The sequence below is a fragment of the Pseudoxanthomonas sp. G3 genome (assembly GCF_057654715.1).
In genome coordinates this window covers 2575596-2632212 of record NZ_CM172805.1, presented here as the reverse complement: position 1 = coordinate 2632212, position 56617 = coordinate 2575596, and the positions used below count along the sequence as shown (strand labels likewise).

At 67.3% G+C, this 56617-nt stretch carries 53 protein-coding genes and 2 tRNA genes (2 of these 55 only partly in view); 44 read left to right on the top strand and 11 right to left on the bottom strand.

Annotated elements, in window-relative coordinates; translation table 11 throughout:
- The 3 genes in view from greB to AC23D6_RS12445 are tightly spaced (at most 10 nt apart) and all read right to left on the bottom strand, a layout consistent with a single transcriptional unit that may run on beyond the window.
- On the bottom strand, nt 1-19 hold the start of the coding sequence (greB, locus tag AC23D6_RS12455) for a transcription elongation factor GreB (protein WP_487749569.1). It extends 485 nt beyond the left edge of the window; 19 of the gene's 504 nt are visible here — the first part of the coding sequence; it begins with the start codon at nt 17-19; the stop codon falls past the left edge of the window.
- Nucleotide 20: 1 nt separating this feature from the next.
- Nucleotides 21-419, bottom strand: coding sequence for a copper resistance protein NlpE N-terminal domain-containing protein (locus AC23D6_RS12450; RefSeq protein WP_487749568.1), 399 nt, complete (start codon nt 417-419; stop codon nt 21-23).
- A gap of 10 nt (nt 420-429) precedes the next feature.
- Nucleotides 430-1932 carry a helicase HerA-like domain-containing protein gene (locus tag AC23D6_RS12445; RefSeq protein ID WP_487749567.1) on the bottom strand — a complete coding sequence of 501 codons (1503 nt, stop codon included), beginning with the start codon at nt 1930-1932 and terminating at the stop codon, nt 430-432.
- Nucleotides 1933-2067: 135 nt separating this feature from the next.
- On the opposite strand from AC23D6_RS12445, the gene AC23D6_RS12440 reads away from it, so the two are divergent.
- Together AC23D6_RS12440 and AC23D6_RS12435 are read left to right on the top strand one after the other, a co-directional pair.
- Nucleotides 2068-3648 carry a transglycosylase SLT domain-containing protein gene (locus AC23D6_RS12440; RefSeq protein ID WP_487749566.1) on the top strand — a complete coding sequence of 527 codons (1581 nt, stop codon included), beginning with the start codon at nt 2068-2070 and terminating at the stop codon, nt 3646-3648.
- A 651-nt stretch (nt 3649-4299) separates the two neighbouring features.
- Nucleotides 4300-4713 (top strand): glutaredoxin family protein, encoded by a 414-nt coding sequence (locus tag AC23D6_RS12435; protein WP_487749565.1) that lies wholly within the window; start codon nt 4300-4302, stop codon nt 4711-4713.
- A gap of 83 nt (nt 4714-4796) precedes the next feature.
- On the opposite strand, the gene asd is transcribed toward AC23D6_RS12435, so the two are convergent.
- Together asd and AC23D6_RS12425 are read right to left on the bottom strand one after the other, a co-directional pair.
- The gene (gene asd / locus AC23D6_RS12430) at nt 4797-5642 is read right to left on the bottom strand and encodes an archaetidylserine decarboxylase (RefSeq protein WP_487749564.1); all 846 of its coding nucleotides are present in this window, start codon (nt 5640-5642) and stop codon (nt 4797-4799) included.
- Entirely contained in the window at nt 5639-6292 is a 654-nt protein-coding gene (locus tag AC23D6_RS12425) for an SCO family protein (protein WP_487749563.1), read from the bottom strand. The genes asd and AC23D6_RS12425 overlap by 4 nt, the downstream gene beginning before the upstream one ends.
- 135 nt (nt 6293-6427) lie before the next feature.
- On the opposite strand from AC23D6_RS12425, the gene prmB reads away from it, so the two are divergent.
- The 7 genes from prmB to AC23D6_RS12390 all read left to right on the top strand — a co-directional run bounded on the left by prmB (nt 6428) and on the right by AC23D6_RS12390 (nt 13994).
- A complete protein-coding gene (gene prmB / locus AC23D6_RS12420; protein ID WP_487749562.1) occupies nt 6428-7357 on the top strand; it encodes a 50S ribosomal protein L3 N(5)-glutamine methyltransferase in 930 nt (309 codons plus the stop codon).
- Between the two features lie 139 nt (nt 7358-7496).
- On the top strand, nt 7497-8600 hold the full coding sequence (gene aroC / locus AC23D6_RS12415) for a chorismate synthase (protein WP_487749561.1): 1104 nt from the start codon (nt 7497-7499) through the stop codon (nt 8598-8600).
- A complete protein-coding gene (locus tag AC23D6_RS12410) occupies nt 8593-9630 on the top strand; it encodes a 2-hydroxyacid dehydrogenase (RefSeq protein WP_487752632.1) in 1038 nt (345 codons plus the stop codon). The genes aroC and AC23D6_RS12410 overlap by 8 nt, the downstream gene beginning before the upstream one ends.
- Before the next feature lie 74 nt (nt 9631-9704).
- Entirely contained in the window at nt 9705-10730 is a 1026-nt protein-coding gene (locus AC23D6_RS12405; protein WP_487749560.1) for an aspartate-semialdehyde dehydrogenase, read from the top strand.
- A gap of 86 nt (nt 10731-10816) precedes the next feature.
- Nucleotides 10817-12526, top strand: a complete 1710-nt coding sequence (locus AC23D6_RS12400) for a type IV pilus assembly protein FimV (protein WP_487752631.1) — start codon at nt 10817-10819, stop codon at nt 12524-12526.
- Between the two features lie 15 nt (nt 12527-12541).
- Entirely contained in the window at nt 12542-13339 is a 798-nt protein-coding gene (gene truA, locus AC23D6_RS12395) for a tRNA pseudouridine(38-40) synthase TruA (RefSeq protein ID WP_487749559.1), read from the top strand.
- Nucleotides 13340-13361: 22 nt separating this feature from the next.
- Entirely contained in the window at nt 13362-13994 is a 633-nt protein-coding gene (locus AC23D6_RS12390) for a phosphoribosylanthranilate isomerase (protein WP_487749558.1), read from the top strand.
- Here AC23D6_RS12390 and AC23D6_RS12385 read toward each other — a convergent pair.
- A complete protein-coding gene (locus AC23D6_RS12385) occupies nt 13991-14884 on the bottom strand; it encodes a LysR family transcriptional regulator (RefSeq protein ID WP_487749557.1) in 894 nt (297 codons plus the stop codon). The two genes, AC23D6_RS12390 and AC23D6_RS12385, sit on opposite strands and share 4 nt — an antisense overlap.
- Before the next feature lie 95 nt (nt 14885-14979).
- Between AC23D6_RS12385 and trpB the strand changes: the two genes are divergently transcribed.
- The 5 genes from trpB (at nt 14980) to AC23D6_RS12360 (ending at nt 20329) form a co-directional block, all read left to right on the top strand.
- Nucleotides 14980-16191, top strand: coding sequence for a tryptophan synthase subunit beta (gene trpB, locus AC23D6_RS12380; RefSeq protein WP_487749556.1), 1212 nt, complete (start codon nt 14980-14982; stop codon nt 16189-16191).
- Nucleotides 16188-16985 carry a tryptophan synthase subunit alpha gene (gene trpA, locus AC23D6_RS12375; protein ID WP_487749555.1) on the top strand — a complete coding sequence of 266 codons (798 nt, stop codon included), beginning with the start codon at nt 16188-16190 and terminating at the stop codon, nt 16983-16985. Before trpB ends, trpA begins: the two co-directional genes overlap by 4 nt.
- Before the next feature lie 87 nt (nt 16986-17072).
- Nucleotides 17073-17966: an acetyl-CoA carboxylase, carboxyltransferase subunit beta gene (accD, locus tag AC23D6_RS12370; protein ID WP_487749554.1), complete on the top strand. Its 894-nt coding sequence runs from the start codon at nt 17073-17075 to the stop codon at nt 17964-17966.
- Entirely contained in the window at nt 17963-19312 is a 1350-nt protein-coding gene (gene glmM, locus AC23D6_RS12365; RefSeq protein ID WP_487749553.1) for a phosphoglucosamine mutase, read from the top strand. Before accD ends, glmM begins: the two co-directional genes overlap by 4 nt.
- A gap of 78 nt (nt 19313-19390) precedes the next feature.
- On the top strand, nt 19391-20329 hold the full coding sequence (locus AC23D6_RS12360) for an isopenicillin N synthase family dioxygenase (protein ID WP_487749552.1): 939 nt from the start codon (nt 19391-19393) through the stop codon (nt 20327-20329).
- A gap of 67 nt (nt 20330-20396) precedes the next feature.
- Here AC23D6_RS12360 and AC23D6_RS12355 read toward each other — a convergent pair whose 3' ends face one another.
- Nucleotides 20397-21209: an SDR family NAD(P)-dependent oxidoreductase gene (locus AC23D6_RS12355; protein WP_487749551.1), complete on the bottom strand. Its 813-nt coding sequence runs from the start codon at nt 21207-21209 to the stop codon at nt 20397-20399.
- A 106-nt stretch (nt 21210-21315) separates the two neighbouring features.
- Here AC23D6_RS12355 and tpiA point away from each other — a divergent pair, with 106 nt between their 5' ends.
- The 26 genes from tpiA to AC23D6_RS12225 all read left to right on the top strand — a co-directional run bounded on the left by tpiA (nt 21316) and on the right by AC23D6_RS12225 (nt 49252).
- The gene (gene tpiA, locus AC23D6_RS12350; protein ID WP_487749550.1) at nt 21316-22074 is read left to right on the top strand and encodes a triose-phosphate isomerase; all 759 of its coding nucleotides are present in this window, start codon (nt 21316-21318) and stop codon (nt 22072-22074) included.
- 57 nt (nt 22075-22131) lie between these two features.
- Nucleotides 22132-22584, top strand: coding sequence for a preprotein translocase subunit SecG (gene secG, locus AC23D6_RS12345; protein ID WP_487749549.1), 453 nt, complete (start codon nt 22132-22134; stop codon nt 22582-22584).
- Nucleotides 22585-22627: 43 nt separating this feature from the next.
- A tRNA-Leu gene (locus AC23D6_RS12340) sits at nt 22628-22712 on the top strand.
- Nucleotides 22713-23088: 376 nt separating this feature from the next.
- Nucleotides 23089-23445: an NADH-quinone oxidoreductase subunit A gene (locus tag AC23D6_RS12335; RefSeq protein ID WP_487749548.1), complete on the top strand. Its 357-nt coding sequence runs from the start codon at nt 23089-23091 to the stop codon at nt 23443-23445.
- Nucleotides 23436-23990 (top strand): NuoB/complex I 20 kDa subunit family protein, encoded by a 555-nt coding sequence (locus AC23D6_RS12330; RefSeq protein WP_056881209.1) that lies wholly within the window; start codon nt 23436-23438, stop codon nt 23988-23990. The genes AC23D6_RS12335 and AC23D6_RS12330 overlap by 10 nt, the downstream gene beginning before the upstream one ends.
- 42 nt (nt 23991-24032) lie before the next feature.
- Entirely contained in the window at nt 24033-24773 is a 741-nt protein-coding gene (locus AC23D6_RS12325) for an NADH-quinone oxidoreductase subunit C (protein ID WP_487749547.1), read from the top strand.
- Entirely contained in the window at nt 24770-26074 is a 1305-nt protein-coding gene (locus tag AC23D6_RS12320; protein ID WP_487749546.1) for an NADH-quinone oxidoreductase subunit D, read from the top strand. The genes AC23D6_RS12325 and AC23D6_RS12320 overlap by 4 nt, the downstream gene beginning before the upstream one ends.
- Nucleotides 26071-26598: an NADH-quinone oxidoreductase subunit NuoE gene (nuoE, locus tag AC23D6_RS12315; RefSeq protein ID WP_093490623.1), complete on the top strand. Its 528-nt coding sequence runs from the start codon at nt 26071-26073 to the stop codon at nt 26596-26598. Before AC23D6_RS12320 ends, nuoE begins: the two co-directional genes overlap by 4 nt.
- 4 nt (nt 26599-26602) lie before the next feature.
- On the top strand, nt 26603-27973 hold the full coding sequence (gene nuoF, locus AC23D6_RS12310) for an NADH-quinone oxidoreductase subunit NuoF (protein ID WP_487749545.1): 1371 nt from the start codon (nt 26603-26605) through the stop codon (nt 27971-27973).
- The gene (nuoG, locus tag AC23D6_RS12305) at nt 27970-30204 is read left to right on the top strand and encodes an NADH-quinone oxidoreductase subunit NuoG (RefSeq protein ID WP_487749544.1); all 2235 of its coding nucleotides are present in this window, start codon (nt 27970-27972) and stop codon (nt 30202-30204) included. Before nuoF ends, nuoG begins: the two co-directional genes overlap by 4 nt.
- Entirely contained in the window at nt 30201-31292 is a 1092-nt protein-coding gene (gene nuoH / locus AC23D6_RS12300; protein ID WP_487749543.1) for an NADH-quinone oxidoreductase subunit NuoH, read from the top strand. The genes nuoG and nuoH overlap by 4 nt, the downstream gene beginning before the upstream one ends.
- Before the next feature lie 3 nt (nt 31293-31295).
- Nucleotides 31296-31784 (top strand): NADH-quinone oxidoreductase subunit NuoI, encoded by a 489-nt coding sequence (gene nuoI / locus AC23D6_RS12295; RefSeq protein ID WP_162108528.1) that lies wholly within the window; start codon nt 31296-31298, stop codon nt 31782-31784.
- Between the two features lie 10 nt (nt 31785-31794).
- On the top strand, nt 31795-32448 hold the full coding sequence (locus tag AC23D6_RS12290) for an NADH-quinone oxidoreductase subunit J (RefSeq protein WP_487749542.1): 654 nt from the start codon (nt 31795-31797) through the stop codon (nt 32446-32448).
- Nucleotides 32445-32750: an NADH-quinone oxidoreductase subunit NuoK gene (nuoK, locus tag AC23D6_RS12285; RefSeq protein WP_056881218.1), complete on the top strand. Its 306-nt coding sequence runs from the start codon at nt 32445-32447 to the stop codon at nt 32748-32750. Before AC23D6_RS12290 ends, nuoK begins: the two co-directional genes overlap by 4 nt.
- Before the next feature lie 16 nt (nt 32751-32766).
- Nucleotides 32767-35001 (top strand): NADH-quinone oxidoreductase subunit L, encoded by a 2235-nt coding sequence (gene nuoL, locus AC23D6_RS12280; RefSeq protein ID WP_487749541.1) that lies wholly within the window; start codon nt 32767-32769, stop codon nt 34999-35001.
- A 61-nt stretch (nt 35002-35062) separates the two neighbouring features.
- Nucleotides 35063-36574 (top strand): NADH-quinone oxidoreductase subunit M, encoded by a 1512-nt coding sequence (locus AC23D6_RS12275; RefSeq protein WP_487749540.1) that lies wholly within the window; start codon nt 35063-35065, stop codon nt 36572-36574.
- 9 nt (nt 36575-36583) lie between these two features.
- Nucleotides 36584-38047 carry an NADH-quinone oxidoreductase subunit NuoN gene (nuoN, locus tag AC23D6_RS12270; protein WP_487749539.1) on the top strand — a complete coding sequence of 488 codons (1464 nt, stop codon included), beginning with the start codon at nt 36584-36586 and terminating at the stop codon, nt 38045-38047.
- Between the two features lie 129 nt (nt 38048-38176).
- Nucleotides 38177-38253 (top strand) — tRNA-Met (locus AC23D6_RS12265).
- Between the two features lie 179 nt (nt 38254-38432).
- The gene (gene rimP, locus AC23D6_RS12260) at nt 38433-39044 is read left to right on the top strand and encodes a ribosome maturation factor RimP (RefSeq protein ID WP_487749538.1); all 612 of its coding nucleotides are present in this window, start codon (nt 38433-38435) and stop codon (nt 39042-39044) included.
- 3 nt (nt 39045-39047) lie between these two features.
- The gene (nusA, locus tag AC23D6_RS12255) at nt 39048-40559 is read left to right on the top strand and encodes a transcription termination factor NusA (RefSeq protein WP_487749537.1); all 1512 of its coding nucleotides are present in this window, start codon (nt 39048-39050) and stop codon (nt 40557-40559) included.
- A gap of 127 nt (nt 40560-40686) precedes the next feature.
- Nucleotides 40687-43335 (top strand): translation initiation factor IF-2, encoded by a 2649-nt coding sequence (infB, locus tag AC23D6_RS12250; protein ID WP_487749536.1) that lies wholly within the window; start codon nt 40687-40689, stop codon nt 43333-43335.
- A gap of 120 nt (nt 43336-43455) precedes the next feature.
- The gene (gene rbfA / locus AC23D6_RS12245) at nt 43456-43827 is read left to right on the top strand and encodes a 30S ribosome-binding factor RbfA (protein ID WP_487749535.1); all 372 of its coding nucleotides are present in this window, start codon (nt 43456-43458) and stop codon (nt 43825-43827) included.
- Nucleotides 43828-43962: 135 nt separating this feature from the next.
- Nucleotides 43963-44910, top strand: coding sequence for a tRNA pseudouridine(55) synthase TruB (truB, locus tag AC23D6_RS12240; RefSeq protein WP_487749534.1), 948 nt, complete (start codon nt 43963-43965; stop codon nt 44908-44910).
- A gap of 151 nt (nt 44911-45061) precedes the next feature.
- Nucleotides 45062-45322: a 30S ribosomal protein S15 gene (gene rpsO, locus AC23D6_RS12235; RefSeq protein ID WP_487749533.1), complete on the top strand. Its 261-nt coding sequence runs from the start codon at nt 45062-45064 to the stop codon at nt 45320-45322.
- A gap of 182 nt (nt 45323-45504) precedes the next feature.
- Entirely contained in the window at nt 45505-47613 is a 2109-nt protein-coding gene (pnp, locus tag AC23D6_RS12230; RefSeq protein WP_487749532.1) for a polyribonucleotide nucleotidyltransferase, read from the top strand.
- Nucleotides 47614-47986: 373 nt separating this feature from the next.
- On the top strand, nt 47987-49252 hold the full coding sequence (locus AC23D6_RS12225; protein WP_487749531.1) for a CynX/NimT family MFS transporter: 1266 nt from the start codon (nt 47987-47989) through the stop codon (nt 49250-49252).
- 123 nt (nt 49253-49375) lie between these two features.
- Here AC23D6_RS12225 and AC23D6_RS12220 read toward each other — a convergent pair whose 3' ends face one another.
- Entirely contained in the window at nt 49376-50533 is a 1158-nt protein-coding gene (locus AC23D6_RS12220) for an NAD-dependent epimerase/dehydratase family protein (RefSeq protein WP_487749530.1), read from the bottom strand.
- A complete protein-coding gene (locus tag AC23D6_RS12215; RefSeq protein WP_487749529.1) occupies nt 50530-51717 on the bottom strand; it encodes a Gfo/Idh/MocA family protein in 1188 nt (395 codons plus the stop codon). Before AC23D6_RS12215 ends, AC23D6_RS12220 begins: the two co-directional genes overlap by 4 nt.
- A gap of 39 nt (nt 51718-51756) precedes the next feature.
- Here AC23D6_RS12215 and AC23D6_RS12210 point away from each other — a divergent pair, with 39 nt between their 5' ends.
- Nucleotides 51757-52224 carry a hypothetical protein gene (locus AC23D6_RS12210; RefSeq protein ID WP_487749528.1) on the top strand — a complete coding sequence of 156 codons (468 nt, stop codon included), beginning with the start codon at nt 51757-51759 and terminating at the stop codon, nt 52222-52224.
- Nucleotides 52225-52243: 19 nt separating this feature from the next.
- Here AC23D6_RS12210 and AC23D6_RS12205 read toward each other — a convergent pair whose 3' ends face one another.
- Nucleotides 52244-53140 carry a hypothetical protein gene (locus AC23D6_RS12205; protein ID WP_487749527.1) on the bottom strand — a complete coding sequence of 299 codons (897 nt, stop codon included), beginning with the start codon at nt 53138-53140 and terminating at the stop codon, nt 52244-52246.
- Between the two features lie 247 nt (nt 53141-53387).
- Between AC23D6_RS12205 and AC23D6_RS12200 the strand changes: the two genes are divergently transcribed.
- The 3 genes from AC23D6_RS12200 to AC23D6_RS12190 all read left to right on the top strand — a co-directional run bounded on the left by AC23D6_RS12200 (nt 53388) and on the right by AC23D6_RS12190 (nt 56337).
- Nucleotides 53388-54530 carry an NAD-dependent epimerase/dehydratase family protein gene (locus tag AC23D6_RS12200; RefSeq protein ID WP_487749526.1) on the top strand — a complete coding sequence of 381 codons (1143 nt, stop codon included), beginning with the start codon at nt 53388-53390 and terminating at the stop codon, nt 54528-54530.
- 179 nt (nt 54531-54709) lie between these two features.
- Nucleotides 54710-55810 (top strand): hypothetical protein, encoded by a 1101-nt coding sequence (locus AC23D6_RS12195; RefSeq protein ID WP_487749525.1) that lies wholly within the window; start codon nt 54710-54712, stop codon nt 55808-55810.
- 53 nt (nt 55811-55863) lie between these two features.
- Nucleotides 55864-56337, top strand: a complete 474-nt coding sequence (locus tag AC23D6_RS12190; protein WP_487749524.1) for a hypothetical protein — start codon at nt 55864-55866, stop codon at nt 56335-56337.
- A gap of 27 nt (nt 56338-56364) precedes the next feature.
- Here the strand turns inward: AC23D6_RS12190 and AC23D6_RS12185 are convergent, their stop codons facing one another.
- A protein-coding gene (locus AC23D6_RS12185; protein ID WP_487749523.1) for a DUF1501 domain-containing protein crosses the window boundary here: on the bottom strand, nt 56365-56617 show its end. 1229 nt of this gene lie beyond the right edge of the window; the window shows 253 of its 1482 coding nt (coding positions 1230-1482); its start codon lies beyond the right edge, outside the window; the stop codon is at nt 56365-56367.

Genomic DNA, 56617 nt, shown 5'->3' with positions numbered 1-56617 from the left:
GCGGACGCCAGCGCGACACGTCAGCGGTCCCCGGCGTTGTCTGCGCGCCGCAGCGTACGTCCGCGCGGATCCTCGACCGGTTCGATGCAGCTGCCGGAAGTCAGCACCAGCAGGTCGTCGTCGTGGATGGCGAATTCCTGCGCCGTCCCACCGTCGTCGGGCGTGAGCTGCACGCAGGTGCCGTTCCAGGTGACCGACCAGCGCCCGGCGTGCGTCGGCGCGGCCTGGAGGTCGTCCTGGCAGTGCGCCTGCAGGGTGTAGCCTCCGTCGGCACGCAGGTCCAGCCACACGTCCTGCATCACGCAGGTAGCGGACGGCAGGGTGCCGTAGAAGGGGCCGGCAAAGGTCGCCGGCGTCGGATTGGCAGCCGAGGCCGCCAGCGACACGGCGATGCCCGACAGGAGGACAAGCCACTTCATGCGCGTGCGGTCAGCGACGGCCGCCGAAGATGCTGCCCAGGATGCCGCGCACGATCTGGTTGCCCAGCTTGGTGCCGATGGTGCGCGTGGTCTGCTTGGCCATCGTCTCGATCATGCCCTGGCGGCGCTTGGTGCCGAACACGGCGTCCTTCACCGACTGGCCGAAACCGCCGGCGTCCGGGTCATCCTGTTCGGTCTTCGCGGGCGGCGCCTTGGCCGCCTGTGTCGTGGCTTCGGCGCGCTGCGCGAGCATCTCCGCGGCGGAGTCGCGATCCACGCGGGTGTCGTACTTGCCGCCGACAGGGCTGCCGTTGCGCACCTGCTGGCGTTCGGTCTCGTTGATGGCGCCCATCCGGCAGCGCGGCGGCGAGACCATCGTCTGCTGCACGGGCGAGGGGATGCCCTTGTCCTGCAGCGTGGAGACCAGTGCTTCGCCGGTGCCGAGTTTGGAGATGGCCTGGGCCACGTCCAGCTTGGGGTTCGGCACGAAGGTCTCGGCGGCGGTCTTGACCGCCTTCTGGTCGCGCGGGGTGAAGGCGCGCAGCGCGTGCTGCACGCGGTTGCCGAGCTGGCCGAGTATGTTGTCCGGCACGTCGTCCGGAAACTGCGAGCAGAAGTACACGCCCACGCCCTTGGAACGGATCAGGCGCACGACCTGCTCGATGCGCTGCTGCAGCGCCGGCGGCGCGTCGTCGAACAGCAGGTGCGCTTCGTCGAAGACGAACACGAGCTTGGGCTTGTCCAGGTCGCCGACTTCCGGCAGCGTCTCGAAAAGCTCCGACAGCAGCCACAACAGGAAGCTGGAGTAGAGACGTGGCTTCAGGATCAGCTGGTCCGCGGCCAGGATGCCGATCACGCCACGGCCATCGGTGTTCGTGCGCATCAGGTCGGCCAGTTCCAGCGCCGGCTCGCCGAAGAACATCTCGCCGCCTTCCTGCTCCAGCCGCAGCAGGGCGCGCTGGATCGCGCCCACCGACTGCGTGCTCACCAGGCCGTAGCTGGTCGAGATGTCCTTGCGTTCGGCGGCGACCAGGCCCAGCAGCGCGCGCAGGTCTTCCAAGTCGAGCAGCAACAGGCCGCGGTCGTCGGCCAGCTTGAACACGATGTCGAGCACGCCGCTCTGGGTGTCGTTCAACTCCAGGATGCGCGAGAGCAGCGTGGGGCCCATCTCGCTGACGGTGGTGCGGACCGGGTGGCCCAGCTTGCCGTACAGGTCCCAGAAAATGACTGGATTCGCGCTCGCTGCGTAGTCGGTGATGCCGATGTCCTTCGCGCGCTGAAGCAACTTTTCGCTGCCGTCGCCGGCGGTGGCCAGGCCGGCCACGTCGCCCTTCACGTCGGCCATGAACACCGGCACGCCCATCCGCGAGAAGCCTTCGGCAAGCGTCATCAGGGTCACCGTCTTGCCAGTGCCGGTGGCGCCAGCCACCAAGCCATGGCGGTTGCCGAACTTCGGTTGCAGGGTGACCGGAATGTCGTCGGTGACGCCCTTGCCCAGCAGGATCGGATCCATGTTCAACCTCGCGTGGTGATGCCGCGATTCTAGCGGCTGGACGCGAGCGGCGGTGCAACGTTCCATGACGTCCGACCTTGCCCGCGGCGCGCGGCCGGGGCTACCCTCCCGACTCACACTCTGGATGCCTACCTGATGTCTTTCGCGGTTCCCGCCTGCCTGCGTTACTGGCCCATTGCGGCCACCCTGTCCCTCTTGCTCGTGTCGCCCGTCTCCCATGCCCAGCGCGTCTCCGCGCGGGATCGCGCCGCGGCCGAGACGCTCGAGCAGCGCATGGCTGCCGCGGAGAAGCGCTACCGCGACGGGCTGGTGCTGGTAGCGAACAGCGATCCGCGCGGCGCCGCGGAGAGCGACGCCGCGCTGGAGGATATGGAAGACGTCCTGGATGCCTGCATCAAACAACGCGGTTGCCAGGTGGCCACCTTGCTGGCCACGTACAAGCGCCTCCTGAAAGACAATGCCGACGGGCAGACCGTCGATGGGGAAGAGGACGGTGACGCGATCGATGCGTTGGACGACGGCACCGACCACGCCACGCCGGTCGGTACCGCCGTGCCGGAAACCGCACGCACCGCAGCGCTGCTCAACGACCAGCGCCACGCGTTCGACCGCATGGTCGAGTACAACCCGGCCATCCAGGCCGGCATTCGCCGCTGGTTGACCGACATGCGCCCCGCGCTGATCGACAGCTACGAGAACTACCAGAACATGCGCGCCGAGCTGTATCCCGCCTGGGAGCGCAGCGGACTGCCGGAAGCTCTGCTTTTCGGCATCATGGCCAAGGAATCGAACGGCAAGGTGCATTCGACCTCGCGCGCCGGCGCCGCCGGCCCGATGCAGTTCATGTTCAACACCGGGGCGCGCTTCGGGCTCGGTCGCGATGCCAGCGGCTTCGACACGCGCTACGACCCCTACGCCTCCGGACAGGCCAGTGCGGCGTACATCAATGAACGCATGCGGGGGCTCAACAACAACATCGAGCTGGCACTGGCTGCCTACAACGGCGGCGAAGGCCGCGCCGCGCGCGTGTATCGCGAGAATCCGGGCCTCGGCTTCTGGGACGACGTGGTCTATAGCCAGTTCCCCGGCGAGACGCGCGACTACGTGCCGATGGTGATCGCTGCGGCATGGTTGTTCCTGCACCCGCGGCAGTACGGCCTGGAGTTCCCGAAGGTCAACGCGCAGCCCGCGCCGCTGAAGCTGGCGCGCGACGCCTCGATCTACGAGCTGACCATCTGCCTGGGCAACGGCGGCACGCGCGAGGGCTACATGCGCACGCTACGCAACCTGAATCCGCGCTACCAGCCGGAAACCTGGATCCCGGCCGGTACCACGCTGAAGGCGAACACGCGCATCTCAGGTCTCTACACGCGCCATTGCGTGAGCGGTCCGCGCGCGGATCTCGCCCGCACGTTGGTCAATGCCGACCCGGCTGCCGCCATCCGTCGCGCGCAGTTCACCGGCAACGTCGCTGTGGGCGACGTGACGCCCGTAGCCGGCGTGCCGACCACCGTCGCCACCGGCGAGCCCAAGCCCGCGGAACCCAAGGCCAAGCAGGCCCGCGAGTATCGCGTTGCCAAGGGCGATACGCTGGGACGCATCGCGAAGCGCTTCCAGTGCGATCAGAAGCAGCTGGCGCGCGCGAACAACCTGAAGGCGCCCGCTTACGCCGTGCGGCCGGGGCAGGAGCTGAGCCTGGAAGGTTGCAAGAAATAGTCGAGGGTCGCGCCAAGTGGCGGCTGCGCCTTGCTTGTGCGCTAGCCATCGCCATCACATGCGGTAGCTTCCGGGGCCGCCGCCCAACGGCATTGTCTTTGGCTTGGTCGGCAGCGCTGCGACTGGTGAGCGGTGAATGCGTGCAACTCGCTGGATGCGTGGGTGGCCGTTGTGTCCTGATGCAACGTAAACGGTTGTATGTAAACGAATGAACATCGGGCGATGCGCGTCTTGTGCCGATGTGTCTTCGCGAGCCGCGGTGCGCAACGAAAAAGTGTGCTCTCGAACGCGTTCCACGATCCGTGACGAGAGTACATATGCATCGCTGACTCGTCAGCGTCCATAACAAGGAGGTAGTTATGTCCATCAAAACGTTTCTGCTCTCGTCCGCATGTACAGCAGCGTTGGTGCTTGGATTCTCGTTCACGTCGAAGGCAGACGATCCATGTACGGAATGTTGGCTCGCTTGCGATCAGGCGTACACCACGTGCATGCAGGGGGGGCAATACACCCCTGCCCAATGCCGTGCCAGCCTCAATACATGCCGGTTCTTCACGTGCGGTAACTGCGATCCCCCCTGATCCGATTTGGCGAGGTGCCGCGGGGGCAACCCCGCGGTTTCGAACGGCACATGCACGCGAAGGATCGAAGATGCCTAGAAATATCGGGAAGCTGCTTCCGCTCGCGCTGATCGTGGCCGCGCTCCTGATCGGTCTTGGAGCGGGACGCGCCTACAGCGCCCATAAGTCTGCTGAAGCGGGCGCTCTGTCGGTAACGCGCGGCGACTATGAGCTTTACCTCGCGCGGCCGGATCAGATCGCTTTCTACAGCCTCGCATCCTGTGGCGGCTGCAAACAGGCGCGGCAGCTACTCGACGAACTCGGTGTGGACTACGTGGAACGTCCTGCGGATACGTCGACGATGCACCGCCAAGAGTTGCAACGATTGGAAGCGAAGCGCGTTCCCGTCATCGTGATGGCGAACGCAAAGCTCGAGGGATACGACCGCACCAAGCTTGTTGCATTGCTAAAGCAGCAACGTTACGTCCGCGAAGAGAGTCGTTAGCCGATAGCGCACAGACATACCGCTCAGATCACGCGGGCCAGGGCCTGCGACGAAACGCGTCGTAGCGGCCCCGGCTCTGGCCGCTACCCGATCAATCGGGCTAGGGCCTGGCCTAAGCATACCGGTGATTCGGCTTTTAGATTGGGTGCCAGTTCCGCCACGCCCGGCGGCAGCAGCACGATGACGGTCGAGCCGTAGTTGAAGCGGGCCATCTCCGCGAACCGCTCCAGCGTGATGCCCTTGCCGCGGTAGTCCTTGCGGGTGATCGCGGTGCCGTAGGCGGGGATTTCCTCGCCGCTCCAGACCGTTTCCACGCCGGACACCAGCAGCGCGCCGACCATCACCGAGACCATCGGGCCGAAATCGGTATCGAAGTGGCAGACCAGGCGTTCGTTGCGCGCGAACAGGCGCGGCACGTTCGCCACCGCGGCCGTGCCCACGCTGAAGAGCCGGCCGGGGACGTGCACGGTTTCGCGCAATGTGCCGGTCCACGGCATGTGCACGCGGTGGTAGTCGCGTGGCGACAGGTACACCGTGGCGAACAGGCCGTGACGGAATGGCTCCGCGTCCGTCGCATCGCCCAGCAGTTCGGCGGCGGTGAACGACTGTCCCTTGGCCTGGAAGATGCGGCCGTACTCGATCGGGCCGCACTGGCTGATGTGGCCGTCGGCCGGCATCAGCAAGGCGCGCGGGTCGGGATCCGCCACGCGCGCGCCGGGCTTCAGCGCGCGGGTGAAAAAGGCATTGAAGCTTGGATAGGCGCGCGGGTCGGGATCGGCGGCCTCGGACAGGTCGACGTTGAACTTCCGCGTCACCGTATCGATCAGCCAGCGGCTGGTCGCGGGCGAGGTGGAATAGGCCAGCCGGCGTGCCAGCGACGACAGGAAGCGGTGCGGCAACACATAGGTCAGTGAGGTCAGCAGGCTCATTTCGACGAGGCCTCGGTCAACGCGCGCATGTCCGCGGCGATCGCCTTGGGTTGGAATGGCGGACGGATCAGGCCGGCCAGCCGGCCCTGCGGGTCCAGCACGCCGATCGCGGAGGAGTGGTCCATGCTGTAGTCGTTCGGGTTCTGGTCGAAGCCGTCGCCCGGCACCTTCATGAAGACGAAGCCCAGCGCCTTGGCGAAATTCTCCAGCGTCGGCACGTCCGCGGTCGCGGCCAGCGTGTCGGCATGGAAGGCGTGCGCGTATTCGCCGATGCGCGTCGGCGTGTCGCGCTCCGGGTCCACCGATACGAACAGCACGCGCGGCCGGGTGGAATCGGGCAGGTCCTTCCACTGCGCCTGCGCCTGGGCCAGTTCGGCCAGCGTGGTGGGGCAGACGTCCGGGCAGAAGGTGAAGCCGAGGAAGACCAGGGTCCAGTGGCCCTTCAGCTCGCCGTCGGCCAGTTGGGTGCCGTCGGACTGGCGCAGCGAGAACGGCGGCAGCGGCCGCGCCTGCGGGAACAGGGTCACCGCTTCGGTGGCGGGCCATGGCGTGGCCGGGGTCACCGGGCCGAAGAATTTCTGCGCGGCCAGCAGGCCCAGACCGCCGGCGAGCGCCAGGACGAGGATGAGGCCGATCTTCTTGTTGAACATGCGCTGGGGATTCCCACGAAGGAGGGCACGGCCCGCGGGCCGGGGCCGCATGGGCGCGGCGGAAGCGGCCATGATACCGGGGCAGCCCCTATAATCGGCGCCCTTCGCCGTTCCGGCGTCTTCACAAGCCTTGCCATGACCGCCGACGTCGCCGCCGAACTGCATACCATCATCGACCTGATCCGCTACGGCGCCAGCCGCTTCAACGCCGCCGGCCTGACCTTCGGCCACAGCTACGACAACGCGCTGGATGAGGCGACCTTCCTGGTCCTGCACGCGCTGCACCTGCCGCCGGACCTGGGCCCGGCCTATGGGCAGGCGCGCGTGACCTCGCCGGAGAAGGCGCAGGTGTTGGCGCTGTTCGAGCGCCGCGTCAACGAGCGCGTGCCGGTCGCCTACCTGACCGGGGAAGCCTGGTTCGCCGGCCTGAGCTTCAAGAGCGATGCGCGCGCGCTGGTGCCGCGTTCGCCGATCGCCGAGCTGATCGAAGCCGGCTTCGAGCCCTGGCTGGGAGGTCGCGAGGTCAACCGCGCGCTCGACCTGTGCACCGGTTCGGGCTGCATCGCCATCGCGATGGGCCACTACCACCCGGACTGGCAGGTCGACGGCGCCGACATCAGCGAGGACGCGCTGGCCCTGTCGGCCGAGAACAAGGCGCGCCTGCACGCGGACAACGTGCACTTCGTGAAATCGGACCTCTTCGCAGGGCTCACCGGCCGTCACTACGACCTGATCGTCACCAATCCACCCTACGTCACCAACGACGAGACCGACGCACTGCCGAAGGAATATTCCTTCGAGCCGGAACTCGGCCTGCGCGCCGGCGATGACGGCCTGGACCTGGTGCTGAAGATCCTGCGCGACGCGCCGCTGCACCTGAGCCAGGACGGCCTGCTGATCTGCGAAGTCGGCGAATCCGAGCACGCGCTGGTGAAACTGCTGCCGGACGTCGAGTTCGCCTGGATCGAATTCAAGGTGGGGCAGATGGGCATCTTTGCTGTCGAATGCGCGGAGCTGATCCGGCACAACGCGCGGATCACCGCGCTCGCCGCCACGCGAAAATAACGCCGCCGGATCCTGCGCCACGCGCGCAGCGGTTGCGCCTGCAACCGTCGCGGCGGGCGTTGGCGCACTGCACAATAGGGCGGCCGGTATGCGATGCTTGAAGACCCGGCACCGATAGTTCCCATCCGCGGAGCGGCGCTTGAGCAGCAACAGTTTCGGAAAACTCCTCACGGTCACCACGTTCGGCGAATCGCACGGACCGGCGATCGGCTGCGTCGTCGACGGCTGCCCGCCCGGGCTGGAGATCGCGCCGGAGGAATTCCGCCATGACCTGGAACGCCGGGCCACCGGCAAGTCGCGGCACACGTCCGCGCGCCGCGAGGCCGACGAGGTCGAGATCCTCAGCGGTGTGTACGAGGGCCGTACCACCGGCACGCCGATCGCGCTGCTGATCCGCAACACCGACCAGCGCAGCAAGGACTACGCCGACATCGCGCGGCAGTTCCGTCCGGGGCATGCGGACTACACCTACTGGCAGAAATACGGCATCCGCGACCCGCGCGGTGGCGGTCGCTCGTCCGCGCGCGAAACCACGATGCGCGTGGCCGCCGGCGTAATCGCCAAGAAGTGGCTGCTGCAACGCTACGGCGTCCGCGTGCGTGGCTACCTGTCGCAACTTGGTCCGATCACCCCCGAGGGCTTCGACTGGAGCGCGGTGGAAGACAACCCGTTCTTCTGGCCCTGCGCCGCGCAGGTGCCGGCGCTGGAAACCTACATGGACGCGCTGCGCAAGTCGGGCGATTCCATCGGCGCACGCGTCAATGTCGTGGCCGATGGCGTGCCGCCCGGCTGGGGCGAACCGATCTACGGCAAGCTGGATGGCGACCTCGCCGCCGCGCTGATGAGCATCAACGCGGTGAAGGGCGTGGAGATCGGCGACGGCTTCGCGGCGGTCACCCAGAAGGGCACGGAACATCGCGACCTGATGACGCCGGAAGGCTTCCTGTCCAACCACGCCGGCGGCATCCTCGGTGGCATTTCCACGGGCCAGCAGGTCACGGCGTCCATCGTGCTGAAGCCGACGTCCAGCCTGCGCCTGCCGGGTGCGACCGTGGACGTGGACGGGAATACCGTGGACGTCATCACCACCGGCCGCCACGATCCCTGCGTGGGCATCCGCGCCACGCCCATCGCCGAGGCGATGATGGCGCTGGTGCTGATGGACCAGGCGCTGCGTCATCGCGCCCAATGCGGCGATGTCGGCGACGTGCCGCCGCATGTCCCGGGCAGTGTCGATGGCTGAGTCGCGGCCGCGCGTCTGGGTGTCGCAGCCGCTGTTCGACGATCTCGTCGAACGGCTGGCGGCGCACTTCGACGTGCACGCGACGGACGTGATTACCGAACACAGCCCCGCGGCCATCGCCGACGCGCTGCGCGACAGCGCCGGCGCGCTGGTCACGCTGAACGAGAAGATCGGTGCGCCGCAGATCGCAGGTGCGCCTGGCTTGCGCGCAATCGCCAATGTCGGCGTGGGTTACAACAACCTCGACGTCCCGGCGCTGACCGCGGCCGGCATCGTCGCCACGAACACACCGGACGTGCTCACCGAGACCACGGCCGATTTCGGTTTCGCGCTGCTGATGGCCACCGCGCGCCGCATCACCGAAGCCGAACGCTGGCTGCGCGAAGGGCAGTGGCAGCAGTGGTCCTTCAGCACGTTGCTGGGCGCGGACCTGCATGGCAGCACGCTGGGCATCGTCGGCATGGGCCGGATCGGGCAGGGCATCGCCCGTCGCGCGCGCGGCTTCGGCATGCGCGTGCTGTACCACAACCGCAGCCGCCTGCCCGACACCGTCGAGCGCGCGTGCGGCGCGGCCTACGCCGGCTTCGACGATCTGTTGGCCCAGGCCGACCACGTGGTCCTGGTGCTGCCGTATTCGCCGCAGGTCCATCATCTGGTCGATGCCGCCGCGCTGGCCAAGATGAAGCCCACCGCCACGCTGGTGAACATCGCCCGCGGCGGCATCGTGGATGAAGTCGCGCTCGCCGATGCGTTGGCGAACGGGCGCCTCGCCGCCGCCGGCCTCGACGTGTACGAAGGCGAGCCTGCCGTACGCCCGGAACTGCTGGCCTTGCGCAACGTGGTGCTGACCCCGCATATCGCCAGCGCCAGCCTGGCCACGCGCCGCGCGATGGTGTCGCTGGCCGTCGACAACCTGATCGCCGCGCTCGGCGAAGGGCCGGATGCCGGCCGTCCGCCGACGCCGGTGAATCCGGACGCGCTCGCCACCATTTTCGGCACCACCTCCATCGCCAAACGACAGGGAGCCTGAGGCACGCCCGCAGGTTCCCCGAACACAGCCTCCCTGTCCGCTGTCTTCAATCCTATCTTTCGCGAATCCTTTTCATGAGCAACCAGAACCGTCGCTTCACCGTCGCTGTCGTGGGCGCCACCGGCGCCGTCGGCGAAACCATGCTGTCCATCTTGGCCGAGCGCGATTTCCCGATCGCCAAGCTCGTCCTGCTCGCCTCGGCGCGCTCCGCCGGCACCCAGGTCGACTTCAAGGGCCAGAAGGTCGACGTCCTCGATCTTGAAACCTTCGACCCCGCCGGCGTGGACATCGCCCTGTTCTCCGCGGGCGGTGGCGTGTCGAAGGAGTACGCGCCGAAGTTCGCCGCCGCCGGTGCGGTGGTGATCGACAACTCGTCGACCTTCCGCTACGACGCCGACGTGCCGCTCGTGGTGTCCGAGGTGAACCCGCACGCGGCGAAGAATCGTCCGCGCGGCATCATCGCCAACCCCAACTGCTCGACCATGCAACTGATGCCGGTGCTCGCACCGATCCACCGCGAGTACGGCATCGAGCGCATCAACGTGGCCACCTACCAGTCCGTCTCCGGTGCCGGCCGTTCCGGGCTGGAGGAGCTCGGCCGCCAGACCGCCCAGCTGCTGGCTTTCCAGGACATCGAGCCGAAGAAGTTCCAGGCGCAGATCGCCTTCAACCTGATCCCGCACATCGACGAATTCCAGCCCAACGGCTACACCAAGGAAGAGATGAAGCTGGTCTGGGAGACGCGCAAGATCCTCGAGGACGACAGCATCCAGGTGAACCCCACCGCCGTGCGCGTGCCGGTGTTCTACGGCCACTCCGAAGCCGTGAACGTCGAGACCAAGAAGAAGATCACCCCCGAACAGGCCCGCGAGCTGCTGCGCGCCGCCCCCGGCGTGGAAGTGGTGGACGAACCCAAGGCGGGCGGTTACCCGACACCGGTCACCCACGCCTCCGGTCGCGACCCGGTGTTCGTCGGCCGCATACGCGAGGACTTCTCGCATCCGCGCGGCCTGAACCTGTGGGTGGTCGCCGACAACATCCGCAAGGGCGCGGCCCTGAACGCCGTGCAATTGGCCGAACTGGTGGCGAACGGCGGCTGAGCGGCTATAGTCGTGCCCGGGAAACATGGGGAAGGGCCGTGAAACCGAAGCACAGACCTCGGACGGCAAGACTCCGCCTGGCCGGCATGATCGGGCTGGGGCTGGCATTGCTGAGCAATGCCGCCCTCGCGCTTGGCTTGGGGGAGATCAAGGTCAAATCGCAACCCGGCCAGCCGCTGCTGGCCGAGATTCCGATCATTTCCAGCGAGCCGGGCGAGCTGGAGCAGCTACGTGCGCGCCTGGCGTCACCGACGACGTTCGAGCGCGTCGGCCTGCCGCGCCCGCAGGGGCTGGTCAACGAACTGGACTTCAGCGTCGCGCTGGATGAAGCCGGACGCCCGGTGGTGCGCGTTACCAGCCGCACGCCGGTGGACGTGCCGGCGGTCAATTTCTTGATCGAAGTCGACTGGGGCCAGGGCCGGCTGGTGCGCGAATATTCCGCGCTGGTCAGCACGCCGGGCACGTTGGCGGCGGCAGAACAGCCGGTGATCGACGCGCCGGTCGCTGCGCCGTCGGACACCATCGCGCGCCCGGTCGAACCTGTCGTGGCGACGACCCCGGAGCCCACGCCGACCGCGCCCCCCGCGCCTGAAGCTGCCCCGACCCGTCCGACGCCGTCAGCCACGCCCGCACCCACGGTCGCGTCGACTCCTGCGCCACAGCTCGCGCCGGGCGATACCTTGGCGCCAGTGCGCCGTGGCCAGTCGCTCTCGCAGGTCGCCGCGCCGTTGGCGCGTGCGCAGGGCTATACGCTGGACCAGGCGATGGTCGCACTGCTGCGCGCCAATCCCGAGTCCTTCATCAACGGCAACATCAATCTGCTCAAGCAGGGCGCGGTATTGCGCGTGCCGGAATCGGCCGAGGCGCAGACCATCCTCGAAGACGAGGCCGCTGCGCTGGTGCGCAGCCAGATCGCCGAGTGGCGACGCGCGCGCGCGCCGATTCCGCAGCCGGCCGCCGTGGTCGAACCGGCGCCCGCGCCGGCCGCTGCGCCGACGGCACCGCGCACCGCGCCGGTGGCCGACGCGCGCCTGGAAATCGCGCCCGCCGCCGCAGGTGCTACGGGTTCTGGAACGCAGTCCGGCGTGAGCGCCGGCGGTGAGGGCGAGATGTTGGCGAACGAACAACTGCAGCAATCCAAGGAAGACCTGGCCGCGCGCGAAGCCGAAGTGCAGGAGCTACGTTCCCAGGTCGCCGAACTGGAGAAACTGAAAACCCAGCAGGAACAACTGCTGGCGATGAAGGACAGCGACCTGGCGGCTGCGCAACAGCGCCTGGCGCAGGCCTCGGGCAGCGAGGGCGGCGTGCCTGTGTGGGCCTGGGCCGGGTTCGGCCTGCTGCTCGTCGGGTCGCTGGCCTGGGGCTTCTCGCAGCGCCGCCGTCGGTTGGCGCCGGTGCCGCGCAGCACGGTGCTCGGCGATGCGCCCGCCCCGAGCCGGGCCGCGGAGTTGGCGGCTGTGGTGCCGACGCCTGCAGCGCCTTCGTCCGAACCTTCTCCCGTGCTGGAGCCCGCGGTCGTGCCGGTGGCGGCGCCCGCGCCTGCCCCGAAGTCCGCGCCAAAGCCCGCACCCAAGCCGGAACCCGTGAAGGCGTCCGGCCCGACCTGGCATTCCGGCGGCAGCACCTCGTCGGCGCCTGCACCCGCGCCGGTCGGGCGCGATCGCCTGGAATTGGCGGTGGCCTATCTCGACCTCGGCGACGTCGCCACGGCCCGTGACCTGCTCAACGAAGTCGCCGCTGGTACCGATGGCAGTGCACGCGACGAAGCGCTGCAACTGCTGCGCGAGATCGGATGACCGGGTGAAGTCCTGATGCGTTACGCGCTGGGCGTCGAATACGACGGCGGCGGCTTCCTGGGCTGGCAGCGGTTGAGCAAGTCCGGTACCCCGGACGACACCACCGTGCAGGCGGCGCTCGAGAACGCGCTGTCGTCGGTCGCCGACGCGCGGGTCGACACGATCTGCGCGGGCCGCACCGATGCCGGCGTGCATGCGCAATGCCAGGTGGTCCATTTCGACAGCGACGCCGCGCGCACGCCGCGAAGCTGGCTGCTGGGCGCGACCGCGCGCCTGCCGCCTGCCGTCTGCGTGCGCTGGTGCCAGCCGGTCGCCGACGATTTCCATGCGCGTTTCTCGGCGCGTGCGCGACGTTATCGCTACACGCTGGTGAACCGCCTCGCGCGACCGGCACTGGAGCGGCAGTACCTCAGCTGGGAACGGATGCCGCTCGACGCCGACGCGATGCATCGCGCCGCGCAGGTGTTGCTGGGCGAGAACGACTTCAGCGCGTTCCGCACCGTGCATTGCCAGTCGCCGCACGCGATGCGCAACCTGCACGCCATCTCGGTCTGGAGGCAGGGCGAGAAGGTGATCGTCGAGGTGCAGGCCAACGCATTTCTGCACCACATGGTGCGCAACATCGTCGGCTCGCTGCTGGTGGTCGGCCGGGGCGAGCAACCTGAGGGCTGGATCGCGGATCTGCTCGCCGGTCGCGACCGCACCGTCGCCGGGCCCACCGCGCCACCGGATGGGCTGGTCTTCGTCAGTCCGCTCTACCCGGCCGAGTGGGGCCTGCCGGCCGAAGTCACGCTGCCGGCACCCGCCGTCTGAGCCGGCGGGTTACCCTGCCGTCATGCATACGCGCATCAAGTTCTGCGGACTGACCCGTGCCGAGGACGTCCGCCTGGCGGTCGAGCTCGGGGTGGACTACATCGGGCTGGTGTTCGCGCCGCGCAGCCCGCGCCGGTTGCTGCTGGGCCAGGCGCGCATGTTGCGCGAACTGGTGCCCGAGGAAATCGGCGTCGTCGCGCTGGTGATGGACAACCCGCGCAACGAGATCGAGCAGATCGTCGAATCGCTGCAGCCGGACCTGCTGCAGTTCCACGGCGCCGAAGACGATGCGTTCGCCGCCGCGCTGGGTCGCCCATTCTGGAAGGCGATCGCGATGGGCGGGCAGGGCGAGAGCGCCTTCGCCAGCCTGGCCGCTTATCCGAACGCCAGCGGCTTCCTTTTCGACGGCCATGCGGCCGGCGAGCAGGGAGGCAGCGGCCAGCGGTTCGACTGGCGGCAGATGCCGGCCACCACCGACCGGCCGTTCCTGTTGGCTGGCGGCCTGACGCCGGAGAACGTAGGCCTGGCGCTGCGCACGGCGCGACCCTGGGGCGTGGATGTCTCGAGCGGGATCGAAGCAGCGCCCGGCGAGAAGGACCCCGACAAGATGCGGCGCTTCGTCGACGCGGTCCGCTTTGCCGAGACCCGCAGCTAAGTGGCTGGCTGCGCCAGGTCCTGGCGCAGCCACTCGGCCAGCCGGGGCAGGCGCGGGTCCTGCGTGCCGCGTGCGGCGCACAGCGCCCAAGTGCCGCCTGTCCCGGTGAACCCCCACGGCGCGACCAGCCGGCCGCTATCGAGGTCGGCCTGGACCAGTTCGCGCGGAGCGATCGCGACGCCGAGCCCGGCGACGGCGGCTTCCAGCAGGTAGGTCAGGTGATCGAACCCGGTACCCAGGCGCGGGGCATCGTGCAGCTGGTGCGCCGCCAGCCAGCGTGGCCAGGCTTGCGGCCGCGAGGCGGTGTGCAGCACCGGCTCATCCAGCAAGACCCGTGGCGGCGCCTCGCGCAGCGCGGCGAAGCGGGCGTGCTGGGGGCTGAGCACCGGCCCGATCTGCTCCGGCGCCAGCGGCCACACCTCCCAGCCCGCGGGCCACGGCGCCTCGCCCAGCAACAGGGCGGCGTCGAGGCCTGCTGCGGCTAGATCGATGGGGCCTTCCTGGGCGGACAGGTGCAGGGTCAGGTCGGGCAGATCGTGGGCCAGGCGTTCCAGGCGCGGGATCACCCAACGGGCCAGCAGGCTCCCTGGGCAGCCGAGCACGAGCGCGGTCGCGCGCGGGCCCCGCTGGAGGGCGTTCCAGCCCGCCTGCAGCATCCCGAAAGCTTCACCCGCGCTGTTACGCAGGCGGTGGCCATCGGCCGTCAGTGCCAGGCCACGGCCGTCACGGACGAACAGGGGCCGGCCCAAGGCGTCTTCCAGGGCCCGGATGTGTCGGCTGACCGCGCCGTGGGTCACGTGGAGTTCGCCGGCCGCCTGACTGACGCTGCCCAAGCGGGCGGCGGCCTCGAAGGCACGGAGGGCATTGAGGGAAGGGAGCAGACGGGACATCGCGTGAGTTTATCTCACAGGTTAGCCCGCAAACATCGCTATTTCAGAATGAGAGCGTGCGATAACGTGAGGCATCGTCCGCTTCGAGCTTCGCCATGTCGTCCGTCCCCGACTACCACGCCTATCCGGATGCCCGCGGCCACTTCGGCCGCCACGGCGGACGCTTCGTCGCCGAGACGCTGATCGGCCCGCTGCAGGAACTGGCCGCGGCCTACGACACCGCCCGCGTCGATCCGGCCTTCATCGCCGCCTTCGACAAGGATCTCAAGCACTACGTCGGCCGCCCCAGTCCGATCTACCACGCCGAGCGCCTGAGCCGCGAAGTCGGCGGCGCGCAGATCCTGTTGAAGCGCGAGGACCTGAACCACACCGGCGCGCACAAGATCAACAACACCATCGGCCAGGTGCTGCTGGCCAGCCGGATGGGCAAGAAGCGGATCATCGCCGAGACCGGCGCGGGCCAGCACGGCGTCGCCAGTGCCACCGTCGCCACCCGGTTGGGCCTGGAATGCGTGGTCTACATGGGCGCCACCGACATCGAGCGCCAGAAGATCAACGTCTACCGGATGAAGCTGCTCGGCGCGACCGTGGTACCCGTCACCAGCGGCTCGGCCACGCTGAAGGACGCCCTGAACGAAGCGATGCGCGACTGGGTGACCAACGTGCACGACACGTTCTACATCATCGGCACCGTCGCCGGCCCGGACCCGTATCCGCGCATGGTGCGCGACTTCAACGCCGTGGTCGGCCGCGAGGCGAGGGCGCAGATGCTGGCCGACTATGGCCGACTGCCCGATGCGATCACCGCCTGCGTCGGTGGCGGCAGCAATGCGATCGGCCTGTTTCATGCGTTCCTCAACGATCCCGGCGTGCGGATCGTCGGCGCCGAAGCCGCCGGTGACGGCATCGAAACCGGGCGCCACGCGTCGTCGCTGTCGGCGGGCCGCATCGGCGTGCTGCACGGCAACCGCACCTACGTGATCTGCGACGACGACGGGCAGATCATCGAAACCCATTCCATCTCCGCCGGCCTCGATTACCCGGGCGTCGGACCCGAACACGCCTTCCTGAAGGACAGCGGGCGCGCCGAGTACATCGGCGTCACCGACGAAGAGGCGCTCGCCGCGTTCCATCGGCTGACCCGCACCGAGGGCATCCTGCCGGCGCTGGAATCCAGCCATGCCGTCGCGCAAGCGATCAAGCTGGCGCGCGAGCTGCCGAAGGACCAACTGGTGCTGTGCAACCTGTCCGGTCGCGGCGACAAGGATGTACATACGATCGCCGCGCGCGAGGGGATCAGCCTGTGAGCCGTTTCGAAGCGAAGTTCGCCGCCCTCAAGGCCGAGGGTCGCAAGGCGCTGGTGCCGTTCATCACCGCCGGCGATCCGTCGCTGGAGTCCACGGTGCCGGTGATGCATGCGTTGGTGGATGCGGGTGCCGACGTGATCGAACTGGGCGTGCCGTTCTCCGACCCGATGGCCGACGGCCCGGTGATCCAGCGCAGCTCCGAGCGTGCACTGGCCCGCGGTGCCGGGCTGCGCTACGTGCTGGAGGCGGTGGAGGTGTTCCGCCAGCAGGACGACACCACGCCCCTCGTGCTGATGGGTTACCTGAACCCGGTGGAGATCCATGGCCCGGCGCGGTTTGCGAGGGAAGCGGTCGCGGCCGGTGTGGATGGCGTGCTGCTGGTCGACCTGCCGCCGGAAGAGGCCGAGGAGACCCGTACCGTCTTCAACCAGGAGGGCTTGGCCCTGATCGCGCTCGCCTCGCCGACGACCTCGGCCGGGCGGCTGCAGATGCTGTGCGACACCGCCCAGGGCTACCTGTACTACGTCAGTTTCGCCGGCGTTACCGGCGCCTCCGACCGTCTCGACATCGGCGCCGCGGGCGAGCGCCTGAAGCAACTGCGCCAGGGCGCCCGTGCGCCGGTCGTGGCCGGCTTCGGGATCAAGGATGCCGCCAGCGCATCGGCCATGGCGGCCGACGCGGACGGCGTCGTGGTGGGCAGCGCGCTGGTGGCGGCACTGGCCGAGGCCGAGGGCGATGCGCCGGCCCGCGCATCCGCATTTCTCGCGCCCTTGCGGGCGGCCCTGGACGGCTGAGCCACCGTACGGTGGTGCATGGACGACTGAGCTAAACTGCCGCGCTAATCCATTGGGCCCTTTCCGGGGCAGGCAGCAAGACCACGCATGAGCTGGCTCAGCAAACTGATGCCGTCGGGCATCCGCACCGAAGGCAACGCAGGCAAGAGCAAACGCAGCGTCCCCGAGGGGCTGTGGGAAAAATGCGACCGCTGCGGCGCGGTGCTGTACCGGCCGGAGCTGGAGGAAAACCTGGAGGTCTGCCCGAAGTGCAGCTTCCACATGCCGATCCGCGCCCGTGCCCGCATGGCGGCGCTGTTCGACCCCGGCAGCACCCGTGAGATCGGCGCTGCTCTGGGCCCGACCGACGTACTGAAGTTCAAGGACCAGAAGAAGTATGCCGACCGCATCAAGGCCGCGCAGAAGAGCACCGGCGAGCGCGACGCGCTGATCACCCTGCAGGGCACGTTGAAGGGCCGCGACCTGGTCGCCAGCGCCTTCGATTTCGCCTACATGGGCGGCTCGATGGGGTCGGTGGTCGGTGAGCGTTTCTCGCTGGGCGCGGAAAAGGCGCTGGAGATCGGTTCGCCGTTCGTGTGCTTCTCCGCCAGCGGCGGCGCGCGCATGCAGGAGAGCCTGTTCTCGCTGATGCAGATGGCCAAGACGTCGGCCGCGCTGGGCAAGTTGCGTGAGGCGGGCCTGCCGTACATCTCGGTGATGACGCATCCCACCACCGGCGGCGTGTCGGCCAGCTTCGCGATGCTGGGCGACATCAACCTGGCCGAGCCGGAAGCGTTGATCGGATTCGCCGGCCCGCGCGTGATCGAGCAGACCGTGCGCGAGACGCTGCCGGAAGGCTTCCAGCGTTCGGAGTTCCTGGTGGCCCACGGCGCGATCGACCAGATCTGCGACCGCCGCGAGATGCGTGACCGCCTCGCCGACCTGCTGGCGTTGCTAATGAAACAGCCCAAGCCGCAGGACAGCGAACTGGTGACCGCATGAGCCGCAACTATTTCGGTACCGACGGTATTCGCGGCCGGGTCGGCACCAGCCCGATCTCCGCCGACTTCGTGCTGCGTCTGGGTAACGCCCTCGGGCGCGTGCTTTGCGAGAAGACAGGCGACACCCGTCCGGTGGTGGTGATCGGCAAGGACACGCGCATCTCCGGCTACATGTTCGAAGCCGCGCTCGAGGCCGGGCTGGTCGCCGCCGGCGCCGACGTGCAGCTGATGGGCCCGATGCCCACGCCGGGTGTGGCGTTCCTGACGCGCACGCTGGGCGCCGACGCCGGCATCGTCATCAGCGCCTCGCACAACCCGCACCACGACAACGGCATCAAGTTCTTCTCGGCCGAAGGCGAGAAGCTGGACGACGCCACCGAGCTGGCCATCGAGGCCGCGCTCGACGCGCCTTTCTTCACCGCCGAATCCGAGAAGCTTGGCAAGGCGATCCGCACGCGCGACGCGGTCGGCCGTTACATGGAATTCTGCAAGGCCAGCGTACCGCGCCGCTTCGACCTGAAGGGCCTGAAGCTGGTGCTGGATTGCGCGCACGGCGCGACGTACCACATCGCGCCGCTGTTGTTCCGCGAACTGGGCGCCGACGTGATCACCATCGGCGACGAACCCAACGGCATCAACATCAACGACGGCGTCGGCTCCATGCACGTGGAGAATCTGGCCGCCAAGGTGCGCGAGACCGGCGCCCACCTGGGCATCGCGTTCGACGGCGACGGCGACCGTGTGCTGATGGCGGACGGCGAGGGCGTGCCCGTGGACGGCGACCAGCTGATCTATCTGCTGGCGCGCGACTGGCAGGCCAGTGGCCGCCTGCGCGGGCCGGTGGTCGGCACGCTGATGACCAACTACGGCCTCGAGCGCGCGCTGGGCAAGCTCGAGATCCCGTTCGTCCGCACCAAGGTCGGCGACCGTTACGTGCACCAAGCGCTGGTCGAGGGCAATGCGGTGCTCGGCGGCGAAGCCTCCGGCCACCTGCTGTGCTTGGACCGCACCACCACGGGCGACGCCATCATCGCCGCGCTGCAGGTGCTGGAAGCGCTGCGCCGCCGCCGACAGACACTGCGCGAGGCCCTCGACGGGCTGACGATGCTGCCGCAGAAGACCATCAACGTGAAGCTGGCCAACGGCGCCAAGCCGACCGAGGCCGCCAGCGTGCAAGCCGCCCTGGCCCAGGCGCAGGCGGCGGTTTCCGGGCGCGGCCGCGCGTTCCTGCGTCCGTCTGGCACCGAACCGGTCGTGCGCGTCACGGTCGAGGCCGACGACGATGCGCTGGTACGCAGCACGCTGGACACCCTGGCCGATGCCGTGCGCGCCGCTGCCGCGGTTTGAGTTGGATCAATGAATCTCTGGCGCGGGAACGGTCCCATGGCGTTCCCCCGCGCAACAAACTTGCTGGAGCAGAACCGCATGAGTGCCCGTATCCCCACGCTGGACATCACCCGTTTCGATACCGACCGCGAGGCGTTCGTCGCCGAGCTGGGCGCGGCCTATCGCGAATGGGGCTTCGCCGGCATCCGCAACCACGGCATCCCGCAGGCGCAGATCGATGCGGCCTACGACGTGTTCAAGCGCTTCTTCGCCCTGCCGGACGAGGTGAAGAAGCAGTACCACGTGCCCGGCGGCGGCGGTGCGCGCGGCTATACGCCATTCGGCGTGGAGACCGCGAAGGACTCCAAGCACTTCGACCTGAAGGAGTTCTGGCATATCGGCCGCGAGATCCCGGAAGACTCGAAATACCGCGACGTCATGCCGCCGAACCTGTGGCCTGTCGAGGTCCCCGGTTTCAAGGAGCACGGCTACGGCCTGTATCAGGCGCTGGACCAGCTGGGTTCGCGCGTGCTGTCGGCGCTGGCGCTGCACATCGGCCTGCCGGAGGACTATTTCGTCGACAAGACGAACTCGGGCAATTCCATCCTGCGCCCGATCCATTACCCGCCGATCACCGCCGACGACATCCCGAACGTGCGCGCCGGTGCCCACGAGGACATCAATCTGATCACGCTGCTGGTCGGTGCGAGCGCCGCGGGCCTGGAAGTGCGTTCCAAGCAGGGCGAGTGGGTGCCGTTCACCTCCGATGCCGACACCATCGTGGTCAACATCGGTGACATGCTGCAGCGCCTGACCAACCACGTGTATCCCTCGACAACCCATCGCGTGACCAACCCGCCGGGCGAGCAGGCGCGCCAGCCGCGCTATTCGGTGCCGTTCTTCCTGCACCCGAATCCGGACTTCCTGATCGACGTGCTGCCCTCGACGATCACGGCCGAGACGCCCTCGCGCTACCCGGAGCCGATCACCGCCCAGGGTTACCTGGAAGAGCGCCTGCGCGAGATCAAGCTGAAGTAAGCGACGCGCAACGCGCTCATGCTGTCCCACGACGCCGGCTTGCCGGCGTCGTGCGTTTCCGGGCCTCTCAATCCAGCGGCCGCACCTTGCGCGAGTTGCGCGCCATCAGGCCCAGTGCCACGCGGTGCGGCAGCAGCTTCACGATCGCGTGCATCAAGCGGTACCGCCAGCCCGGCACCACCAGCACGTCGCCGCGCTCGTTGCCGTCGATGCCGGCGCGCGCGACATCGGTGGCCTGCAGCCACATCGTCGGCGAAACCTGCATGCGCGCACGCGTGCCCGTGACGTCGTGGAATTCGGAATAGGTGAAGCCGGGGCACAGCGCGGTGACGTGGACGCCGCGATCGGCGTTTTCAAGCGCGAGTGCCTCGCTCAGCTTGAGCAGGAAGCTCTTCGCCGGCGCATAAAGCGTCTGGCCTTCCGCCGCCGGCATCAGCGCTGCGAACGATGCCACGTTGATGATGCGGCCCTGGCCGCTGGCACGAATCGCGGGCAGCAGGCGCCAGCACAGTTCGCTGACGGCCGTGACCATGACCTGCAGGAAGGCCGCATGTACGGCCCACTCGCTGGCGCGATAGCGGCCCGGCACGCCGTAGCCGGCGTTGTTGACGAGGATCCGCACCGCGATGCCGCGGCGTTCGAGTTCGGTCACGAGGGCCGCTGGCGCGGCGGGGTCCGCCAGGTCGCAGGTGATCACTTCCACAGGCACCTGCGCCGCCAATTCTTCTGCGAGCGCCTGCAGGCGGTCCGCGCGGCGCGCCGTCAGTACCAGGGGAACGCCGCGCCGCGCGTACTCCCGCGCGAGCTGTTCCCCGATGCCGCTGGAGGCGCCGGTGACGACGGCATAGCCGGAAACGGGGGCAGGGGAGAGCTCGGTCATGGGCGGTTGGGTATCGGCGGGTCTTCGCCCACGATACCGTGCGCGGTAGGTGCGCCGGCCAACATCCGTTAGACTGCGCGCCCCGAACTGGACAGGAATTGGTCTTATGCGTCGCAAGCTCGTGGCGGGTAACTGGAAGCTCCACGGCAACCGCGGTTTCGCCACCGCGCTGATGGACGAGCTGGTTGCCGGCCTCCCGCTGGACGGCGTGGACCTGCTGGTCCTGCCGCCGCTGCCTTACCTCGGCGAGTTGATCGAAGACTACGGGGACCGCGGCGTCGCATTCGGTGCGCAGGACGTGAGCAGCAACGAAAAGGGCGCCTACACCGGCGAAGTGTCGGCCTCCATGCTGGTCGACGTGGGCGCGCGCTACGGCCTGATCGGCCATTCCGAGCGCCGCCAGTACCACAACGAGAGCAGCGAGTTCGTGGCCCGCAAGTTCGTCGCCGCGAAGAACGCCGGCCTGATCCCTGTGCTCTGCGTGGGCGAAACCGAGCAGCAGCGCAAGGACGGCCAGACCGAGTTCCGCATCCTGAAGCAGCTCGAAGCCGTGTTCGATGCCGCCGGCCCGCAGGCGTTCGCCGACGCGGTGATTTCCTACGAGCCGGTCTGGGCGATCGGCACGGGCCTGACCGCCACGCCGGCGCAAGCGCAGGCGGTGCACGCCTTCATCCGTGGCGAAGTGGCCGCGCGCGATGCTAGAATCGCCGATTCGCTGACCCTCCTTTACGGAGGCAGTGTAAAGCCCGACAACGCCGCGGAACTGTTCGCGCAGCCCGATGTCGATGGAGGGCTGGTGGGCGGCGCTTCCCTGGTCGCCCGGGATTTCCTGGCCATCGCGCAAGCGGCGGCCGGCCGGGGGTGACCCTGGCAACGCCGGCCCGTGGGGGCTCGGCGATTCAACCGGTCGAGACTGAATCCGATGTGGATGTTGATCCTTAATGTGGTGTACGTGCTGGTGGCCATCGCGATCATCGCGCTGGTGCTGATGCAGCGCGGCTCGGGCGCACAGGCTGGTTCCGGCTTCGGCGCCGGTGCGTCGGGCACGGTGTTCGGCGCGCGTGGCGCGTCCAACTTCCTGTCCAAGAGCACCAAGTGGCTGGCCGTGGCGTTCTTCGGCATCAGCCTGTTCATGGCTTGGTACGCGACCCACAGTGCGCGCCCGACCACCCAGCAGAACCTCGGCGTGATGTCGCAGTTGCCGGCGGCGCCCGAAGCCCCGGTGGGCGAACTGCCCAAGCCGTCGACCGTGCCGAGCACCCCGATCCAGGCGCCGGCGCCCGCCGGTACCGCGCCCGCTGCCCCGCAGGAAGCCGCGCCCGCGCCGGCCGCCAGCGATCAGCAGGCGCCGGTGACGCCGCCGCAGGGCGGCTGAGCACGGTTACAATGATGCGGCGCGCAGCCGCGCAGGTTTCAAAGCCCAGGTGGCGGAATTGGTAGACGCACTACCTTGAGGTGGTAGCGACGAAAGTCGTAGGGGTTCGAGTCCCCTCTTGGGCACCAGCAGCAAACAGGACCGCCACCGCGCGGAACTGGTGAAAAACCCGCCGCAAGGCGGGTTTTTTGTGGGTCTGCGAACGACGATGCGTGCCGGTAATCGTTTACTACCAAGTTCACCAACCGTTACAATCCCGTCGATTCATCGGGCACCCGGTACGTGTTGCGGAAGGGGGCCCGCGGAGGGCGGATCGGTGCGGTACGCACCGGTGCGACCAGATGGATGTGCCGTCGGGCTCCGGGCCGTACGGAAGTCCCGATGCCCCTGCGCCGCTGGCCAGGGCCACGGCGAATGCCGGGCCCCGGCCGATGGCGCGAGCCCCGTTCAGGCCCGGACGCAGTCGCATGCGGCCGGGCGGAAAGGACAAGAAGAGACAAGCGAGTGCTGGCCAATTACCTGCCCACCCTGTTGTTCCTGGTCGTCGCCACCGGCATCGGCATCGCGCTGATGGTGGCCGGACGCTTCCTCGGTCCGCGTCGGCCGGACATGCAGAAGCTGTCTCCGTACGAATGCGGCTTCGAAGCCTTCGAAGACGCGCGCATGAAGTTCGACGTGCGTTACTACCTGATCGCCATCCAGTTCATCGTCTTCGATCTGGAAATCATCTTCATTGTTCCGTGGACGCTGGTGTTCCAGGAGCTGGGTCCGCGTGCGCTGGTCACGATGGGCCTCTTCGTGGGCATGCTGTTCCTCGGCTTCGTTTACGTTTGGAAGAAGGGAGCGCTCGAATGGGAGTGATCCAGACCGTCGATCGTCTGATGAACAACCCGATCCCGGAAGGGCGGGTGGACGACATCCTGCGCCCCGAGGGCGACAATCCGCTGCTGGAAAAGGGCTACGTCACCACCAGCGTGGACGCGCTGATGAACTGGGCGCGCACCGGCTCGATGTGGCCGATGACGTTCGGCCTGGCCTGCTGCGCGGTGGAGATGATGCACGCGGGCACGTCGCGGTTGGACCTGGACCGCTATGGCGTGGTGTTCCGCCCGTCGCCGCGCCAGTCCGACGTGATGATCGTGGCCGGCACGCTGGTGAACAAGATGGCGCCGGCGCTGCGCAAGGTCTACGACCAGATGCCCGACCCGAAGTGGGTGATCTCGATGGGCAGCTGCGCCAACGGTGGCGGCTACTACCACTACTCGTATTCGGTGGTTCGTGGGTGCGACCGCATCGTGCCCGTGGACGTCTACGTGCCCGGTTGCCCGCCCACGGCCGAAGCGCTGGTGTACGGCATCCTGCAGTTGCAGAAGAAGATCTGGCGCACGCAGACCATCGCGCGCTGATCCGTCTTTCCCCCGTTCCCTTTCTAGAGCACGCCACGCCCCATGGCTGAGCAAGCTGCAAACTTCACCGACCGGTTGCGCGCGCGTTTCGCCGACGCGACGGTCAGCGTCGCCGAGCCGCGCGGCGAAGTCACCCTGGAAGTGCCGTCCGCCTCCTGGCATGCGGTGGCGCTCGCGCTGCGCGACGAGTTCGGCTTCGAGCAGGCCGTCGACGTCAGCGGCGTGGACTACCTGGGCTATGGCAGCGCCGAGTGGGACACCGCCGACGTCTCGTCCGAAGGTTTCAGCCGCGGCGTGGAAGGCTTCGGTCCAGGCCGTTTCAGCTGGGAGCAGCGTCCGCGCGACGCTGCCCGGCCGAATCGCTTCGCCGTGGTCCTGCACCTGCTGTCGTACCAGCACAACCGTCGCCTGCGCGTGCGCTGCTTCGCGCCCGACGACGGCCTGCCGGTGGTGACCTCGGTGAGCGACGTGTGGCCGGGCCTGAACTGGTTCGAGCGTGAGGCGTTCGACCTGTACGGCATCATTTTCGAAGGCCACCCGGATCTGCGCCGCATCCTGACGGATTACGGGTTCGTCGGCCATCCGTTCCGCAAGGACTTCCCGCTGATCGGCAACGTCGAAGTGCGCTACGACGAAGAGAAGAAGCGCGTGGTCTACGAGCCGGTCACCTCGGTGGAGCCGCGCGTCGGCGTGCCGCGCGTGATCCGCGACGATGCGCGCTACCAGACCGCCGCCGGTGAACTCGCCGCTTCACAGACGGCAGCGCGTGAGGGCAAGGCATGAGCAATCCGCAATCCGGTACCGCGTTCGCGAGCAATCCTGCCGAAGCGAAGCAGGAAATTCGCAACTACACGTTGAACTTCGGCCCGCAGCATCCTGCCGCGCACGGCGTGCTGCGCCTGATCCTGGAAATGGACGGCGAGACCATCGTGCGCGCCGATCCCCACGTGGGCCTGCTGCACCGGGGCACCGAGAAGCTGGCCGAATCCAAGCCGTTCAACCAGTCGATCGGTTACATGGATCGCCTGGACTACGTGTCGATGATGTGCAACGAGCACGCCTACGTGCGCGCCATCGAAACCCTGATGGGCATCGAGGCGCCGGAGCGCGCTCAGTACATCCGCACGATGTACGACGAAATCACCCGCATCCTGAACCATCTGATGTGGGTCGGCTCCAACGCGCTCGACCTCGGCGCGATGGCGGTCATGCTGTATGCCTTCCGCGAGCGCGAAGAGCTGATGGACTGCTACGAGGCCGTCAGCGGTGCGCGCATGCACGCGGCTTACTACCGTCCCGGCGGCGTCTATCGCGACCTGCCGGACCGGATGCCGAAGTACAAGGAATCGCCCTGGCGCAAGGGCAAGGCGCTGAAGCAGTTAAACCAGGCGCGCGAAGGCTCGCTGCTGGACTTCCTGGAAGATTTCACCAACGAGTTTCCCAAGCGCGTCGACGAGTACGAGACGCTCCTGACCGACAACCGCATCTGGAAGCAGCGTACCGTCGGCATCGGCGTGGTCGCGCCGGAGCAGGCCCGCGCCTGGGGCATGACCGGCGCCATGCTGCGCGGTTCCGGCATCGCCTGGGACCTGCGCAAGAAGCAGCCTTACGCGAAGTACGACGCGGTCGACTTCGACATCCCCGTCGGCGTCAACGGCGACTGCTATGACCGCTACCTGGTCCGCGTCGCCGAGATGCGCCAGTCCAACCGCATCATCCAGCAGTGCGTGAAGTGGCTGAAGGCCAATCCCGGCCCGGTCATGGTGCAGAACTTCAAGGTCGCTCCGCCCTCCCGTGAGGAGATGAAGGACGACATGGAAGCGCTGATCCACCACTTCAAGCTGTTCAGTGAAGGCTACTGCGTGCCGGCCGGCGAGACCTATGCCGCGGTCGAGGCGCCGAAGGGCGAGTTCGGCTGCTACCTGGTGTCGGACGGCGCCAACAAACCGTTCCGCGTGAAGTTGCGCGCGCCCGGTTTCGCGCACCTGTCCTCGATGGACGAGATCGTGCGCGGCCACATGCTCCCCGACGTCGTCGCGATGATCGGCACTTATGACCTGGTATTTGGTGAGGTGGACCGATGAGGGCCACGGGTAATTTCGAAGCGGCGCAGAACGTCGATCCGCTGGTGGCGTTGAGCGACAAGACGCGCGCGCACATCGATCATTGGCTGACCAAGTTCCCGCCGGACCGCAAGCGTTCCGCGGTGCTGCAGGGCCTGCATGCCGCGCAGGAGCAGAACGAAGGCTGGCTGACCGACGAACTGATCGCTGCCGTCGCCAAGTATCTCGACCTGCCGCCGGTGTGGGCCTACGAGGTCGCCAGTTTCTACTCGATGTTCGAGACCGAGAAGGTCGGCCGCAACAACGTCGCCTTCTGCACCAACATCAGCTGCTGGCTCAATGGCGCGCAGGACCTGGTCGCGCACGCGGAGAAAAAGCTGGGCTGCAAGCTGGGCGAATCCACCGCCGACGGCCGCGTGTACCTGAAGCGCGAAGAAGAGTGCGTGGCCGCGTGCTGCGGCGCGCCGGTGGTCGTGATCAACGGCCACTACCACGAGAATCTCACGCCGGCGAAGGTCGACGAGCTGCTGGACGGTTTGGAGTAAGCGCATGGCAGGCCATTCTCACTATTCCGAAGGCTACGGCCCGGTCGGTCCCGCTCCGAAGGAGCACCAGGCCGTCTACACCACGCTGCACTTCGACAAGCCCTGGTCGTACGAGAACTACCTCAAGACCGGCGGTTACGCCGCGCTGCGCAAGATCATCGAAGAGAAGATCCCGCCGGCCGACGTCGTCGAGATGGTCAAGCAGTCCGGCCTGCGCGGCCGCGGCGGCGCGGGCTTCCCGACCGGCCTGAAGTGGAGCTTCATGCCCAAGGGCGACATGCAGAAGTACATCCTCTGCAATTCGGACGAATCCGAGCCGGGCACCGCCAAGGACCGCGACATCCTGCGCTACAACCCGCATGCCGTGATCGAGGGCATGGCGATCGCCTGCTACGCCACCGGTTCGACCGTGGGCTACAACTACCTGCGCGGCGAGTTCCACCACGAACCGTTCGAGCACCTGGAAGAAGCCACCGCCGAAGCCTACAAGCACGGCTGGCTGGGCAAGAACATCCTCGGCTCGGGCGTGGACATCGACCTGTACAACGCGCTCGGCGCGGGCGCCTACATCTGCGGCGAAGAAACCGCTCTGATGGAGTCGCTGGAAGGCAAGAAGGGCCAGCCGCGCTTCAAGCCGCCGTTCCCGGCCAATTTCGGCCTGTACGGCAAGCCGACCACGATCAACAACACCGAAACCTACGCGTCGGTGCCCGCCATCGTGCGCAATGGCGCCGAGTGGTTCATGAACCTGGGCAAGCCCAACAACGGCGGCTGCAAGATATTTTCGGTCTCCGGCCACGTCGCGAAGCCGGGCAACCACGAGATCCGCCTGGGTACGCCGTTCGCCGAGCTGCTCGAGCTGTGCGGCGGCATGCGTGAAGGCCGCAAGCTCAAGGCCGTCATTCCGGGTGGGTCCTCGATGCCGGTGTTGCCCGGCGAAGTGATGATGGGCCTGACGATGGACTACGACAGCATCCAGAAAGCCGGCTCCGGCCTGGGTTCCGGTGCCGTCGTGGTGATGGACGACACCACCTGCATGGTGCGTGCGTGCCAGCGCATCGCGCGGTTCTACTACAAGGAAAGCTGCGGCCAGTGCACGCCGTGCCGCGAAGGCACCGGCTGGATGTACCGCATGCTGACCCGCGTGGCCGAGCACAAGGCCACGCTCGAGGACCTGCAGACCCTGCGCGCGGCGGCGGGCCAGATCGAAGGCCACACCATCTGCGCGTTCGGCGAAGCCGCCGCGTGGCCGGTGCAGGGCATGCTGCGCCATTTCTGGCACGAATTCGAATACGCGATCATCAACAAGCGTTTCCTCGTCGATGACGAGCGCGACGGCACGGTGGTCCGTTCCAACCTGGAGGTGGCCGCGTGAGTGCGCAGCCCGTAAATCCAAACCTGCCGCCGGACCACGTCACCGTCTTCATCGACGGGCAGGAGCTGGCCGCGCCGAAGGGTTCGATGATCATCCAGGCCGCCGACAAGGCCGGCATCCCGATCCCGCGCTTCTGTTACCACGAGAAGCTGCCGATCGCCGCCAACTGCCGCATGTGCCTGGTGGAAGTCGAGAAGATGCCGAAGCCGGCGCCGGCCTGCGCCACGCCGGTGATGGACGGCATGAAGATCGCCACGCGCAGCGACAAGGCGTTGAAGTCGCAGCGCAACGTGATGGAATTCCTGCTGATCAACCACCCGCTGGATTGCCCGATCTGCGACCAGGGCGGCGAATGCGAACTGCAGGATCTCTCGCTGGGCTACGGCCGCTCGGTCAGCCGTTTCCAGGAGCGCAAGCGCGTGGTGCCGGACGAGGACATCGGTCCGCTGGTCGCCACCGAGATGACCCGCTGCATCCAGTGCACGCGCTGCGTGCGCTTCACCGCGGACATCGCCGGCACGTATGAGCTGGGCGGCATGTACCGTGGCGAGAACCTCCAGATCGGCACCTACGACGGCAAGCCGCTGACCACCGAAATCTCCGGCAACGTCATCGACGTGTGTCCGGTGGGTGCGCTGACCAACAAGGTGTTCCAGTTCCGCGCCCGTCCGTGGGAACTGATCGCACGCGAATCCGTCGGTTTCCATGATGCGATGGGTTCCAACGTGTTCTATCACTCGCGCCGGGGCCAGGTGCTGCGCACCGTCCCGCGCGAGAACGAAGCCGTCAACGAATGCTGGCTGTCCGACCGCGACCGTTATTCGCACCAGGGCCTGTATGCCGACGACCGCGCGGTGAAGCCGCTGCAGAAGGTCAACGGTGAGTGGCGCGAAGTCTCCTGGGCCGAAGGACTGGCCGCGGCCGCCGAGATCCTGCGCGCGAACCGCGGCGACAGCCTTGGCGTGCTGGTGCATCCGGCGGTGTCGAACGAGGAGGGTGGCCTGCTGGCGAAGCTCGCCGACGGCCTCGGCACGGGCAACCTGGATCACCGCATCAACAACCGTGACTTCTCCGATGGCGCGGTCGCCCAGCCGTTCGCGTTGCCGCTGGCGGAGATCGAACAGGCCGATGTCATCGTGCTGTTCGGCACCAACATTCGTCACGAGCTGCCGCTGCTGCACCAGCGCATCCGCAAGGCCGTCCGCAAGGGCGCCAAGGTGCACGTGGTCAATCCGGTCGACTTCGATTTCGCCTTCAGCATCGCCGGCAAGCACATCGTGGCGCCGTCGCAACTGGGGGGCGCGCTCAACGACACCGCACTGCGCGACGTCGCCAAGGCTGGCAATCGTGCGGTCGTGGTCGTCGGCGGCATCGCCGAGAATCACCCGCAGGCCGCCGCGCTGCGTGCGGCTGCCAGTGAGTTCGCCGCCGCGACCGGCGCTTCGCTATGCCGCATCCCGCAGGGAGCCAACGCCGTCGGTCTGGCGCGCCAAGGCGTGTTGCCGAGCGGCCGCGACGTAGCGGGCATGTTCGCCGAGCCGCGCAACGCCTACATCATCTACGGCATCGAGCCGGGCCTGGATTTCGCCGACACGCCGGCCGCCACCAAGGCACTGGTCTCGGCGAAAGTGGTGGCGTTCAGCCACTTCGCCTGCAAGTCCACGCGCGACGTGGCCGACGTGATCCTGCCGATCGGCGCGCTGCCGGAGATCGAGGCCACGCTGACCAATCTCGATGGCAAGGCCCAGCATACGCAGGCCGCCGGCAAGCTGCCGGGCGAAGCGCGCGAGGGTTGGAGGGTGCTGCGCGCGCTGGGCGGGGAGCTGCAACTGGCCGGCTTCGAGTTCGCCGATGTGGCGGGCATGCGCGACGCCATCGCCCATCCCAAGGCCGTATCCGTGGCCACCTCGGCGGCGCCTGCCGCGCAGGGCCAGGGACTGGAATTGGCGGTCAGCGCCGCGATCTACCGCACCGACGGAACGGTCCGCCGTGCGGAAGCGCTGCAGGCGCATCCGCTGAACACCGGCGCGCGCATCGTTCTCAATCCGACCGATGCACAAGCTGCCGGCGTGGCCGACGGCCAGGTGGCCAAGGTCGGCAACGGCATCGGCACCGCGGCGCTGCCGGTGGTGGTGGATGCCCGCGTCGCCGCGGGCGCGGCCTGGATCGAAAGTGGTTACGGCGCCACGGCTCCGCTGGGTGCCGGACGCGTGACGGTGGTGAGCGCATGAACGAACTGTTGATCAACGCCGTTGGCCCGCTGCGCGAGTGGTTCTTCGGGCTGGGCGACATCGGCATGGTGTTGTGGATCGTGCTGAAGATCCTGGTGATCGCCATGCCGGTGATCATCTCGGTCGCGTTCTACGTGGTGTGGGAGCGCAAGCTGATCGGCTGGATGCACGTGCGCCACGGGCCGATGTACGTGGGCATGGGTCTGTTCCAGGCCTTCGCCGACGTCTTCAAGCTGCTGTTCAAGGAAATCATCCAGCCCAGCAGCGCGCAGAAGGCGATGTACGTGATCGCGCCGCTGATCGTGCTGGCGCCGGCGTTCGCGGCGTGGGCGGTGGTGCCGTTCGACTACCAGTTGGTGCTCTCCAACGCCAATGCCGGCCTGCTGTACCTGCTCGCGATGACGTCGCTGGGCGTCTACGGCATCATCATCGCAGGCTGGGCGTCGAACTCGAAATACGCGTTCCTGGGCGCGATGCGCTCGGCCGCGCAGGTCGTCAGCTACGAGATCGCGATGGGCTTCGCGCTGGTGGGCGTGCTGATCGCCGCCGGCAGCCTGAACCTGACCGACATCGTGATGGCGCAGGCAGGCAATGCCGGCTTCTTCGAGTGGTTCTGGCTGCCGCTGTTCCCGCTCTTCATCGTCTACTGGGTGTCTGGCGTCGCCGAAACCAACCGCTCGCCGTTCGACGTGGTGGAAGGCGAATCAGAAATCGTGGCCGGCCACATGGTGGAGTATTCGGGCGCGGCGTTCGCGCTGTTCTTCCTGGCCGAATACGCCAACATGATCCTGGTCAGCTTCCTGGTGTCGCTGTTTTTCCTCGGTGGCTGGCTGAGCCCGCTGCAGGGCTGGATCACCGCCGACGTGTCGCCCTGGATCAACTGGATCTGGACCGGCGGCTGGCCTTGGCTGCTGCTGAAGGTGTTGTTCTTCGCCAGCGCCTACATCTGGTTCCGCGCCAGCTTCCCGCGTTACCGCTACGACCAGATCATGCGCCTGGGCTGGAAGGTGTTCATTCCGCTCACGATCTTCTGGATCGCGGTGACGGCGTTGCTGGTGTTCTTCGGCGTGTTCGAGAAGGGTGTGTAAGACATGAGCAAGGTTGTGCACTACTTCAAGAGCCTGATGCTGCTGGAACTGCTCCAGGGCCTGTGGCTGACGCTGAAGTACACCTTCAAGCCGAAGTACACGCTGATGTACCCGATGGAGAAGTTCCCGCAGTCGCCACGCTTCCGCGGCTTGCATGCGCTGCGCCGCTATCCGAACGGCGAGGAACGCTGCATCGCGTGCAAGCTGTGCGAGGCCGTGTGCCCCGCATTGGCGATCACCATCGATTCGGCCCCGCGCGAAGACGGTACCCGCCGCACCACGCGCTACGACATCGATCTGTTCAAGTGCATCTATTGCGGCTTCTGCGAAGAGAGCTGCCCGGTGGACTCGATCGTAGAAACGCACGTGCTGGAGTACCACTTCGACAAGCGCGGGCAGAACATCGTCACCAAGCCGCAGCTGCTGGCGATCGGAGACCGGCTGGAAGCCGAGATCGCCGAGCGCCGCGCCGCCGACGCCGCCTTCCGTTGAGGTCCGAAGCATGGATTGGGTCCTGATCAGTTTCTACGCTTTCGCCTCCGTCGCGGTCATTGCCGCCGGCGCGGTGATCAGCGTGCGCAACCCGGTGCATGCCGTGCTGTGCCTCATCCTGACGTTCTTCTCGGTGGCTTGCACGTGGCTGCTGGTGGGCGCCGAGTTCCTGGGCGTGGCCCTGATCCTCGTCTACGTGGGCGCGGTGATGGTGCTGTTCCTGTTCGTGGTGATGATGCTCGACATCGACATCGTGAAGATCCGCGAAGGCTGGGTGAAGTTCCTGCCGATCGGCCTGCTGGTGGCCGTGGTGATGCTGGGCCAGATGCTGGTGCTGATCGGCATCAAGGCGCGCACCGCCACGCCGTTCCCGGACAACGCCGCGTCCGCGGCGGCCGACGTCTCCAATACCGCGTGGCTGGCGCGCACGCTGTTTACCGAATTCCTGCTGCCGTTCGAGTTCGCGGCCGTCATCCTGACCGTCGCCGTCGTGGCCGCGGTGATGCTGACGCTGCGCAAGCGCACCGGCACCAAGACGCAGGACCCGGCTGAGCAGTCGCGAGTGAAGGCCAGCGACCGCATCCGCATGGTGTCGATGCCCGCCGAGAAGCCGGTACGCGACGTGCCGGCCAGCGCGCCGGTGGAAGGGGAGGGCAAGGCATGATTTCCGTAGGCCATCTGTTGGCGCTCGGCGCGGTGCTGTTCTGCATCAGCCTGGCGGGCATCTTCCTCAACCGGAAGAACGTCATCGTCCTGCTGATGTCGATCGAGCTGATGCTGCTGTCGGTCAACATCAACTTCGTCGCGTTCTCGCGCGAGCTGGGCGACGCCGCCGGGCAGATCTTCGTGTTCTTCATCCTCACTGTGGCCGCGGCCGAGGCCGCCATCGGCCTGGCGATCCTGGTCACCCTGTTCCGCACGCGGCGCACGATCAACGTGGCCGAAGTCGATACGCTCAAAGGCTGATGCACCGATGACCGGTATGGAAGTCCTCCTCTCCAAGAACGTGCTGCTGGCCATCGTGCTGGCGCCGCTGCTGGGCTCGATCATCGCCGGCCTGTTCGGCCGGGTGGTGGGCCGCGCTGGCGCGCACACCGCCACCATCCTGGGCGTGGCGGTCAGCTGCGCGTTGTCGTGCTGGGTGCTGTATCAGCTGGTGGTGCAGGGCGCGTCGCCGTTCAACGAGAACCTTTACACGTTCTTCGAGGTCGGCAACTACGCCGGCCACGTCGGTTTCATGATCGACAAGCTCACGGCGATGATGATGGTCGTCGTGACGTTCGTGTCGCTGCTGGTCCATCTGTACACCATCGGCTACATGGCCGAGGACCCGGGGTACCAACGGTTCTTCAGCTACATCTCGCTGTTCACCTTCAGCATGCTGGTGCTGGTGATGAGCAACAACTTCCTGCAGCTGTTCTTCGGCTGGGAAGCGGTGGGCCTGGTGTCCTATCTGCTGATCGGTTTCTGGTTCAAGCGCCCGACGGCGATCTTCGCCAACATGAAGGCGTTCCTGGTCAACCGTGTCGGCGATTTCGGCTTCCTGCTGGGTATCGGTTGCGTGCTGCTGATGTTCGGTACGCTGGACTACGCCACGGTGTTCGCCAACGCCACGCTGCTCGCCGGCAAGGCCGTGCCGGTGTGGTCGGGCGCTGTAACCCTGTTCGGGCACACCACGCAGCTGCTCGATCAGCCGGTTGTCTGGTCGATGGCCACGCTGACCTGCATCTGCCTGTTCATCGGTGCCATGGGCAAGTCGGCACAGGTGCCGCTGCATGTCTGGCTGCCGGATTCGATGGAAGGCCCCACCCCGATCTCGGCGCTGATCCATGCCGCGACGATGGTGACCGCCGGCATCTTCATGGTGGCGCGCATGTCGCCGCTGTTCGAGCTGTCGCAAACCGCGCTCGACTTCGTGCTGTTCATCGGTGCGACGACTGCGCTGTTCACCGGCTTGATCGGCATCGTGCAGAACGACATCAAGCGCGTGGTGGCCTACTCCACGTTGTCGCAGCTGGGCTACATGACGGTGGCGCTGGGTGTGTCGGCCTACTCGGCGGCCGTGTTTCACCTGATGACGCACGCCTTCTTCAAGGCGCTGCTGTTCCTGGCCGCGGGCTCGGTGATCATCGGCATGCACCACGAGCAGGACATGCGGAAGATGGGCGGCCTGCGCAAGTACATGCCGATCACCTGGATCACCAGCCTGATCGGCACCTTGGCCCTGGTCGGCACGCCGTTCTTCTCGGGCTTCTACTCGAAGGACGTCATTATCGAAGCGGCGCACCACCATCACGAGGTGGCGCACGAGCTGGGCGAGAAGATGTCCGAAATGGGCGTGATGGCGGCCCAGGGCTACCAAGGGCCGAGCGAGTGGATCGCGACGTACGGCTACTGGGCGGTGTTGCTGGGCGTGTTCGTGACCAGTTTCTACAGCTTCCGCCTGCTGTACCTGACCTTCCACGGGAAGGAACGCTTCCGCGATGCGCACGACGACCATGCCCACGGGCACGATGCGCATGACGGCCACGCACACGAGGAGCATGGTCACGACGATCATGGCCACCACGGACCGCATGAGCCCCACGAGTCGCCGTGGGTGGTGACGGTCCCGCTGGTGCTGCTGGCGATCCCGTCCATCCTGATCGGCATGTTCACTGCCGGCCCGATGCTGTTCGGCACCTCCTGGAACGACGCCCATCATCTGGTGACGCCGTTCTTCCAGGGTGCGATCGATTTCATTCGCCTCGATCCATCGTTGGCGACGTCCCCGCGCGATACGGTGATGGCGCTCCTGCCGGAATGGCACGGTGCGATCAAGTTCGCGCTTCACAGCGTGCAGACCCCCGCGCTGTGGCTGGCCTTCGGCGGCTTTGCGCTGGCGACCTTCCTGTACCTGCTCAAGCCGGAACTGCCGGGCAAGATCCGCCACAGCCCGGTGGGCGCCTTCCTGACCAACATCCTGGACAAGAAGTACTGGGCCGACCACCTGTGGATCAACGGATTCGCCGGCGGTGGCGTGAAGCTCGGCCAGGTGTCCCGTGCGATCGACAGTCATGTCATCGATGGCGCGGCGGTCAACGGCACGGCGAAGCTGGTCGACCTGGGGGCGCAGCTGTTGCGCAAGACCCAGTCCGGCTACCTGTACCACTACGCGTTCGCGATGATCATCGGCCTGATCCTGCTGCTGGGCGCGGTCATCAAGTTTTGGCAGTAACGACCTGACGTAGTCCGATTCAACGGAACGTCCTGGCGAAGAACTCAACGGATACCACAACGTGTCGAACTGGCCCCTGCTTAGTGTTCTGATCTGGCTGCCCATCCTGGGTGGCGCGCTGGTGCTCGCGCTCGGCAACGCCCGCGCGGGCGCGGCCCGTTGGCTGAGCCTGGCGGTGGCGGTGCTGACTTTCGTGTTCAGCCTGGGCCTGCTGAGTGGCTTTGACTACGCCAACCCGGGCCTGCAGTTCGTCGAGAGCCACGCCTGGATCCCGAGCTTCGACATCCACTACAACCTTGGCGCCGATGGCATCGCCGTGGCGCTGCTGCTGCTCAACACGCTGATCACGGTGCTGACGCTGGCGGGTGCGTGGGGTTCGGTGAACAAGCGCGTGGCCCAGTACGTGGCGGCGTTCCTGATCCTCGAGGGCCTGACCAACGGCATCTTCGCCGCCAGCGACGCGGTGCTGTTCTACGTGTTCTTCGAGGCGATGCTGATCCCGATGTTCCTGATCATCGGCGTCTGGGGCGGGCCGCGCCGCATCTACGCGTCGTTGAAGTTCTTCTTGTACACGTTCCTCGGCTCGGTGCTGATGTTGGTCGGCCTGGTGTATCTGTACATCAAGGGCGGCAGCTTCCAGCTGGCCGACCTGTACGCAATGCCGCTGACCGCGAAAGAGCAGACCTGGTTGTTCTTCGCCTTCCTCATCGCCTTCGCGGTGAAGATCCCGATGTTCCCGGTGCACACCTGGTTGCCGGATGCGCACGTCGAAGCACCGACCGCCGGCTCGGTGATCCTGGCGGCGATCGCGCTGAAGATCGGCGGCTACGGCCTGCTGCGTTTCAGCCTGCCGATCGTGCCGGATGCCGGCCATGAGTGGTCGACCTTTGTCATCGTGCTGTCGCTGATCGCCGTGGTCTACGTGGGCCTGGTGGCGCTGGTGCAGGACGACATGAAAAAGCTGATCGCCTATTCGTCGGTCTCGCACATGGGCTTCGTCACCCTGGGCATCTTCGTCGCCTTCACCCTGGTGCGCGATTACGGCAATCTCGACGGTGCCCGCCTCGGCCTGCAGGGCGCGATGGTGCAGATGATCAGCCACGGCTTCATCTCGGGCGCGATGTTCACCTGCGTCGGCGTGCTGTACGACCGCATGCACACCCGCATGATCAAGGACTACGGCGGCGTCATCAACACGATGCCGTGGTTCGGCGCGTTCTTCATCCTGTTCGGCATGGCCAACTCCGGCCTGCCGGGTACCAGCGGTTTCGTCGGCGAGTTCATGGTGATCCTGGCCGCGTTCCAGCAGCACCCGCTGATCGCGTTCTTCGCCGCCGCCACCCTAGTGATCGGCGCCGCCTACACCCTGTGGCTGGTGAAGCGCGTGATCCTGGGCGACGTGGCGAACGCGCACGTGGCCGAACTGAAAGACATCTCCCTGCGCGAGGCGGTGGTGCTGGGCGGCTTCGCGGCGTGTGTGCTGGCGCTGGGCGTGTATCCCAAGCCGCTGACCGACCTGATGGAGCCGTCGATCGCGCAACTGGCGATGCAGCTCGCCAACAGCAAGCTGTAAGGACGAACCATGACGACGCCGATGCCCATCTCCGCCGCCGACCTGCAGCCGCTGCTGCCCGAGTTGACCCTCATCGCGGGCGCGTTCGCGCTGCTGATGCTGGACCTGTTCCTCGATAATTCCCGTCGGGTCATCACCCACGCGCTGACGCTGGTCATCATGGCCGCGGTGGTCTGGATGCTGGCGACCGGCGTGGGCGGGCAGGGCAGCGTGTTCAGCGGCATGTTCGTGCGCGACACCCTGGCCGACGTCAGCAAGGTCGTGATCGTCGCGATCAGCGCGCTCTCGCTGGTATACGGCTGGCCCTACCTGCGCGAGCGCAACCTGTATCCGGGCGAGGCGCCGGTGCTGGTGATGTTCGCCACCGCCGGCATGATGATGATGGTGTCCGCCGGCAGCTTGGTGATGATGTACCTGGGCCTGGAACTGCTGGCCCTGTGCTCGTACGCACTGGTCGCCCTGAACCGCGACGACGGGCTGTCGACCGAAGCGGCGATGAAGTACATCGTGCTCGGTTCGCTCGCCTCCGGCCTGCTGCTGTACGGCATGTCGCTGGTGTATGGCGCGACCGGTTCGCTGCACCTGCCAGCGATCTTCCAGGCCACGGGCGACGCGCTCGCCGGCGGCGGCGAGCAGCGCCTGCTGCTCCTGACCGGCGTGGTGTTCATGGTGGCAGGCGTGGCGTTCAAGCTGGGCGCGGCGCCGTTCCACATGTGGCTGCCTGACGTCTACCAGGGCGCCCCGACGCCGGTGACGCTGTTCATCAGCGCGGCGCCCAAGTTGGCGGCCTTCGGCATGGCATTCCGCCTGCTGCAGGACGGCGTGGGCCCGGCCGCGGCGCAGTGGCAGTGGCTGCTGGCGGGCCTGGCTGCCGCCTCGCTGGTGATCGGTAACGTCATTGCCATCGCGCAGACCAACCTCAAGCGCATGCTGGCGTACTCCACGGTGTCGCACGTGGGCTTCCTGCTGGTCGGCTTTGCCGGGGGCGGCGAGGTCGGTTACGCGGCCGCGCTGTTCTATGCGATCAGCTACGCGATCATGTCGGCGGCCGCCTTTGGCGCCATCATCGTGCTGTCGCGCCAGGGGTTCGAGGCCGACAGGATCGACGACTTCAAGGGGCTGAACGCCCGCAACCCCTGGCAGGCCGGCCTGGTGCTGTGCGTGATGGCGTCGCTGGCCGGCATCCCCCCGTTCCTGGGCTTCTGGGCGAAGCTGGTGGTGCTGGGCGCCGCGGTGAACGGCGGCTTCCTGTGGCTGTCGATCTTGGGCGTTCTGTGCGCAGTGATCGGCGCGTTCTATTACCTGCGCGTCATCAAGGTGATGTATTTCGACGAGCCGGTGGGCGAAGTGCCGCCGCCGCGCGCCGATCGCGTGGTGCCGCTGGTGTTCGGCGTGAACGCGCTGGGCTTGTTGGCGTTGGGCATCGCCTGGAACCCGATCATGGCGTGGTGCAAGCTGGCGTTCGCCGGCTGAGGCCCGAAAAACAGGCGTTTCCTTCGCCGGCAGCGTGCCGCCGGCAACGCGTGATGAACGCGATGCCTCATTGAGGTGCACGCCAAGGCTTGCAAAGCCGCGGCGTATTCATCATAATTTCGCTTCTGCTGCGGGGTGGAGCAGTCTGGCAGCTCGTCGGGCTCATAACCCGAAGGTCGCAGGTTCAAATCCTGCCCCCGCTACCAAGTTTTCCGGCTCATCGATCGGGTTTCCCGATCCGATGTTCCGGGCAACTCGGGCACGCAACGACGCATGTTCCCGTCGTTGCACCGACATCCAGCGTTATCGGACAAGGGGCCCGCCGGGCCCCTTGTCGTTTCTGGCGTCACCGATCCGCATCCACGACTGCATGGCGTAGACCCCCGTGAGCGAGAAGGCCCACCACATCGCCGAACTGCTGGCCCCGACCGTCGAGTCGCTGGGGCTCGAGCTGCTCGGCATCGAGTACCTGCCGGCGTCCGGCGGCGCCACGCTGCGCCTGTACATCGACGTGCAGGAAGCCGAGCGCGCCACCCGCCACGTCAACATCGACGATTGCGAAGCGGTGAGCCGCGAGGTTTCCGCCCGTTTGGACGTCGAAGATCCGATCACCGGCAACTACACGCTGGAAGTGTCCTCGCCCGGCGTGGACCGTCCGCTGTTCAGCCTGGCCCACTACGCGCGCTTCCTCGGCGAATCGGCCAAGGTGGTCATGAAGCTGCCGCAGGAGGGTCGTCGCCGCCTGCAGGGCGTGATCACCCGGATCGAAGACGGCGATATCGTGTTCACCGTCGACGGCACCGAGCTGAAGGTGGCGTTCGATAATATCGACAAGGCGCGCCTGGTCCCCGACTGGGCGGCGCTGGGCCTGGCGCCCGAGAAACCCGGTGGCGGCCGCAAGGCCGCTGCCAAGGCCGGCGACGCCAAGCGCGCGCCGGCGAAGCAAGCCAAGAAAAAACCCAACCAACCGGCGGCCCGCAAGCCGCGCGCGGAGTGATCAATGAGTAAGGAATTGTTGCTGGTCGTTGACGCGGTGGCGAACGAGAAGGGCGTGCCGCGCGAAGTCATCTTCGATGCCATCGAGGCCGCGCTGGCGTCCGCCGCCAAGAAGCGCTACCTGGATCAGGACGTGTCTGTGCGCGTCACCATCGACCACAAGGACGGCAGCTACGAGACGTTCCGTCGCTGGGAAGTCGTGGCCGACGACGTGGTGATGGAATCGCCGGACCGCCAGATCCGCCTGATGGATGCCGAGGACGAGGCCGAAGGCGCCGAGGTCGGCGACTGGATCGAAGAGAAGATCGAAAACCCGGACTTCGGCCGCATCGCGGCGCAGGCCGCCAAGCAGGTCATCGTGCAGCGCGTCCGCGAGGCCGAGCGCGCGCAGGTGGTCGATGCGTGGAAGGACCGCGTGGGCGAGCTGGTGACCGGCGTGGTCAAGCGCGCCGAGCGCGGCAACATCTACGTGGACCTGGGCGGCAATGCCGAGGCCTTCATCCCGAAGGACAAGGGCATCCCGCGCGACGTGCTGCGCGCCGGCGACCGCGTCCGCGGCTACCTGTTCGACGTACGCTACGAACCGCGTGGCCCGCAGCTGTTCATCAGCCGCGCGGCGCCCGAGTTCATGATCGAACTGTTCAAGCTCGAAGTGCCGGAAGTGGGCCAGGGCCTGGTCGAGATCAAGGCCTGCGCGCGTGATCCGGGCGACCGCGCCAAGATCGCCGTGCTCGCGCACGACACCCGCACCGATCCCATCGGCGCCTGCATCGGCATGCGCGGTTCGCGCGTCCAGGCCGTGAGCAACGAGCTCAACGGCGAGCGCGTGGACATCGTGCTGTGGAACGACAACCCGGCCACCTTCGTCATCAACGCGATGGCGCCGGCCGAGGTGCAGTCGATCATCGTCGATGAAGAAAAGCATTCGATGGACCTGGCCGTGGCGGAAGACCGCCTGGCGCAGGCGATCGGCAAGGGCGGCCAGAACGTGCGCCTGGCCAGCCGCCTGACCGGCTGGCAGCTCAACGTCATGACCGCCGACCAGGTCCAGGCCAAGAGCGAGGCCGAGCAGGCCGTCGCCCGCCAGTTGTTCATGGACAGGCTGGAAGTGGACGACGAGATCGCCGCCATCCTGGTCGCCGAAGGCTTCAGCACGGTCGAGGAAATCGCCTACGTTCCGGTCGGCGAACTGCTGGCCGTCGAAGGCTTCGACGAGGACATCGTCGAGGAGCTGCGCTCGCGCGCCCGCGACGCGCTGCTGAACGAGGCGCTGGCCGAGGAAGAGGGCCTGGAGGAGAACCAGCCGGCCGAGGACCTGCTGGCCCTGGACGGCATGGACGAGGAAACCGCGTTCGCGCTGGCCTCGCATGGCGTCCGCACCAGCGAGGACCTGTCCGACCTGGCCGCCGACGAAGTGGTCGAGTTCGGCATCGAGGGGCTGGACGAAGCGCGCGCCGCCGCGCTGATCCTGGCCGCGCGTGCCGATGAGATTGCCCGTTTGGAGCGTGGTGCGTGAGCGCCACCGGGGCCCGCCTGGACCGCGGCGCATGAGCCGGCGATGAACACCGCCCTGGCACCCGCAGGGCTTAGAATCCGCGTTCCCTTCTGGGTTGGAGGGGCGCAACACAGAACCTAGGATCCGAATGTCGCAGCAAACCACCATCCGCAAGCTCGCCGAACTGGTCAATACGCCGGTCGAGAAACTGCTGGAGCAGCTGGCCGAGGCCGGCATGAGCTTCAGCGGTCCCGACCAGGTCGTGACCAGCATGGAAAAAGTGAAGCTGCTCGGCTTCCTCAAGCGCTCGCACGGCAAGACCGAGAGCGCCGCGGATGATGCCGCGCCCAAGAAGATCACCCTGGCCCGCCGCAAGGTGCAGGAAGTGACCGTCGCCGCCGGCCGTACCAAGACCACGGTCAACGTCGAGGTCCGCCAGAAGCGCACCTACGTCAAGCCGACCGACGCCGAGTCCGCCGCGACCAACTGGCAGAACGAAGCCGATCCGGAGCGCGCCGAGATCCTGCGCAAGCTGGAGGAATCCCGCCAGCGCAACCTCGACGAACAGCAGCGCCTGGCCCAGGAAGACGCCAAGCGGGCCGAGGAGCTCGAGCGCCGTCGCCAGGAAGAAGCCGCTGCCCGCGCCGAAGCCGAGGCTGCGCGTGCGCAGGCCGATGCCGAGGCTGCCGCGCTGGCGGCCGGCGCCGTGGCCGTGGATGGCGACGAAGCGCCGCGTCCGGCCAAGCCGGGTACGCCGGGGCACCACGTGCCGAAGATGGTCGTGCGCAAGGATCCGCCGCGCACCGACGATCGCAACAATACCGCCGCCGCCAAGCACAAGACCCGCGGGTCGCACGCGATGGTGGCCGGCGTCGAGGACGACGACAACACCAGCCGCTTCGCCGGCCAGCTGCACCTGTCGGCGGCCGATCGTGCTCGCCGGGGCGCCTCGCGTGGCAAGCCCAAGCCGCAGCGTCGCCATGAGCAGAGCCGCGGTGGCGGCGGTGCGCACGGTTTCGAACGTCCGACGGCCCCGATCGTGCGTGAAGTCGCGATCGGCGAAACCATTACCGTGGCCGACCTGGCGCAGAAGCTCGCGCTGAAGGGCGGCGACGTGGTGAAGGCGCTGTTCAAGATGGGCGTGATGGCCACCATCACCCAGACCATCGACCACGACACCGCCGCGCTGATCACCGAAGAGCTCGGCCACAAGGCCGTGCGTGCCGACGCCAACGACGTCGAGAACGAACTGCTGGCCCACTCGGAAGAGCAGCAGGGCGAAAAGGTCGCGCGTCCGCCGGTGGTCACCATCATGGGCCACGTCGACCACGGCAAGACCTCGCTGCTGGACTACATCCGCCGCACCAAGATCGCCAGTGGCGAGGCCGGCGGCATCACCCAGCACATCGGCGCCTACCACGTGGAGACGCCGAAGGGTGTCATCAGCTTCCTGGATACCCCGGGCCACGCGGCGTTCACCGCGATGCGCGCCCGCGGTGCCAAGCTGACCGATATCGTGGTGCTGGTCGTGGCCGCGGACGACGGCGTCATGCCGCAGACCCGCGAGGCCATCCAGCACGCCAAGGCGGCCAAGGTGCCGCTGATCGTGGCCGTCAACAAGATCGACAAGTCCGACGCCGACCCGCTGCGCGTGAAGAACGAGCTGCTGGCCGAGGAAGTCGTGGCCGAAGAATTCGGCGGCGACACCCAGATGGTCGAGATCTCGGCCAAGACGGGCCAGGGCGTGGACAACCTGCTGGATGCCATCTCCATCCAGGCCGAACTGCTGGAGCTGAAGGCCGTGGAAGAAGGCCGTGCCAGCGGCGTGGTCATCGAGTCCTCGCTGGACAAGGGCCGCGGTCCGGTCGCGACGGTGCTGGTGCAGCAGGGCACCCTGAAGAAGGGCGACTACCTGGTGTGCGGCATCCAGTACGGCCGCGTGCGCGCGCTGTTCGACGAAACCGGCGGCCAGCCGCCGTCGGCCGGTCCGTCCATCCCGGTGCAGGTGCTCGGCCTGTCGGGCGTGCCCGAAGCGGGCGACGATTTCGTCGTCGTCGGCGACGAGCGCCTGGCCAAGGACGTGGCGCAGCAACGCGATGCCAAGCGCCGCGAATCGCGCCTGGTCCAGTCCGCCGGCAGCCGCATGGAAGACATCATGGCGCAGCTGGGCAAGGGCGAGGGCCAGCTCAGCCTGAACCTGATCATCAAGGCCGACGTGCAGGGTTCGGTGGAAGCGCTGCGCCATTCGCTGACCGCGCTGTCCAACGAATCGATCCGCATCAACATCATCAGCTCCGGCGTGGGCGGCATCACCGAGTCCGACGCCAACTCCGCGGTCACCTCCAAGGCGACCGTCATCGGCTTCAACGTGCGTGCCGACGCCTCCGCGCGCCGCATCATCGAATCCAATGGCGTGGACCTGCGTTACTTCTCGATCATCTATGACGTGATCGATCAGGTGAAGCAGGTGGCCTCCGGCCTGCTGGGCGTGGAGATCCGCGAAGAGATCATCGGTATCGCCGAAGTGCGCGACGTGTTCCGCAGCTCCAAGTTTGGTGCGGTCGCGGGCTGCATGGTGGTCGAGGGCGTGGTCAAGCGGAACAAGCCTATCCGCGTGCTGCGCGCCAGCACCGTGGTGTTCGAAGGCGAACTGGAATCGCTGCGCCGCTTCAAGGAGAACGTCGACGAAGTGCGTAACGGCACCGAGTGCGGCATCGGCGTGAAGGCTTACAACGACGTGCAGCCGGGCGACCAGATCGAGTGCTTCGAGCGCATCGAAGTGCAGCGCACGCTGTGAGGCAAGGAGTGAGTGGAAAGGAGTAAGGAGTGAACGAAAGCCACGCCGACGAACCTCCACTCGCTACCGCCGCTTTTGTCCTACCTCACTTCTCACTCCTCTCCGCTCACTCCTCGCTCAATGCCCACCAAGTCCTTCCACCGCACCGACCGCGTGTCCGCCCAGCTCCGTCGAGAGCTGGGCACGCTGGTGCACGAAGCCGTGCGTGAGCACGGCCTGCCGTCGGTCAGCGTGTCGGACGTGGAAGTCACCCGCGACATGGCGCATGCCAAGGTGTTCGTCACCGCGCTGATGCCGGAACGTTCCGCCGAGGCAGTCAAAGGCCTGAAGGAGCTCGCCTGGGGCCTGCGCATGGAACTGGCGCGCCGCGTGAAGATGCGGCACGTGCCGGAGCTGCACTTCCATTACGACGACTCGGTCGATCGCGGCGAGCGCATCGAGACCCTGCTGCGCGACAACCCGCCGGCACCCGAGTCCGACGACGAACCCTGATACGTCATGCCGTAGAACGGAGCTTGCTCCGCTGCTTTCCGGCCATGCGTCCCACGTCGGCGACGAGTGGGAGTCGAGCAAGCTCGACTCTACGGTTCAGCGGCCCCCAGCCAAACGACGTACCCTAGGAACCGTATGGCAGGACGCACCCACTTCCGCCGCCTCGATGGCCTGCTGCTGCTGGACAAGCCGCAGGGCATGAGCTCGAACGCCGCCCTGCAACTGGCCCGCCGCCTGTTCCGTGCCGAGAAGGGCGGCCACACCGGCAGCCTGGATCCACTGGCCACCGGCCTGTTGCCGCTGTGCTTCGGCGAGGCGACCAAGATCGCCGGCCTGCTGCTCGGGTCGCGCAAGGCCTACGACACGGTGGCCATCCTGGGCACCACGACGGATACCGACGATGCCGATGGCGCGCCGCTGCGCGAGCGCCCCGCACCTGCGCTGGACGAGGCGAGCGTGCGCGCGGCGCTCGCGCCCCTGCTGGGCCGAATCCGCCAGCGTGCGCCCATCTATTCGGCGCTCAAGCAGGGCGGCGAGCCGCTGTATGCCAAGGCGCGCCGGGGCGAGGCGATCGAAGCCCCCGAGCGCGAGGTCGAGGTGCATGCGTTCGAGATTCTCGACCTCACGCCCGGCCGCATCGCGCTGCGGGTGGAGTGCGGCTCGGGCACCTATGTGCGCAGCCTGGTCCGCGACCTGGGCGAAGCCCTGGGCTGCGGAGCCCACGTCGGCGCACTGCGGCGGCTCTGGGTGGAACCGTTCAGACATCCGCGCATGTTCACCCTCGAGGCCCTGCAGGCGCTGGCGGCGGAGGGTGGGGAAGCCGCGCTCGATGCCTGCCTGCTGCCGATCGAGGCCGGCTTGGCCGGCTTCCCGCGGGTCGACGTGGACGCCGAGGGCGCGCGCCGGCTGGGGCAGGGACAACGCCTGCGCGGGCAGCCGCCTAGCGAGGGTCCTGTGGCCGTGCATGGACCTGAGGGCCGGATATTGGGGCTGGCGACGGTCGATCCAGCGGGCGTGCTGTCGCCGCAGCGCCTGTTCACCTGGACCGCGCACGCTGCGGCGTCGCCCGGCCGCAGCCAATAAAACCTTGTTTCACAAGGCCCTGGCGGCTACACTACGCCGCCGGTTTTCACCGGCGGTTTCCCATCCTTTTGCTTCATGAACGGCGAACCAGGCGGTGCGCGCGGAGGACAGCCCGCGTTCCTGCAGGTCACGCATCCAACGAGAGAACATCATGTCCATCGATACCCAGAAAGTGATTGCCGATAACGCGCGCGGCGCGAACGACACCGGCTCCCCGGAAGTCCAGGTCGCCCTGCTGACCGCCCGCATCGAACACCTGAGCGGCCACTTCAAGACCCACAAGAAGGACCACCACAGCCGTCGTGGTCTGCTGCAGCTGGTGAACCGCCGCCGCAGCCTGCTCGACTATCTGAAGAAGAAAGACAACGAGCGCTACAAGACCCTGATCGAGAAGCTCGGTCTGCGTCGCTGATGCAACACCCCGCCGCGGCGCAGAGATGCGCCGCGGTTTGCATTTCAGGGAATGGAATGCGCTGTAACCGCGGACCGCACCGGGTCCGCACACGCTGAACCACCGGCCGGCACCCCCGGCCAGCCCCGCGCGACAAGGGTCGTGCGCGGTCCAACCGAACAAGGCATCCCCAAGGAACCCACGTGGCAAAGATCACCAAAACCTTCCAGTACGGCAAACACACCGTCACCCTGGAGACCGGCGAAATCGCACGCCAGGCCAGCGGCGCCGTCATCGTCAACGTCGACGACACCGTACTGCTGGTCACCGCCGTCGCCGCCAAGAGCGCGCGCGAAGGGCAGGACTTCTTCCCGCTCACCGTCGACTACGTCGAGAAGTTCTATGCCGGCGGCCGCATCCCCGGCGGCTTCTTCAAGCGCGAAGGCCGTCCGACCGAGAAGGAAACGCTGATCTCGCGCCTGATCGACCGCCCGATCCGCCCGCTGTTCCCCGAGGACTACAAGAACGAAGTCCAGATCATCGCCCAGGTGATCTCGCTGAACCCGGAAGTGGACGGCGACATCCCGGCCCTGATCGGCGCATCCGCCGCGCTGTCGCTGGCCGGCACGCCGTTCCAGGGCCCGATCGGCGCCGCCAAGGTCGGCTACAAGGACGGCCAGTACATCCTCAACCCGACCGCCACCGAGCTGAAGGACTCGCAGCTTGAGCTGGTCGTCGCCGGCACCAGCGGCGCCGTGCTGATGGTGGAATCCGAGGCGGCCCTGCTGTCCGAAGACGTGATGCTCGGCGCCGTGACCTTCGGTCACCGCGAAATGCAGAAGGTCATCAACGCCATCAACGAGCTGACCGTCGAAGCCGGCACCAAGCCGTCCGACTGGGTCGCCCCGGCGAAGAACACCGCCCTGATCGCCGCGCTGAAGGAAGCCGTCGGCAGCAACCTCGCCGATGCGTTCAAGATCCACAACAAGCTGCAGCGCCGCGACGCCATCGCCGCGATCAAGAAGGACGTGACCGAGCAGCTGGCCGGCCGCATCGAATCCGAAGGCTGGGACAAGGCCGAGCTGTCGAAGGAATTCGGCGAGCTGGAGTACCGCACCATGCGCGACTCCGTGCTGGACACCAAGATCCGCATCGACGGCCGTGCGCTGGACACCGTGCGCCCGATCGCCGTGAAGGCCGGCGTGCTGCCGCGCACCCACGGCTCGGCGCTGTTCACCCGTGGCGAGACGCAGGCCATCGTGGTCACCACGCTGGGCACCGCGCGCGACGGCCAGATCATCGACGCCGTCTCCGGCGAGTACAAGGAACACTTCCTGTTCCACTACAACTTCCCTCCGTTCTCGGTGGGCGAGTGCGGCCGTTTCGGCGCGCCGAAGCGCCGCGAGATCGGCCACGGCCGTCTGGCCAAGCGCGGCGTGCTGGCCGTGATGCCGTCGATGGAAGAGTTCCCGTACACCATCCGCGTGGTCTCGGAAATCACCGAGTCCAACGGTTCCTCGTCGATGGCCTCCGTCTGCGGCAGCTCGCTGGCGCTGATGGACGCCGGCGTCCCGGTGAAGGCGCCGGTCGCGGGCATCGCGATGGGCCTGGTGAAGGAAGGCGATCGCTACGTCGTGCTCAGCGACATCCTGGGTGACGAAGACCACCTCGGCGACATGGACTTCAAGGTGGCCGGTTCCGCCGAGGGCATCTCCGCCCTGCAGATGGACATCAAGATTGACGGCATCACCGAGGAAATCATGCGCGCCGCGCTGGCCCAGGCCAAGCAGGGTCGCCTGCACATCCTCGGCGAAATGTCGAACGCGCTGACCACGCCGCGCGCCGAACTGTCCGAGTATGCCCCGCGCCTGCTGACCATCAAGATCCACCCGGACAAGATCCGCGAAGTGATCGGCAAGGGCGGTGCGACCATCCAGGGCATCACCAAGGAAACCGGCACCCAGATCGACATCCAGGACGACGGCACCATCGTCATCGCCTCGGTCAATGCCGCTGCTGCGCAGGCCGCCAAGGCCCGCATCGAGCAGATCACGTCCGACGTCGAGCCGGGCCGCATCTACGAAGGCAAGGTCGCCAAGATCATGGACTTCGGCGCGTTCGTCACCATCCTGCCGGGCAAGGATGGCTTGGTGCACGTCTCCCAGATCTCCAGCGAGCGCGTGGAGAAGGTCAGCGACAAGCTGAAGGAAGGCGACGTGGTGAAGGTCAAGGTGCTGGAGGTCGACAAGCAGGGCCGCATCCGCCTGTCGATCAAGGCCGTGGAAGAAGGCGAGGGCGTGTCGGCCGAATAAGCCGCACGACAGCGCCACGCGATAACGGAAAAGCGGGCTTCGGCCCGCTTTTTCTTTGTCGCGCGCATGGACCTTGAGAAGTGTGGCTCCACCCTCTCCCGGCGGGCGGGGAGAGGGTGCCGAAGGCGGGTGAGGGGCAGCCGGAGCTGAGATCGTTCATGGCGCGCAACGCATCGAGTGCGCTTCTTCCATCGCCTTGTTCGTTGTTCCCGCCGTCGCTTTGAGCGTGTTGGCTTCGTCGCCCCTCATCCGGTCTTCGGCCACCTTCTCCCCGCAAGCGGGGAGAAGCATTCACGCCATGCGCGATAGCGCAGGACACAGCGTCTTCATGCGCGCGCCGATGGCCGTCATGCGGTCGACGATAATGACGCGCATGGCATCCAAGAAGACACGCGTCGCAGCATCCGCGCCACTCTGGTCCGGTCGCGGACTGGTATTGCTCGGCATCGTGCTGTCGGCATTCAACCTGCGCACGGCCGTCACTTCGCTCACTCCGTTGCTCGACACGCTGGGCGATACGTTCGGGTTCGGCGCCACCATGACCGGCGTGTTCGGCATGCTGCCGACCGCCGCGTTCGCGCTGTTCGGTGTGGCGACGCCAACACTGGCGCACCGCATCGGCCTGGAACGCACCGCCTTGCTGGCGATGCTGCTGGCCACGCTGGGCCTGTTGCTGCGCAGTGCCGCGAACGACACGACCGCGTTGATGGCGGCCTCGCTGACGGCGCTCGCCGGCATGGGCATCGGCAACATCGTGCTGCCGCCGCTGGTGAAGCGCTACTTCGCCGATCGTGTCGGCGCCGTCAGTACGCTTTACATCACCGTGCTGCAGGCCGGCACCATCCTGCCCGCGCTGGTCGCGGTGCCGGTGATGGAAGCCGCCGGCTGGCGTCTCTCGCTGGGCTTGTGGGCGGTATTCGCCGCGGCGTCGGCGCTGCCGTGGTGCCTGGTGCTGTGGCAGGAACGCCGCCGGACCTCGCCCCTGGCGCGCGCGCACGATGCGGCCGTCACCGTCGATGATGAAGCGCCCGAACTGGCCGCATCGCGTCCCACCGGTCGTGCGTGGCGCTCGCCAGTGGCTTGGGGCATGGCGCTGATGTTCGGCATGACCTCGCTGGTGACGTATTCGATGTTCACCTGGTTGCCGAAGCTGTTGGTCGAAGCCGGCGGCACGCTCGCGCTGGGCGGCTCGATGGTCGCGTTGTTTTCCACGCTGGGCCTGGTGGCCTCGCTGACGATGCCGCTGATCGCGGTGCGCATGCGCAAACCCTTCATCGTGGTCGTGGCCTGCGGTGGGTTCTACGCCGCCGCGTTCGCCGGCCTGCTGTTGGCGCCGATGGCCGCACCCGCTCTGTGGGTCGCGTTGCTGGGCCTGGGACCCAGTACGTTCCCGCTATCGCTGACGCTGATCAACCTGCGCACGCGCACGCCGGAGGGTTCGGCCGCGCTGTCGGGCTTCATGCAGGGGGTGGGCTACACCTTGTCGTGCGCAGGACCGTTGGCGTTCGGCCTGCTGCACGAGTACACCCATGGCTGGGCGTTGCCGATGGCCTTTCTCGCCGTCTGCGTCGGCGTGTTGCTGGTTGGCGGATACCTGGCCTGCCGGCCGCGCTATCTGGAAGACACCTGGCACGCGTAGGTAGGATGGGTTGAGCCGAAGGCGATACCCATCATCGTGATCGCCATCTTGCTTGATGGGTATCGCCTGCGGCTCAACCCATCCTACGAGCTAAGAGTTGGACCAGCGCGTTGGGCGCTACGCTCAGATCAACCGTGCAAACCGCATCCATTCCGCCGTGCGCTGCGCACCGAGTTCGAACGAATGCGCCGGCGTCCAGCCCAGTCTCGCCTTGGCGTGGTCGTTGGCGACCCACGCGCGGTAGGCTTCGCGGACCACGCGGCCTTCGCTGGGCATCCGCACCGAGGGTACTTCGTCGACGTGCGCGATAGGCCGTCGTCCCTGCAGGCGCGATTTGATCAGGATCTTCTGTTCGGGCGTGATGCGTCGGGCGACCATTTCCTTGGTGCCGCGGATCAGCTGGCCGAGCGAGGGAATGGTGCCGAGCTGGGCATGGAACGCGGGCGAGACGGCGAGCCGCACCGCGGCCTTGACGCTGTCGCGCGCACGCGGGCGTTTCGCCTTCCAGTACGCGGCGATCTCGTCGGGCGCGTGGTCGTGAATGGTCTTCGCGCCTTCCACCATCCCGGCGAACGTGGTGATGAAGTCGCCCCACGTGGTCCGTCCGTCGCCATTGATCAGGAACGCATCGCCGACCGCCTCGTCCCGCTCGAGCGCGGCCACGATCGCGTCGCACACATCGTCCACGTACACCGCATTGCAGATACCGCGCCCGCCGTCGACCAGGCTGATCTTGCCTGCACGGGCGTCCTGGACGATCGGCGTGACGAAGAAGCTGAAGGGTCCGTACACGATGGTCGGGCGCAGGATCACGGTCTCCAGCGCGCCGCGCTTGCCCGCCGCCACAACCACGGCCTCGGCCGCGGCCTTGGCGTCGGAATAGACTTCGCCCCAGCGCTTGATCGGCGCGGTGGCCTCGGTCAATACCTCCAGCGCCGGCGACGGGCCATGCACCGCCATCGAGCTCACGTGGACGATGCGCCGCACGCCCGCCCTCACGCAGGCATCGATCAGTTGCAGCGTCTGCTTCTCCGCACCCTGGTCGTCGCCATGGGCCAGGTTGATGACCGCATCGCAGCCGGCCACTGCGCGTGCCAGACTGGCGGCGTCCATCATGTCGCCTGCGATCAGCTCGGTATCCAGCCGGGCGATGCGCGCGGCGCGCGAGAAGTCGCGCACCATCGCGCGGTACGGCAGCCGGTAATGGAGCGAAAGCAGTTCGCACAGGCGCGAGCCGATGAAGCCGGTGGCGCCCGTGACGAGGATCCTAGCGGGCGTCATGCCACCGCCTCCCTGTGGGCCATCCAGGGCTGTGCCATCGGCGTCCGTCGGGCGTAGGCGGTTTCGATGACGGCGAGCGCGCGCAGCGCGGACTCGCCGGTCACGAACGGCAGGCGGCGCTCACGCACGGCGCCGACGAAGTCGTCCAACTGCGCGCGGTAGTGGCTGCGTCCGTCCCAATGCCCCGCGCAGGGGATATGCATCTCCATCGGGCCTCGACGCGTGATCCTGTGCAGGGTCAGCATGCGGGGGTCCGAGGTCGAGGCCTCAAGCGTTCCGCGCTCGCCAACCACGCGGATGCTGCGGCGAAGCCGGTGCGACCAGCTGAACTCCAGCCGCGCGGGGACCGGTCGTCCGCCGATCCGGAGCGTGCCGGTCAGCCTGGCGTTGCTCTCGAAGCCGCCGAAGGCATCGTCCTCATAGGCGATCTGGTCCAGGTCCCCGAACAGCCACAGCATGCGGTCGAGCAGATGCACGCCGGTGTCGAAGAGGACGCCGCCGCCGGTCGCATGCCGGTCGAAATAGCTGTTGCTCGCCATCGGCCAGTCCAGCAGCGCGCCATCCTCGACGATCACCTCGCGGACCTCGCCGATCTCGCCGTCCTCCACCAGGTCGGCCAGCCAGCGGTTGTGCGGGAAGAACCGCATCATCAGCGCGACGGCCAGCACGCGGTCGGTCCTGCGCGCGGCGTCGACCATGCTCTGGCCGTCGGCGACGGTGATCGCGAGCGGCTTCTCGCACAGCACGTCGATTCCCATCTCCATCAACTGGATGGTGACGGGGGCATGGAAGCGCGGCGGGACCGCGACGATGGCGGCATCGACCTTGCCCGCCAGGTCGGCCAGCTCGGTGGTGATCTCGGCCTCCACGCCGCTGGTCAGCGCGGTCCGCGTCGCGTTGCTGCGATCGCGGTCGCACAGCACGGTCACCTCGACCCGGCGATCGGCGAGGATCACCGGCAGGTGCGCCTCACGTGTGATCGCCCCGCAGCCCACAATACCCAGCCGCACAGGCCGGTTCGAATCGATATCCGTCAAGGTGTCCTTCCCCCTGTCCACACCCGTGATACGTGGGCAGGGGGGCAAACCGGCCAAGAGGTGTCCCTGGACGGCCAGCCGCCCGTCCCTGGCGCGCGCTGCAACGGGGCAAGCGCCGGGTGGGCGGGCTTCGAGCATCGTCGGCATGGCGCTTCGCCGCAGGGACAGGAATACTGAACCCGGGGCATGAAGGTCATGGGAGACGCGGGAGTCGCGATGCGGATCGATCCACTGCCGAAGCTCTCCCTGACGAGTGCCTTCTTCGGCGCACCGCTGGTGACGCCCGTTCTCGCGATTCCGCTGGTCGCCCTGCTGCCCGACGTGTACAGCAGCGCCTTTGACGTCCTGCTCTTCCTACCTTTCGTAGTCGTTTTGTCCCTCGTCTATGGATATGCCGGCATGCTGCTCGTGTGCCTGCCACTGATGGTGCTGCTGAAGCACTTCGGAAAGCTGTCCTCGCTGACGCTGTGTGCGAGCACGACGGTTGCCGGTACCGCCCTTTGGATGACGCTGTTCATCGGAGCGCGCACGCCAGACCCCGCCTCGCACACGGCGAGGTTCCTCCTGGTGGGTGCCCTCTGCAGTCTGGGCGTGAGTGCCTGCTTCTCTATCCTGGCGGAGATCCCCATGCGCATTCGGAACGATCGCGCCTAGCGCGAACGGGCGCGCGCGTTCAACCGCCCAGCTTGATCTCCAGCTTCGCCCGCATCTGCTGGCGGAACTTCGTGGCCAGTGCGGCGAAGCCGGCGCCGGTCGGGTGCATCTCGTCGAACCACTGGTCGCTGCGGGTCAGTACGCCGCGTAGGTCGACGAAGTCGAAGACCTTGCCGGTGGTGCGGTCGTCGCGTAGCGGCACCAGCACGCGGTCGACGAAGCCGTCGATCAGCAGGCGGGCGAACTCGCGCTGTTGCTCGATGCGTGGCAGCACGTGCGCGACCTTGTTGCCGATCCACGGGCCGACGCCTTTCTTGAGCAGGGCGGCAGCGCCCAGGTTGCCCAGGGTCAACTGCGCGGCCCGTCCCAATTCGCGCGGGTAGTCGTAGGTGTGCGCCAGGATGGGCGTGCCGGGACGGATGGCCTGGAAGGCGGTAACGAAGGCACGGTAGCGTCCGAGCACTTCTTCGTAGCGCCCCGTGTCCACCACCCGCTGGAACGCCGCGGCCGGGCTCATCGGCGCGGCACCTCGGAACGTGGCCTGCAGGAAGGTGTTCACGAAGTCATTGCCCCCGGCGCTGATCAATACCAGGTCGAAAGCAAAGGCTCGGTACCAACCGGATAGGTCGCGGATGCCGCGTGCCGTGAACATGTCCACGGCGAGGTCGCCGCTGTCCTCCGTGCGGAAGAACAGGCCGCCGGCGCCGAACAGCGGCACGCCTTTCTTCTCATCCTCGGGCGCGGGATACACCAGCCAGTCCAGCAGGTTCATCGACAGCGGGGTGGAGAACCAGGAATCGCCCTCGCAGAACACGATGGGCGTCGAGGCGAACGCGTCGGGCTTGCGGGCCAGCGCCCGGTACAACGCGCGGAACTCGCCGCGGCGGGTGGTCATCAACGATTGCGAAGCGGGCATCGTGTATCTCCGTGGGGCAGGGGCCCACGCGAACCAACGCACGGGATGGGCAAGGACGGCCGTCGTGGGAGGGATTGAGTCGAAGACGATACGCATCATCGCCCCAGGCTGATGTTCCTGGCCGCTGGGCGCCGCGGTGCGTGCCAATCCCGTGTCTTACAGGAAGTCACACCAACTTCCGGCAGGGGTTTGCAGGCCGGGGCGGGTGCTATCTAGTCGGTTTCCTGAGACCGCTGGGGAGCACCGCATGACCACCCGTCGTGACCTGTTCAAGCTGGGCGCGCTGGCCGCTGCTGCCGCTGCGCTGCCGTCCTTCGCCTCCGCCGCGGGCGAAGCAAAGCCCGTGGGCAAGGCCGCCAAGCCGCTGAACATTCTGATCCTGGGCGGCACCGGCTTCACCGGCCCGTTCCAGGTCGAGTACGCGCTCAAGCGCGGGCACAAGGTCACCCTGTTCAACCGCGGCAAGCGTCCGTCGCCGGAGTGGCCGTCCGCCGTCGAGCAGCTGCACGGTGACCGTAACACCGGCGACCTGGCCGCGTTGAAGGGCAGGAAATGGGACGTCTGCATCGACAACCCCACCAGCCTGCCGTTCTGGGTGCGCGATGCCGGCCAGGTGTTGAAAGGCAACGTGGGCCATTACCTCTTCATTTCCACCATCTCGGTCTACGCCGACGGCAGCAAGCCGGGCATCAACGAGAACTCCCCGCTGGCGCGGTACAAGGGCAAGGACGCGATGGCCGAAACGCAGCAGACGCTGCGCGCCGACATCGAGAACCTGTACGGCCCGCTGAAGGCGCTGAGCGAAGCCGAAGCGCACAAGCAGTTCGGCAAGAACGTCACCATCGTGCGCCCCGGGTACATCGTCGGCCCGCGCGACGAGACCGACCGCTTCACGTACTGGCCGCACCGTGTGGCGCAGGGTGGCGAGATCCTGGTGCCCGGCGATGGGCAGGACCCCATCCAGATCATCGACGGCCGCGACCTGGGCGAATGGATGATTCGCCTGGCCGAGGCCCGCACGCTGGGCACGTTCAATGCCTGCGGCCCGGACTACACGCTGTCGATGGACGCCATGCTCTACGGTTGCCAGGCCGTCACCGGCGGCGGCATGACGCTCACGCACGTGCCGCCCACCTTCCTGGACGAGCATCAGGTCGGCCTGCCGATCTGGGTGCCGTCGAAAGACAACCCGTATGCGGGCTATGGCGCGGTCAGCAACCAGCGCGCGATCGCCGCCGGCCTGACGTTCCGTCCGCTCGCCACCACGGTGGAAGATCTGCTGGCGTGGTTCCGCAGCCTGCCGGCCGAACGCCAGGCCAAGCTGGGCGCGGGCATCACGCGCGAGAAGGAAGCCGAGTTGTTGAAGGCGTGGCACGCGCGCAAGGGATAACCCCGGCGCGTTGCATGTCGCCGCCCGGGCATACCGCAACGCGGCTTGCCCAGGCTCGCCTATTTGTCCACACTCGCCGTGTCCAGGAAGGCGCGCGGCGTTAGGGGTAATGCCGCCATACCACCCGTCCTGGATCGCGCGACGCGCGAGCGTCGTCCATTCCATCCAGGGGGAAGTCCATGAAGCGAGTGTGGTGTGCGGCCGCGTGCCTGGCCGTCGTGTCGTTGCCCGGCCGTGCGGCCAAGCCGGAACCGTTGCCGATGCCGGTTGCGCAGCAGTTGCCGGTGGACATTGTGCTGGGGCAACAGGAGTTGGCGGTCGAAGTGCCTGCCAGCGGTGCCGCCACGGGTGCAGCGGTCGGTGGATTGCTGGGTGCCTTGATCGGCACGGCGATCGACAAGGCCGCGGTGTCCAATGCGGAAGAGCGCGTCGTCGAGCTTCGCAACCTGCTGGTGGACTATCCCTTCAGTCAGAGAGCGGAAGCTGCATTGCGCGCCGGCGTAGCCTCCGACGGCCTGTCGCCTGCGCCGCAGATCACCACCTGCGATGCGCCTGCCGCGGTCGGAGGAGGTGGCATGGTGGTCGTGGCCGGCCTGTCATTCGGCTGCAGCGTTGTCCCGGCCAAGGGCGTGCTGGTGGTATCGCCGCGTTATGCGATCGACAACCGCTTCCAGAATCTCGCCGTCCGCCTGCATGTGGCGCTCATCGATCGCGAGACCAAGTCGAACGGCAAGCCTAAGCTGCGCCTGGTGTCGTCCCACCAGTATCAGTTCAACTACCCGCTGGAAGCGCTGGACGGTCAGAAGCCGGACGACAATGCGGCGCGCTGGATCGCGCTGGGCAGCGACCAGCTTGAGGCCATGCTCGATTACGGCATCGACCAGACGATCCAGATGATGGCCTACGATTTCTCTGAAGCCGGCCGCACGGAGCGTGGCGAGAAGAAGCGGGGATCGACCTTCTTCAAGGGCGAATCGTTCAATGGCCAGCAAGTACGTGCGGCCGATCACTGGGTGTGGACGCGTCTCAACGCAGGGCTGCCGCTGCACGGCTATTACCCCGTGCGTGCGGGCGCACTGCCTGCCGTCGCGGTCGCTAGCGACACGGGCAGGGCAGCGCAGACGGAAGGCGCTGTCACGCCACCGGCTGCGGTCGCTGCCGACGCGGCCGCGACAGAGGCGCCATCTGCGCCGGTGACCGACGCGGTGCCTGCCACCGAAGCAGCGCCCGCAACGGAGCCTGCGCCGGCCGCTGCGGTGGATGCCGGGGCGGGCTCGTGACACGGGGGAGGCATGTCCTGCTGCTGTCGATGGCGGCGCTCTCGGCAGGCTGTGTGACGCAGATCGAACGCACGCCGCTGCAAGCGCAGCGCCTGGCGGCACCACCACGCGTCAGCCTGGCATGTGCAGTGACCCTGGTGGAGGTGGTGGATGCGCGACCGGGCGGCGAATCCGCCGGCGTGTACAACGGGCGCGCGCTGCAGTTCACGCGCGCGCCCGACCTTATCCGTGAGCATTTGGTGGCGGCCGGGGTCGGTACGGGCGAGGCGACTGAAGGAATGCGCCTGACAGTCCAGCTCAAGCGCCTCTACATGGCGCAGCAGCATGCGGTGAATACGCCCGTGGTGGTCCTGCAGGCGCAGCTCGGCGACACACCGCCGTTCCTGATCCGGCCCCAGGTGCCGTCGGTGAACTGGTGGGGCAGCGAGGCCGAGCTTTACGACGATCTCGGTGCCGCCGTCGCCCGCGCGAACACGCAACTCGTGCAAGGCGTGAACCAGCGCTGCCCTGGGGCAGCGCGTGGCTGATCGAGGTGCACCTGCGGCGCTGGCGCCTCAGCGCTCGCGCCGCACCAGCGTGCGGTCCACCGGGCCGCGACGCTGCCAGTCGGGCACGGCGCGTTCGGTGGGGGCGCTGACGGCCGGCGCAGGAGTTCCTGTGCCTGGCACCCCCAGTGACGGAATCGATGCAGCGACGGCCATCTCCTCCAGCTTCGGCGCGATGTCGGTGCCTTGCATGATGCCCAGCGGCGTATAGCCGGCGTAGCCGGGGAACACCTGGCTGAGGTTGGCGTTGCCCATGCGGCGG

What these genes read in the sequence shown, in the direction of transcription:
- AC23D6_RS12450 (WP_487749568.1), bottom strand. Translation starts at nt 419, where the DNA reads ATGAAGTGGCTTGTCCTCCTGTCGGGCATCGCCGTGTCGCTGGCGGCC.
- AC23D6_RS12445 (WP_487749567.1), bottom strand. Translation starts at nt 1,932, where the DNA reads ATGGATCCGATCCTGCTGGGCAAGGGCGTCACCGACGACATTCCGGTC.
- AC23D6_RS12440 (WP_487749566.1), top strand. Translation starts at nt 2,068, where the DNA reads ATGTCTTTCGCGGTTCCCGCCTGCCTGCGTTACTGGCCCATTGCGGCC.
- AC23D6_RS12435 (WP_487749565.1), top strand. Translation starts at nt 4,300, where the DNA reads ATGCCTAGAAATATCGGGAAGCTGCTTCCGCTCGCGCTGATCGTGGCC.
- asd (WP_487749564.1), bottom strand. Translation starts at nt 5,642, where the DNA reads ATGAGCCTGCTGACCTCACTGACCTATGTGTTGCCGCACCGCTTCCTG.
- AC23D6_RS12425 (WP_487749563.1), bottom strand. Translation starts at nt 6,292, where the DNA reads ATGTTCAACAAGAAGATCGGCCTCATCCTCGTCCTGGCGCTCGCCGGC.
- prmB (WP_487749562.1), top strand. Translation starts at nt 6,428, where the DNA reads ATGACCGCCGACGTCGCCGCCGAACTGCATACCATCATCGACCTGATC.
- AC23D6_RS12410 (WP_487752632.1), top strand. Translation starts at nt 8,593, where the DNA reads ATGGCTGAGTCGCGGCCGCGCGTCTGGGTGTCGCAGCCGCTGTTCGAC.
- AC23D6_RS12405 (WP_487749560.1), top strand. Translation starts at nt 9,705, where the DNA reads ATGAGCAACCAGAACCGTCGCTTCACCGTCGCTGTCGTGGGCGCCACC.
- AC23D6_RS12400 (WP_487752631.1), top strand. Translation starts at nt 10,817, where the DNA reads ATGATCGGGCTGGGGCTGGCATTGCTGAGCAATGCCGCCCTCGCGCTT.
- truA (WP_487749559.1), top strand. Translation starts at nt 12,542, where the DNA reads ATGCGTTACGCGCTGGGCGTCGAATACGACGGCGGCGGCTTCCTGGGC.
- AC23D6_RS12390 (WP_487749558.1), top strand. Translation starts at nt 13,362, where the DNA reads ATGCATACGCGCATCAAGTTCTGCGGACTGACCCGTGCCGAGGACGTC.
- AC23D6_RS12385 (WP_487749557.1), bottom strand. Translation starts at nt 14,884, where the DNA reads ATGTCCCGTCTGCTCCCTTCCCTCAATGCCCTCCGTGCCTTCGAGGCC.
- trpB (WP_487749556.1), top strand. Translation starts at nt 14,980, where the DNA reads ATGTCGTCCGTCCCCGACTACCACGCCTATCCGGATGCCCGCGGCCAC.
- accD (WP_487749554.1), top strand. Translation starts at nt 17,073, where the DNA reads ATGAGCTGGCTCAGCAAACTGATGCCGTCGGGCATCCGCACCGAAGGC.
- glmM (WP_487749553.1), top strand. Translation starts at nt 17,963, where the DNA reads ATGAGCCGCAACTATTTCGGTACCGACGGTATTCGCGGCCGGGTCGGC.
- AC23D6_RS12360 (WP_487749552.1), top strand. Translation starts at nt 19,391, where the DNA reads ATGAGTGCCCGTATCCCCACGCTGGACATCACCCGTTTCGATACCGAC.
- AC23D6_RS12355 (WP_487749551.1), bottom strand. Translation starts at nt 21,209, where the DNA reads ATGACCGAGCTCTCCCCTGCCCCCGTTTCCGGCTATGCCGTCGTCACC.
- tpiA (WP_487749550.1), top strand. Translation starts at nt 21,316, where the DNA reads ATGCGTCGCAAGCTCGTGGCGGGTAACTGGAAGCTCCACGGCAACCGC.
- secG (WP_487749549.1), top strand. Translation starts at nt 22,132, where the DNA reads ATGTGGATGTTGATCCTTAATGTGGTGTACGTGCTGGTGGCCATCGCG.
- AC23D6_RS12330 (WP_056881209.1), top strand. Translation starts at nt 23,436, where the DNA reads ATGGGAGTGATCCAGACCGTCGATCGTCTGATGAACAACCCGATCCCG.
- AC23D6_RS12325 (WP_487749547.1), top strand. Translation starts at nt 24,033, where the DNA reads ATGGCTGAGCAAGCTGCAAACTTCACCGACCGGTTGCGCGCGCGTTTC.
- AC23D6_RS12320 (WP_487749546.1), top strand. Translation starts at nt 24,770, where the DNA reads ATGAGCAATCCGCAATCCGGTACCGCGTTCGCGAGCAATCCTGCCGAA.
- nuoE (WP_093490623.1), top strand. Translation starts at nt 26,071, where the DNA reads ATGAGGGCCACGGGTAATTTCGAAGCGGCGCAGAACGTCGATCCGCTG.
- nuoF (WP_487749545.1), top strand. Translation starts at nt 26,603, where the DNA reads ATGGCAGGCCATTCTCACTATTCCGAAGGCTACGGCCCGGTCGGTCCC.
- nuoH (WP_487749543.1), top strand. Translation starts at nt 30,201, where the DNA reads ATGAACGAACTGTTGATCAACGCCGTTGGCCCGCTGCGCGAGTGGTTC.
- nuoI (WP_162108528.1), top strand. Translation starts at nt 31,296, where the DNA reads ATGAGCAAGGTTGTGCACTACTTCAAGAGCCTGATGCTGCTGGAACTG.
- AC23D6_RS12290 (WP_487749542.1), top strand. Translation starts at nt 31,795, where the DNA reads ATGGATTGGGTCCTGATCAGTTTCTACGCTTTCGCCTCCGTCGCGGTC.
- nuoK (WP_056881218.1), top strand. Translation starts at nt 32,445, where the DNA reads ATGATTTCCGTAGGCCATCTGTTGGCGCTCGGCGCGGTGCTGTTCTGC.
- nuoL (WP_487749541.1), top strand. Translation starts at nt 32,767, where the DNA reads ATGGAAGTCCTCCTCTCCAAGAACGTGCTGCTGGCCATCGTGCTGGCG.
- nuoN (WP_487749539.1), top strand. Translation starts at nt 36,584, where the DNA reads ATGACGACGCCGATGCCCATCTCCGCCGCCGACCTGCAGCCGCTGCTG.
- nusA (WP_487749537.1), top strand. Translation starts at nt 39,048, where the DNA reads ATGAGTAAGGAATTGTTGCTGGTCGTTGACGCGGTGGCGAACGAGAAG.
- infB (WP_487749536.1), top strand. Translation starts at nt 40,687, where the DNA reads ATGTCGCAGCAAACCACCATCCGCAAGCTCGCCGAACTGGTCAATACG.
- rbfA (WP_487749535.1), top strand. Translation starts at nt 43,456, where the DNA reads ATGCCCACCAAGTCCTTCCACCGCACCGACCGCGTGTCCGCCCAGCTC.
- truB (WP_487749534.1), top strand. Translation starts at nt 43,963, where the DNA reads ATGGCAGGACGCACCCACTTCCGCCGCCTCGATGGCCTGCTGCTGCTG.
- rpsO (WP_487749533.1), top strand. Translation starts at nt 45,062, where the DNA reads ATGTCCATCGATACCCAGAAAGTGATTGCCGATAACGCGCGCGGCGCG.
- AC23D6_RS12225 (WP_487749531.1), top strand. Translation starts at nt 47,987, where the DNA reads ATGGCATCCAAGAAGACACGCGTCGCAGCATCCGCGCCACTCTGGTCC.
- AC23D6_RS12220 (WP_487749530.1), bottom strand. Translation starts at nt 50,533, where the DNA reads ATGACGCCCGCTAGGATCCTCGTCACGGGCGCCACCGGCTTCATCGGC.
- AC23D6_RS12215 (WP_487749529.1), bottom strand. Translation starts at nt 51,717, where the DNA reads ATGCCGACGATGCTCGAAGCCCGCCCACCCGGCGCTTGCCCCGTTGCA.
- AC23D6_RS12210 (WP_487749528.1), top strand. Translation starts at nt 51,757, where the DNA reads ATGAAGGTCATGGGAGACGCGGGAGTCGCGATGCGGATCGATCCACTG.
- AC23D6_RS12205 (WP_487749527.1), bottom strand. Translation starts at nt 53,140, where the DNA reads ATGCCCGCTTCGCAATCGTTGATGACCACCCGCCGCGGCGAGTTCCGC.
- AC23D6_RS12200 (WP_487749526.1), top strand. Translation starts at nt 53,388, where the DNA reads ATGACCACCCGTCGTGACCTGTTCAAGCTGGGCGCGCTGGCCGCTGCT.
- AC23D6_RS12195 (WP_487749525.1), top strand. Translation starts at nt 54,710, where the DNA reads ATGAAGCGAGTGTGGTGTGCGGCCGCGTGCCTGGCCGTCGTGTCGTTG.